Genomic DNA, 54,564 nt, shown 5'->3' on the forward strand with positions numbered 1-54,564 from the left:
GATCGCTTCGGCTTCTGCCTTGTCGACGCCTTCTTTGACAGCTTTGCCACCGGCTTCAACCAGTTCTTTAGCTTCTTTCAGGCCCAGACCGGTGATCGCGCGAACTTCTTTGATCACGTTGATCTTCTTGTCGCCTGCTTCTTTCAGGATGACGTCGAATTCGGTCTTTTCTTCAGCAGCTGCGCCTGCGTCTGCCGCGGGGCCAGCAACCATTACTGCGCCGCCAGCTGCGGGCTCGATGCCGTACTCATCCTTCAGGATGGTTTTCAGTTCTTGTGCTTCCAGCAGGGTCAGACCAACGATCTCTTCTGCGAGTTTCTTCAGATCAGCCATTTTAGACTCTTTCCGTATGTATATTAAGATGTGTTCCAGCGTCAGGGCATAGCCCTACGCGGCTCTCTTGATTGCGTTATCAGGCGGCTGCCTTGTCTTCGATGGTAGACAGGATGCCGGCGATGTTCGAAGCAGGTGCGCCAATGGCACCGGCGATGTTCGAAGCGGGCGCGGCGATACAACCAACGATCGAGGCAATAAGCTCCTCGCGCGAAGGCATTTTCGACACGGCTTCAACACCGGCACGGTCCAGAGCGTTCTCACCCATTGCACCGCCGAGGATTTTGAACTTGTCATTACCCTTGGCGAAGTCCTCGGCGACCTTGGCTGCTGCCACGGGGTCTTCCGAGAAGGTCAGAACGGTCATGCCCGAAAGGTACTCTGCCATGCTTGCGCAGGGCTTACCCTCCAGAGCGATCTTGGCGAGCCTGTTCTTGGCAACACGTACCGACGCATCCGCTGCGCGCGCACGCGCACGCAGGTCTTGCATCTCCGCAACCGTGAGACCCTCGTAGTGGGCAACCACAACGACGCCAGAGCTTTCAAAGATCTGGCCGAGTTCCTCGACCACCTTCTCTTTTTGTGCTCTATCCACAGTTTTACTCCAAGTTTGGGGTTTCCCCCGGCTCAAGTTTGCCCTGACAAAGTCAGAGCGTCGGGTCCGTTTCAGGGTCCCGAAGCCAAGATCCTCGGGGCGGTAGCCCCATACGGAATTCTTAGTTCGTTCCCCATCTCAGAAAGGCGGATATTAAGCCCCTTGCGGAACACCCTTCGTCTCGGACAGGACGGGGCCATCGGGCCCCGCCATCCAGGTTTCCCTGGAATTCTTAGTTGGCAGCGCCAGCCGAAGCGACGTCTACCGATACACCGCCGCCCATGGTCGAGCTGATCGATACCTTCTTGATGTAGGTACCTTTCGCGCCTGCGGGCTTCGCTTTTGCAACTGCATCTACGAATGCGCGGATGTTTTCAACCAGTTTGTCGGCATCGAACGAAGCTTTGCCAACACCAGCGTGGATCACACCAGCCTTCTCAACTTTGAACTGGACCTGGCCGCCTTTGGCGTCCGACACTGCCTGAGCAACGTCCATGGTCACGGTGCCGACTTTGGGGTTCGGCATCAGGTTGCGGGGGCCAAGCACCTTACCCAGACGGCCAACGATCGGCATCATGTCGGGGGTTGCGATGCAGCGATCGAACTCGATCTTGCCGCCCTGGATGGTTTCCATCAGGTCTTCTGCGCCAACGATGTCTGCGCCTGCTGCTTTGGCTTCGTCAGCCTTGGCACCACGTGCGAACACTGCAACGCGAACGGTTTTGCCGGTGCCGTTGGGCAGGCTGACAACACCGCGAACCATCTGGTCAGCGTGACGGGGGTCAACGCCGAGGTTCATTGCGATCTCGATGGTTTCGTCGAACTTGGCGGTGGCGTTTGCCTTTACCAGCTCAACGGCTTCTACGATTGCGAGGTCTTCTTTACCAGCAAAGGCTTCGCGGACGGCGCGGGTGCGTTTACCAAGCTTAGCCATTACTTTACCTCGATGCCCATCGAACGGGCCGAGCCCATGATGATTTTCATTGCCTGCTCAACGCTGTTCGCGTTCAGGTCTTTCATTTTCGCTTCTGCGATTTCACGAACCTGCTTCGCGGTCACGGTACCAGCAGTTGCGCGACCGGGGGTCTTGGAACCACCCTGAAGCTTAGCAGCCTTCTTCAGGAAATACGACGCGGGGGGCGTCTTGATTTCCATGGTGAACGACTTGTCCTGGTAGTAGTAGATCACGGTCGGGCAAGGCGCACCAACTTCCATCTCCTGCGTCTTGGCGTTGAACGCCTTGCAGAATTCCATGATGTTGATACCGCGCTGACCCAGAGCGGGGCCGACCGGCGGAGAGGGGTTCGCTTTGCCCGCAGGCACTTGCAGCTTGAGGCTGCCAATCAGTTTCTTAGCCATTTGGCTTTTCCTTTATCCAACACCTTCGGGACGCGTCCGTCAGGCTGACTGTTGTCGCGGTGTGGTTTCAGGGCCGCGGCCCCTCCCCTCCCGCGGGGACACTCAGACCAGTTTGGTGACCTGAGTGAATTCCAGTTCGACCGGGGTCTCGCGACCAAAGATCGAAACGGTGACCTTCAGACGCTGGTTGTCGTCGTCCACCTCTTCGACCATCCCGTCGAAATCTTCGAACGGGCCGTCATTGACCTTGACCTTTTCACCAACCTCGAAGCGCAGCAGGGTGCGCGGCGCTTCTTCGGTTTCCTGAACGCGGTTCAGGATCGCGTTGACTTCCGAATCACGCATGGGCAGCGGACGCCCCTGCGGACCCAGGAAACCGGTCACGCGGTTGATCGAAGTCACCAGAAGGAACGTCTCGTCGGTCAGCTGCATGCGGACCAGGACGTAACCGGGCATAAAGCGGCGCTCGGTCGTTACCTTCTTGCCCCGGCGGATCTCGATCACCTCTTCGGTGGGAACCAGGACTTCTTCGATCAGGTCTTCAAGGCCCTTTTCGGCGGCTTTCTGTCTGATTTGTTCGGCGATCTTTTTCTCGAAGTTCGAGAGAACGCTCACCGAATACCAACGCTTTGCCATTTGGGCCTCTGTCTCGTTTCCTCAGCACTTGGCCGGAGCCGCGTGCAAATTCCATTTGATATCTGCGGTTTAACCGCAGTTCGTCCAATAAAAACGGGCGCGGGCTACGAATCGCCACACGCCACACATAGGACAGTGAAGCGCCTATTACCCCCCCGAGCGCAGAATTTCAAGGCTTAAGGGAGGGAAAGCGATCAGCTTACCGCAGCAAGCAGGCCCTGCAGGCCAAAGCGGATCAGAAGATCCACCACAAAGAAAAATACGGCAAAGAGCGACGCCATAATGAACACCATAAGGGTGGTCAGCATGACTTCTTTGCGGGACGGCCAAGCGACCTTCGCGATCTCGGCGCGGGTCTGCTGGACGAACTGGAGCGGGTTGGTGTTGGCCATGGTGGTCCTCACTTTTCTGGCGGGTCACATACGCCCTAAGGACACAGAGTTCAAGTCTGGCGGACGTATGGTTCGCGTATGGCTGGCGTCATGACGCAGGGCGGCGCAAAAGGGTCACGTTTTCCAGATCCATGATCCGGTTAAGGTCCGCCAAATAGGCCGCGCGGCTGGCCTCTAGTACCTTGCGGGGCCACGGCTGGAACCGGTCGGACGGGTCACGGACGGGGTACTGGGCCTTGGCGATGCGGGCGGATTTCTGGGGTTCGGGGCGGTCGGCCCCCTGCCCCTCGAGGACCGCAATCGCGGCGGCAGAGATCGAGCTGTTCACATGCCCTTCGATCGGATCAAGGGCGGCCCCTTCGCCAAGCATGTGCTCGACGATCTGGGGAAACACGATTTGGTAATCCTCTTGGCTCCAGACAACCACGCGATTCGTCTGGGCCAGCTCGGCGATCAGATCGGACCAGCGCAGGGTGTCGGGGCTGCGCCCTTCGGTAAAGGCGTCGATGCCATCGCAGGCCAGCCCGTTGAACACCGCATGGGCATAGAGGGAGGCAAGCCACGTCGCCGGATCGCGCACCGCCATATAGAGGGTCACGTCGGCGCCGGTCAGGGCATCCGTGATATCGGCAATCTTTTTGGCGCCCTGCGGATAGAGGGGGCGGCGCGATTTGGGCCGGAACTGGGGGCCCATCAGGTTTTCTTCGGAGATGACCAGTTCATCGCAATCGCCGGCCATGTCGGGGGCGCTTTGCCCGCGCGCGAGACGCTTGTTCAGGGGCACGCCATCCTTGCGCAGGGACTTGGGGCCCAGAAAGCAGACATCCCAATCGGCCAGCTGTTCGGCAGCGGCTTCGAGCGTTTTCTGCAGATGGGTGGACGCTGTTTTATGCGCACCGATATGCAGTGATACTGGGATTGTTTTCATTTCGCGCTCCGTCATGTGGCTGCGAAATTTGGCCTGGCAGGGGCAGCAGGGTTCGAACCCGCGACCTACGGTTTTGGAGACCGTCGCTCTACCAGCTGAGCTATACCCCTAAGGCCGTGAGGCTGTCTAATCGGCCCGCGCGGGGTTTGCAAGACGGAATTCGCCATAACTTGCCAGAAGGTCGTGGATATTTTTAGCGGCGTCTTCCGATCCACCGCAGCATGACCAGACCAAGGATCTGCACCACCGCGATCACCGCACAGATGATGGCCAGATCAGCAAAGGCGTGGCTGTCATTCACCCCCGGCATCCCGCCCACGTTCACGCCGAAAAGGCCGGTGAGAAAGCCCAGCGGCAGAAAGATCACCGAGGCCATGGACATGACGAACATGTTCTTGTTCAGGCGGTCCGAGAGCTGGCCGGAAAGCTCTTCGCGCAGAACCATGGTCTGGTCGCGCAGCTCTTCCATATCCTCGACGATGCGGGTCATTTTGATGGCCTCTTCTTCGATCTCGCGGCGAGTGACGAGGTCGATAAAGGGGGCGTCAGACCGGACGACGTCCGAGAGGACATCGCGCTGGGGAACAAGGAAGCGCAGGGCGGCGATGACCTGAAGGCGCATGTCCACCACCTCGCGGCGGAGGGATTCGCTGCCTTGGGCGATCACGGCGTCCTCGAGGGTTTCTGCCTGCTTGTCGAGGCTGGTCTGGAACTTGCCGATGCCAGCCACGAGGTATTCGATCAGCTGCACCAGAAAGGCGCCCGCAGATTCGGGGCCCCTGCCCCGCCGGATTTCGGAATCCAGCAGCTCGATCGAGCGGACGCGCTTGCGCGAGATGGTCACGATGCGGTGGGCGTCAATGTACATCCGGACCGAGACCATGTCTTCGGGGTCCTCGCCTTCGTTCCAGTTCATGCCGCGCAGGATGATCATGAGGCCGTCGCCTAGGGCCATCATGCGGGGGCGCGTGTCCACGTCGAGCAGGGCCTCGGCGGCTTGGGGGTCCAGATAGTCGAGGTGGGTCATGATCCAGTCCTCGGCCGCGCCGTGGGTGCCGCTGAGGTGGACCCAGCCAAGGGTGTCCTCGCGCAGGGTGTGGATCAGCTTGGTCTCGTCGCAGACGCCGCGGTCGGGGCCGTTCAGGATGTGGGCAAGCAGGATCGGGCTGGTGTCGGTCATGAGGGGGCCTTCGGGTCGGGTGTCGGCAGGATAACGCATCGCACGGCCGATACGATCCCGCAAAAGCAAAAAGGCCGCCCGGAGGCGGCCTTTCCGTAATCGGGGAAAACCCTGATTACTCGACGATTTTGGCAACGACGCCCGAACCAACGGTACGGCCACCTTCGCGGATCGCGAAGCGCAGACCTTCTTCCATTGCGATCGGAGCGATCAGCTCTACGGCAAAGCGCAGGTTGTCGCCGGGCATAACCATCTCGGTGCCCTCGGGCAGTACGACGGTACCGGTCACGTCAGTGGTACGGAAGTAGAACTGCGGACGGTAGTTCGCGAAGAACGGAGTGTGACGGCCGCCTTCTTCTTTGGTCAGAATGTAGACTTCCGACTCGAACTTGGTGTGCGGCTGAACCGAACCGGGCTTACACAGAACCTGGCCACGCTCAACGCCTTCACGGTCAACACCGCGCAGCAGGGCGCCGATGTTGTCGCCTGCCTCACCACGGTCCAGCAGCTTGCGGAACATTTCCACACCGGTGCAGGTGGTGGTTTTGGTGTCGCGGATACCAACGATCTCGATCGAGTCGCCAACGTTGATCACGCCACGCTCAACACGGCCAGTCACAACGGTACCACGGCCCGAGATCGAGAACACGTCTTCGATCGGCATCAGGAAGGGCTGGTCGATCGCACGAGCAGGGGTCGGGATGTATTCGTCAACAGCTGCCAGCAGTTCACGGATCTTGTTCTCGCCGATCTCGGGATCACGGCCTTCCATTGCGGCCAGAGCCGAACCTGCAACGATCGGAATATCGTCGCCGGGGAAGTCGTAGCTGGACAGCAGTTCGCGAACTTCCATCTCAACCAGCTCGAGCAGCTCTTCGTCGTCAACCTGGTCAACTTTGTTCAGGAACACGACCAGCGCGGGAACGCCAACCTGACGCGCCAGCAGGATGTGCTCGCGGGTCTGGGGCATCGGGCCGTCTGCTGCGTTCACAACCAGAATGCCGCCGTCCATCTGCGCAGCACCGGTGATCATGTTCTTCACATAGTCAGCGTGGCCGGGGCAGTCGACGTGTGCGTAGTGACGTGCTTCGGTCTCGTACTCGACGTGTGCGGTCGAGATGGTGATGCCGCGAGCTTTCTCTTCGGGCGCGCCGTCGATCTGGTCGTACGCTTTGAAGTCACCGAAGTACTTGGTGATCGCTGCAGTCAGAGTGGTCTTACCGTGGTCAACGTGACCAATGGTGCCGATGTTTACGTGCGGTTTGTTCCGCGCAAACTTTTCCTTTGCCATCGATGGCGCCTCGTGAGTTGGGGGGGCAGCCTGCCCCGGTTCAGCATCGCGGGCGATGTATTGGACGCCATCAAGAAAATCAAGCGTCAGATGACATTCGCAGGGTTTGGAAACGCGATGTTGTGATGCCGCATCGCCCGCCACCGGCAAAAAACCGCGACGGGCCGTGGATTTGGTTTATTCCGCGGGGGTTACCGCTGCCGCAGCATCGGCTGCGGGCAGGGTCGTGGTTTCCACGGTTTCGGTGGTATCCGCCCCGGTTTCATTGGGCTCTGCGCCCTCTTCGGTGGTGGCATCACCGGCCGGTTTGTCGAGCCCGAACGCCTCGATATTCTTTTCCAGCCAGTGCTCGATGCGCTTGGCCGCGTTGTAAGACAGGTTTTCCATCTGCTCTTCGCGGGTCTGGGTCAGACCCGAGCCAAAGATGTTCCGCCCCGAGAACGATTCGAGCACCATAATGCGCTCTGGTTCGTCGTTGACCTTCTTGCCTTTGGCGTCATCCCAGAGGGTCACGTTCAGGATCAGCACCGACTTGGGCGCCAGCACCAGCGGGATGCCGGTCTGGGCCACAACGTAGCCATCCACGCTGATCCCGAGGTGGTAGAGCTTGCCGCCTTCGTAACGGCCAAAGCGGGCGGCGATGGCGGCGCGCATGGTGTCCACCCACTCTTCGGGGGCGACGTCGCGGGACAAGGGGCCCTGCACCGGATGGGGCGCCACAACGACGTTATGCCCCAGCTCGAACAGACCCAGCGGGACCGGCGGTTGGTCCAGATCGGACTTCTTCGCACAAGCGGCGAGGAGGCAAAGCATAGCGATGGCAATAAAACGGGTCATGGGCGCTCCGGATGACGGGTTCGGGAACGGCAATAGCCCGAATTGCGCCACAGGATCAACGCAAGATCGGTTAGTGGCCCGCCGTGCCCGAAAAGGCAAAGATCGTCACAACCCCCGACAGGATCAGCCCAAGGCCGATCAGCGCGGGCAAATCCAGCCGTTCTGCATAGACGACCCAGCCCACGACCGAGATCAGCACGATCCCCAGACCGCTCCAGACCGCGTAGACGATGCCGACGGGCAGAGCGCGCAAGGTCACGGTCAGCAGGTAGAAGGCGATGATATAGGACACAACGGTCACCAAGGTGGGCCCCAGACGGGTGAATTCCTCGGTGCGTTTGAGCGCGGAGGTGCCGATGACCTCGCAAACTATTGCCGTGGCGAGGGCCAGATAGGGCAGCATCTACGACTCCTTAACCGTTTACAGACAGCGCATGACGCCTACATCCTTAACCACAAAAGGGGAGAGGTGACACATGGTGCAATCCGGATTTCCTGTACGCGTTCCACTGGTGACAGAACCAATGGGAGTATGGAAGAGCCTGCAGACCATGCGTCGCAACGTTCTGGAGACGTTGCCCGAAATTTCGACGCGCCAGCCGATGGTGTCGGGGCGGACGGGCAAACGCTGGCACATGGTGATGGACCCGGACGCCCTGAATCACATGCTGCGGGACCGCCTGCCCGACTATCCGAAATCCGACGTGACCAAGGATATCCTGCGCCCCGCCATCGGCGAGAGCCTGTTCATTGCCGAGGGGCAGGAATGGCACTGGCAGCGGCGGACGGCGGCGCCTTCGTTTTCGCTGCGGAACGTGACGGCGCTGGCCCCCGTGATGTCCGCCGCCGCCGAGCGCTGTGTGCAGCGGCTGGATGCGGTGGGCGGTCTGCGCGCCGTTAACATGTACGACGAGATGGTGCAGACCACGTTCGAGGTGATCTCGGACGTGACGTTCTCGGGTCAGGAGGGGTTCGACCGCGATATCGTGCACGCCGCGCTCGAGGCCTATATCCAGAGCACGGCCAAGATGTCGCTGGGAGACCTGCTGGGGTTGCCGTCGTGGGTGCCGCGCCTGAACCGCCTCAGGAATGGCGATGCGCTCAAGACCATGCAGCGGGTCGCGGACGGGGCCATTCAAGCGCGCCGCCAATCGGGAACCAAGGGCGTGCCCGACCTGCTGGACCTGCTGCTGGCCGGAGAGGACCCCGAGTCGGGTCGTCGGATGACCACCGAAGAGCTGCGTGACAACCTACTGACCTTTATCGTGGCGGGGCACGAGACGACCGCCCTGTCCCTGAGTTGGGCGCTGTATCTGGTGGCGAACGATCCGCGGGTTCAGGACATCGCCTGCGCCGAGGCCCGCTCCGTTCTGGGGGACCGCGTCGCCACCGCCGAGGACATCCCCCACCTGCCCTACATCCGCCAGATCGTCGACGAGGCGCTGCGCCTCTATCCGCCGGCCGCGCTGGTGTCGCGCACCGCCCTGAAGGACGACCGGCTCTGCGGGCGCGAGGTCAAGGCCGGAGATACGGTGATGATCCCGATTTATGCATTACACCGTAACTACCTGCTTTGGGACGAACCGGACAGCTTCCGCCCCGAGCGATTCGCGGACCGCAAAGCGATTCGGCGATATGCATATCTGCCTTTCGGGGACGGACCCCGAATCTGCATCGGCGCGAGTTTCGCTTTGACAGAGGCGGTGATCATACTTGCCTCAATTTTGACCAAATATCGGTTCGATCCGGTCGCAGGGAAAGTCCCGAAACCGGTTATGATTCTTACACTACGGCCCGACGGAGGGGTTTGGCTGATGCCCAAAGCGTCGAAACCCCATCAACTATAGCGTGCAAAGTCATTTGTTGGTGACGCAACGAAACCGGGTGTTGCACTTTTCGTGAGCAAAACGGTCTCAAGGCAAACTACCCACATGATATAAATAAATAAAATATAATGAAAAAATGGTAAGTCTTTATTAACTATTGTGCTTAACTATGGCGTTTTCTTGTTGCCAGCATACTTTTGATACTGTATGGTCTTAAGTATAGCTGAAGCACTTTTTAGTACGTTTCACTGGGGCTCCTCTGACTTCGTGAGTGGTGGTTGGAATTGGGAGCCCCAGTTATTATCTTCGCTATACTTTCCCATACACAGTCTCACGCGTAACAGTCCCGTAACGCACGCACTCTCCCTTGGGGAGAACGGTTTGCGATTTGCCACGTTCAGGAAATTTAAAAACACCGCGTGACCCACACGAAAAAAGCCGCCCCTTCAGGCGGCTTTTTCGTTTTTGCAGAGGGTCTGCGCGTTAGCCGCGCAGAGTTGCTCCGGTGGCTTTCTGGACCTTTTCGATGATCTTGGCGCTGATCGCTTCCAGATCCTTGTCGTTCAGGGTCGCTTCGGTCGGCTGCAGGCGCACGGTGATGGCAAGGCTCTTCTTGCCTTCTCCCAGCGAGCCGCCGATGAATTCGTCGAACACGCGGACCTCTTCGATCAGGGCCTTGTCGGCGCCTGCCGCTGCGTTCACCAGCGTCAGAGCCTCAACGTTCGCATCGACGACGAAGGCGAAGTCACGCTCGACCGCCTGCAGGTCGCTGACCTTGAGCGCAGGGCGGGTGGTTGCGGCCTTGCGGGGCAGCGGGATTTCGGCGGGCCAGATGGTGAAGGCCACGGCGGGGCCTTTGACATCCATCGCGTCCAGCACTTTGGGGTGCAGTTCGCCAAAGACCGCGAGAGTTTTCTTGGGACCAAGGCAGATGCGGCCCGAACGGCCCGGGTGGAACCATTCGGCGGTGTCGCGCATGATCTGGACCTTGGCGGGGGCGCCGATGGCCGACAGGATCGCCTCTACGTCCGCTTTGGCGTCGAACACGTCAACGGGGCGCGAGGACCCGTGGGTGTTCTTGGGGCCGGTGCGGCCGATCAGAACGCCGGTGATCTGAGTGTGCTGCTCGCCGGGCTCGCCGCCGTGGAAGGCAGGGCCGCATTCAAACAGGGCCAGATCGCCGAAGCCGCGTGCTTGGTTCCGGCTGGCCGCAGCCAAGAGGCCGGGCAGCAGGTCGGGGCGCATGTGGCTCATTTCCGAGGAGATCGGGTTTTCCAGACGGGTGGCATCGGTGCCGCCGCCGAACAGAGCCGCCTGCTTGCCGTCGATGAAGCTGTAGGTCACGCATTCGTTGTAGCCGAGGCTGGCAGCGGTGCGGCGACCGATGCTTTCGCGCTTTTGCATCGGGGTCAGGATCTGCTTGGGCAGCTCGTCCGAAGTGCGGCGCAGCGGCTTGCCGACCAGCTTGGTCAGCGAGGCGATGCGGGCGACTTCTTCGACCAGATCGGCCTCTCCCAGAACGTCGGGACGCCAGCTGGGAACGTGGGCCATGTCGCCTTCCATGACGAAGCCAAGGGCTTCGAGGGTGGCGCGCTGGGTTTCGGCGGGGATTTCCATGCCGACAAGGCTCTGGCACCGCTCGGTATCCAGTTTGTAGGCGCGGGAATGGTCGGGCAGTGCGCCAGCCATGACCACTTCGGACGCCTCGCCGCCGCAGAGATCAAGGATCATCTGGGTCGCGGCCTCAAGGCCTTCGGGGGTCCAAGCGGGATCGATGCCGCGCTCGAAACGGTAGCGGGCGTCGGAGTTGATCTTCAGACCACGGCCGGTCAGCGCGGTGCGGACGGTGTCAAAGAACGCAGCCTCGAGGAAGACATTCGTGGTCTCGTCGGTGCAGCCCGAGTGCAAGCCGCCCATGACGCCCGCGATGGATTCAACGCCGTTGTCGTCGCTGATCACGGTCATGCCGGGCTGCATGGTGTATTCTTTGTCGTCCAGAGCCACCAGCGTCTCGCCGCCCTGAGCCGCGTGAACGCGCAGGTTGCCAGCAACTTTGTCCGCGTCAAACACGTGCAGCGGGCGGTTGCGGTCATAGGTGAAGAAGTTGGTGATATCTACCAGAGCCGAAATCGGACGCAGGCCAATCGCCCGCAGCTGGGTTTGCAGCCATTCCGGCGAGGGGCCGTTTTTCACGCCTTTGATGACGCGGCCGTAGAACACGGGGCAACCGGCCAGCGCGTCATCGTCAATGCTGACGGTGATCGGGCTGGGGAAGGTACCAGCCACGGGGGTCACGGGCGCGGGCTTCAGCGTGCCAAGGCCGCGGGCCGCCAGATCCAGCGCGATGCCGCGCACGCCAAGGGCGTCGGGACGGTTGGGGGTGATGGCGATCTCGATCACGGGATCAACCTTGGCGGGGTCGTTTTCCGCCAGCCAGTCGGTGAACTTCTGACCAACCTCGCCCGAGGGCAGCTCGATGATGCCGTTATGCTCGTCCGACAGCTCCATCTCGCGCTCGGAGCACATCATGCCATAGCTTTCGATGCCACGGATTTTGCCGACGTTGATGGTGATGTCGATGCCGGGAACATAGGTGCCGGGCTTGGCGACCACGACGGTGATGCCAGCGCGGGCGTTCGGCGCGCCACAGATGATTTGCAGCTCGCCCTCGTCGGTGGCGACCTTGCAGACGTTCAGCTTGTCCGCATCGGGGTGCTTCTCGGCGGCCAGCACCTTGCCGATGGTAAAGGCACCCAGTTTCTCGGCAGGGTTTTCAACGCCTTCGACCTCGAGGCCCAGATCGGTCAGGGCATAGAGGATCTCGTCCAGAGTGGCCGAGGTATCGAGGTGTGACTTGAGCCAGGACAGGGTGAACTTCATCGCCGCGCGCCTTTATTTGTCAGGTTTCATTCGACGCACGGCATAGCCCATGGGGCGGCAGGGGGAAAGGGGTCTTAGGCCTCGTAAAGCTCGAGCGGCAGACCATCGGGATCGGCAAAGAAGGTAAAGAGCTTGCCGGTCAGGAAATCGGTGCGGATTTCCTCGACCGTGACGCCCGCATTTTCCAGTGCGCGCTTGGCGCTGCGCACGTCCGGCACGGTAAAGGCCAGATGGCGCAGGCCCTGCGCCTCGGGGTAGCTGGGGCGCGCGGGGGCATCCGGAAAGCTGAAAAGCTCGATCTGGCTGGTGCCCAGTTTCAGATCCAGCTTCCAGCTGTCGCGGGCCTCGCGGTAGGTTTCCTCGATGATGCGGGCCCCAAGGATATCGACGTAAAACGCCTTGGACCGCACATAATCACTGGCGATGATGGCTATGTGATGAAAGCCGGAAATCGAAAGGGTCACGGGGCGCTCCTGATTGGGTCAAGGCCACCAAGTCGCCCATCCCGAAGCGGTCCGTCAAGACCTCGACCAGTTCGAAGCGCCAGCAGACCAGCGGGGTGTCTTCGGTCCAAGCCTCGTGCCCGCCAAAATAGGCGACCAGATCGTCGAACCATTCTTCGCGGCTGGAAAATTCGCCGGTGGCGAGGGCAAACTCCTCGGTCACTTCGGTGGCGCTGTTGATGGTGACTTGGGTCACGCGGATCACCGCGCCGGGCTTTCTGCGCCCGTCTTTGACGATGAAATATTGCCCTGCGACGGGCAGACGGGCGGCCCCGTCATAGTCTCGCAACGCGCCGCAGCTGGCGGTTTTGCGACCCTGGACCACAAGCTCCAGAATGTCGTCGGCCATGCGTGGCCCGTTGCCGAAAGAAAAGGTGGTTGCGCCGCGATACTTGGCCTTCAGGTCGTCCAGCATGATTTCCCCCATGCACCAACACTTGAACACTCGAACACTTCTCGAGACAAACGCAGCAAATCCCGTGCCGGTTTCCAACCCTGCAAATGAAAAAGGGTAAGGCCTAGTGCCCTACCCCTTTAGTGACGTTACGTTACTAACATGTTACCGGCTAAGGCCCGCATGCAAGGTGGGCACATCCAGCGAAGCAAAGCCGTAATGGCGCAGCCAGCGCAGGTCAGATTCGAAGAACGCGCGCAGATCGGGGATGCCGTATTTCAGCATCGCCAGACGGTCGATCCCCAGACCGAACGCAAAGCCCTGCCACAGCGCGGGGTCGATCCCTGCGGCCTGCAGAACCTTGGGGTGGACCATGCCGGACCCGCCAGCTTCGAGCCAATCGTCGCCCTCACCCAGCTTCAGCTGGCCATCAACCCAAGAGCAACGGAAGTCGATCTCGGCCGAAGGTTCGGTGAAGGGGAAGTGCGAGGCGCGGAAACGGACCTCAACCTCGTCAACCTCGAAGAAGGCGGCGGCGAACTGCTCGAGCACCCACTTGAGGTTGGCCATCGAGATGTCCTTGTCGATCGCCAGACCTTCGATCTGGTGGAACATGGGGGTGTGGGTCTGGTCATAGTCGGAACGGTACACACGGCCGGGCGCGATGATGCGGCAGGGCGCGCCGTTCTTTTCCATGTGGCGGATCTGAACGGGGCTGGTGTGAGTGCGCAGCACGTGGGGCGGACGATCGTCGCCTTCGGCGCGGTGCGTGTAGAAGGTGTCCATCTCGGCGCGTGCGGGGTGATGGCCGGGGATGTTCAGCGCGTCAAAGTTATACCAGTCGCTCTCGATCTGCGGACCTTCGGCCACCGAGAAACCCATGTCGGCGAAGATCGCGGTGACTTCTTCCATCACCTGGCTGATCGGGTGGATCGAGCCCTGACGCTGGGGGCGAACCGGCAGAGTCACGTCCAGCCACTCAGCCTTCAGACGTTCCTCGAGCGCGGCATCGGCCAGAGCGGCCTTCTTGGCGGTCAGGGCTGCGTTGATCTCGTCCTTCAGAGCATTCAGCGCGGGGCCCGCGACCTGACGCTCTTCGGGGGTCATTTTGCCAAGCTCGCGCATTTTCAGGCTGATCTCGCCCTTTTTGCCAACAGCGGCCAGGCGGACCTCTTCGATGGTGGCTTCGTCGCCAGCGGCCGCGATGGCCTCGATATATTTCGCGCGCAGATCGTCCATGACACCCTCCTTGGCTTTGGGCGCTTGCTACCACAAGCGGGACGGGACGCAAGAGTTAGGAGAGAATTGCGAGGGCTTCGGGGTGTGGAGACTTGAGTATTTAAGGCAAAAAGAAGCGCTAACAGAGTTTTAATAATTCTTGGAAATACTCACGTCACGGTACAGGCTGGAGAGCCGATGACCGTGCAAGAAGAAGCCGCCCTGTCAGTTGTGCCTTTTGCGAAAAGGAAGCCACAACCTGGCAGGGCGCATTTTTGACTTCTTTTTGCTAAAAATACTCAAATCCCACATTCGCCAGTAGAACAAGCTACTGGCCCTCCGGGCGCTCCGTTTCCACAAACGAAAAACGCGGGCCCGAAGGACCCGCGATTCAATTCCGAAGTCTCGTGAAACGAGATTAGGCTGCCAGAGCGCCTTTGGCCTGGTCCACGATCGCGCCGAAGGCTGCGGGCTCGTGTACGGCCAGATCTGCCAGAACCTTACGGTCGACTGCGATACCTGCCTTGTTCAGGCCGTTGATGAAGGCCGAATAGGTCAGGGCTGCGTCGTGTGCACGGACTGCTGCGTTGATACGCTGGATCCACAGTGCACGGAAATTACGCTTACGCGCCTTACGGTCACGGGTTGCGTACTGGTTGGCCTTGTCGACCGCCTGTGCTGCAACCTTGAAGGTGTTCTTGCGACGGCCGTAGTAGCCTTTTGCCGCTTTGATGATCTTCTTGTGACGGGCGTGGGTGACGGTACCACCTTTGACTCGGGACATTCCGTATTCTCCTTAGCGCGCGTAGGGCATGTATTTTTTCACGATTTTCTCGTCCGGAGCCGAGAGAGTCGTGGTACCACGGGCGGTACGGATGAATTTGGTGGTCCGTTTGATCATGCCGTGACGCTTGCCGGCCTGGCCGCAAACGATACGACCGTTGGCGGTCACTTTGAAGCGCTTCTTGGCGCTCGATTTTGTCTTCATCTTGGGCATTTCCGTCTCCTTCAATGCAGGTTCGGTCCGAACGCGACTCGGCATGCCACATTGGCCGGTCGCGCGGTTAGAGGGCGCCGTATAGACGGGAGCCCGATTTGGTGCAAGGGGGATTCTTAGTGAATATAACGCCCCATCACGGCGGCAAAGGCGCGGGGGACGTCCCCCAACTCGTACCCGCCCGGCTGCGTCTTGAGCGCATAGACCAGCGAGACACCGGAAATCACGATCGTCACCATCGCCACACGGGGCGAACGGCCGTCGATCATCGCGGAGACAATGCTAGGAAGGGCGAAGGCGCCAACGACGACGCCTACGACCAGTGCCAGATCTGTATCGATTCCCATTTACCCACTCGCAACTGTAAAAGTTGCTTAAGTGTTTATTCGGGATCGGTGTTAAAAATCAAACGCTCTTCGCAAGGGGCGACGCGCAGGATGTTCGTGGAGCCCGTCACATTGAAGGGAACGCCCGCGGTAACCACGATGTGGTCTTGCTCGGTGGCGTAGCCTTCGGAGCGGGCCGCGCGGACCGCCGAGACCACCGCCATCTTGAAGCGGTCGACCTCGTTGGTCTTGATCGGCTGGACGCCCCAGGACAGCGCCAGACGGCGTGCGGTGCGCAAGAGCGGGGTCAGCGCGATGATCGGAACCATGGGGCGCTCGCGCGAGGTGAGCTGCGCGGTGGTGCCGGTCTGGGTGAAGCACGAGATCGCTTTGATCTGCGCGGTTTCCGCGATTTCGCGGGCCGCTGCCACGATGCCGTGGGCGATGCCGGTGCCGCGCATGGGGGCGGTGCCGCCACGCGATGCGGTGATAACTTCGCGCCAGGTTGCGTCGCCTTCGACTTCGCGAGCCACGTTGTCCATGGTTTTCACGGCCTGCTCGGGGTACTGGCCCGCCGCAGATTCCGCCGACAGCATGATCGCGTCCGCGCCTTCGTAGATGGCGGTAGCAACGTCGGACACCTCGGCGCGGGTGGGCATCGGGCTGTCGATCATCGATTCCAGCATCTGGGTCGCAACGATCACCGGCTTGGCAGCCGCGCGGCACTTGCGGACAAGGCGCTTCTGGATCGGGGGCACGTTCTGGACGGGCAGTTCGACGCCAAGGTCACCGCGGGCCACCATGATACCGTCGGACGCATCGAGGATTTCCTCGAAGGATTTGACGGCCGAGGGCTTCTCGATCTTGGACAGAACGGCGGCGCGGCCCTGCACCAGTTCGCGGGCTTCCCACACGTCTTTGGCGCGCTGGACAAAGGACAGAGCGATCCAGTCCACACCCAGCGTACAAGCCAGTTCCAGATCGCCGCGGTCTTTTTCGGACAGCGCAGCAAGGGGCAGAACCACGTCGGGGACGTTCACGCCCTTGCGGTTCGAGATGGTGCCGCCGGTGATGACTTCGCAGTCAGCCGAATCGCGGTCGCAGCTTTCGACGCGCAGACGGATCTTGCCGTCGTTGACCAGCAGGTGCGCGCCCGGCTCGAGGGCGGCGAAAATTTCGGGGTGCGGCAGGCACACGCGGTCGATGGTGCCTTCGGTGGTGTCCAGATCCAGACGGAACTTTGCGCCTTCGACCAACTCCTCCGAGCCGTTGGCAAACACACCTACACGCAGTTTGGGGCCCTGAAGGTCTGCCAGAATGGCAATCGGGCTGCCCAGGTCTTCTTCGACCTGACGGATGATCTTGTGCCGCTCGGCAATCTCTTCGTGGCTGCCGTGGCTCATGTTCAGACGGAACACGTCTGCGCCTGCCTCGTGCAGCTTGCGGATCATCGCATAATCGTTCGAGGCCGGTCCAAGGGTGGCCACGATTTTCACATTACGGTGGCGTCTCATATTACAGCCCTCCTCCTAAACGGTATAAACCGGCAAGTTCTATGTTATCGCTAACGTCAGCCGCGTTATGCCCTAACACGAACGCTGGGGCAACAGCTTGCTTCGGCAATATGCATGATAGATCGGAATGATGCCCCTTGACCCATTGGCGCAGGCAGACCAGCTAAGGAGCACCTGCCGGAAGAGGAGCACACCCATGTCACAGATCGATGAACAGACCCGCACAGAGCTGGAAGCCGCAGCATTCCGCCGCCTGCTGGAGCACCTGAACGAGCGCACCGACGTGCAGAACATCGATATGATGAACCTGACCGGCTTTTGCCGCAACTGCCTGTCGCGCTGGTACCAAGAGGCCGCGACCGCCCGTGGCATCGAGATGACCAAAGAAGAGGGCCGCGTTGCCGTCTACGGGATGCCCTATGACGAGTGGAAGGCGAAACACCAGACCGAGGCGAACGCCGACCAGCTGGCCGCGTTCGAGGTCAACAAGCCCGCAGACGCTGGCTAACCCCATCAAAAAAGGCGCCGAGGTTTCCCTGCGGCGCCTTTTGTTTTCTTAGCCGTTGGCCTGCTGGGGCATGTCGTCGGTGCCCGTGGCGGCCTCGTAGGCGGCAAGCGCCTCGGTCAGGCGCTCGATTTCTTCGTCGCGGGCGTTCGCTTCGGCCAGCATTTCCTCGAAGCGCTCTTCGATCTTGCTGGCGTCGGTTTCCAGTTCGGCGCGCAGATCCTCGAGGTCCGCTTCCAGCAGGGCAATGCGTTCGTCCCGCTGCAGGATCAGCTGGGAATATTCCTCGGGCATATCCTCGGGCATTTCGGCCAGCGTTTCCTCGCCCGCGCCGGCACCGGCCATGGGCACACCCACACCAGCGGCGGTCGCGATGGCGCGCAGGTCGTTCAGCTCGCCCTCTTGGGCGAAAAGCTGTGCCTGAGTGGCGTCGAGCTGTTTGCGCAGGCCCATCAGTTCGTTCTTCGCAGCCGCCAGCGACTGATCGAGCGAGAAGCTGGCCTCGGTCGATTTTTTGCGTCCGAAAATAAAGGCACCCGCGATCAAGCCGACCAGAGCCGCCAGAGCCAGAAGCACCCACATCTCGGCAATCAGAAAATTCCAGTTCTGGAACATCATTCATTTACTCCATCAACAAAGGGAGACCACGTGACCGTGGTGCGCCGGTTGGCGGCGCGGCCCTCTTCGGTATCATTTGTTTCAATCGGGTCGGTTTCGCCAAAGCCGCGGGCGACCAGATGGTCGGTCAGGACACCGCGCGCAATCAGCGCGGCGCGGACGGCGGTGGCGCGGGCTTCGCTGAGTGCACGGTTCGCGGCGGCATCGCCCACCGAATCCGTATGCCCGCCGATTTCGGCCCGCAGGGCGCCTTCGGTCACGCACAGAGCGGCGACAGAGGCCATTTCATTGACCACACGCACGGCCTTGGCATCGAGACGCGCCTCGCCGGTGACAAAGGTGATCGGGCTGCGCGACAGAGCCTCGTTCATGTGGGCGGCGCATTTCTCGGGGGTGGCGGTGAACGACACGAACGGCAGCCAATAGCCTGCCCGCGCGGTTTCCTTGGCCCCTGTGGCGGCGTTGGTGCGCAGGCTGCCATCCGCGGGTTTCGCGGTGCTGACCATCATGGACACCGGCTGACCCAAAGCTTCGGTCAGCGCGGCAGAGACCAGTTCCGCGTCCACGCCCGCACCGACCATGCCGGTGACGGCCAGCTCATCGCCCTTGCGGGTCAGGGTCAGGTGCTCGAACTCGGGCAGCCATTCGGCAAAGGGCGCAATGCGGTCGGTGTGACCGTCAGCGGTGCCCAAGAGGCCCGTGCGCGCGTCGCCGGTATGGGCGACAAAGTTCAGCGCCCCCGCCAGTTGTTCAACGGTCAAGCCAGCGGGCAGCTTGCCATCGATGCGAAGGCCGGTGTTGGCGTCGAACACCACGGAATATTCGGGCGGCGTGCCGTCATCCAGATAATCGAGGGTCAGCTTCTGCTGATACCCTTGGGGCAGTTTGACCAAAGCAGCCTCGATCGCGGCGCCCGCTTCGGGGGTAGAGGCGATGCCGGTCAGGGTCAGCTGGCGCCCTTCGATGCGCAGCTCGCCCTCTTGCAAGAGGCGGGTGGCGTGCAAACCAGTCAGGGCAGCGTCCCCCCAACCTTCGGGCGCACCGGCCCCAAGGGCCAAGGCTGCGGCCCCTGCCCCCAGTGTTTCCTGAAGCTGTGCGCGCACCGCGTCCGAGGGCACGTGCCCTTCGGCGACAAAGGCACCATCCTGCCAGCGCGCACCCATATCAAAGGGCGCGATCTGCGGCAGAACCGTCCAATCGGCGCGAACCTCGCGCAGACCGGGGATGCTGTTATAGGCGGCCAGCAGGGTTTCCGCCTCGGCGGGGCCATCGACCGTGCCGGTCAGGGTAATGTCCCGACCCGACACCTGCACGTCCACATTGTGGACCGGCACCACATCCAGCGCCTTGGCACTGGCTGCAATCTTGCCCTCAATCAGTCCGGCCTGATGCGTGGTAGCCCACCAGCCCAATCCGCCAACACCTGCCAGCAAAATGACCGCACCCGTAATCGTGCGCATCAATAACCTCCACAAAATCAATTTCGGGGGCGTTGTGGCCCCACGCGCGAATCAACGCAAGTACTCATACGAAAACGCCTGCATCCTTTACAGGACACAGGCGTAAACATTCGGCATAGTGATCCGGATCAGATCGCGGTTTTGCGGCTTTCTTCCAGATAAATTTCGCGCAGGCGGGCTGCGATGGGGCCAACCTGACCGGTTCCGACCGCTTCGCCGTCGATTTTGGTGACCGGCAGAACAAAGGTGGTCGCAGAGGTCACGAATGCCTCATCGGCCGCTTTGGCCTCTTCGATGGTAAAGGGACGCTCTTCGATCTTGATCTGGGCTTCGGCGGCGAAACGCAGAACCGCAGCGCGGGTGATGCCGTGCAGGATCTCGTTGCCGAGGTTACGGGTGATGATCACGCCGTCCTTGACGATATAGGCGTTGTTCGAGGTGCCTTCGGTCACGAAACCGTCCTCGACCAGCCATGCGTCGTCAGCGCCCTGCGCCTTGGCCGCCATCTTGCCCATCGAGGGGTAGAGCAACTGGACAGTCTTGATGTCGCGGCGGCCCCAACGGATATCGGGCAGCGAAATCACAGAGATACCGGTTTTCGCGGCGGGGCTGTTCACGGCCTGCTTTTTCTGGGTGAACAGAACCAGAGTGGGCTCTGCATCCTTGGGGTAGGCAAAGTCACGGTCGGCGGCGCCACGGGTCACCTGCAGATAGACCAGACCTTCTTCGACCTCGTTCACTTCGACCAGCTTGCGGTGGATCGCCAGCAGCTCTTCTTCGGTGACGGGGTGCTTCATTTCCAGCTCGTTCAGCGAGCGGGCCAGACGCTTGGCGTGACCGTCGAAATCGATCAGCTTGCCATCCAGAACGGTGGTCACCTCATAGACGCCGTCCGCCATCAGGAAACCGCGGTCAAAGATCGAAACCTTGGCTTCGGTTTCCGGCAGGTATTCGCCGTTTACATAGACGGTGCGGGTCATGTCAGGTCTTCTCCTAATCAGTCGCGGGGCCATCAGCCCCAAAGAGCGGCCACAGGCGGATGCACACCATCGGCATCGTAGTGCAGCGGGTTGTCACGGTCTTCGGCCAGAAGCAGCGGCGCGTCAAGGTCCACCACCTGCACGCCCCGCGCCACAACTGTCGCAGGGGCCATCGCAAGCGAGCTGCCGATCATGCAGCCGACCATGATGCCAAAGCCCATCTCTTCGGCGGCTTTGCGCAGGGCCAGCGCCTCGGTCAGGCCGCCGGTCTTGTCCAGCTTGATGTTGATGATGTCGTACTTGCCGACCAGTTTCGACAGGCTGGCGCGGTCATGGCAGCTTTCGTCGGCGCACAGGGGCACAGGGCGATCCATACCGATCAGCGCGTCATCGTCCCCTGCGGGCAAAGGCTGCTCGACCATTTCAACACCCAGACGCACCAGATGGGGGGCAAGCTCGGCGTAAACCGGTGCGCTCCAGCCCTCGTTGGCATCGACGATGATGCGGGCCTCGGGGGCACCGCGGCGCACGGCCTCAAGGCGGGGCATATCCTCGGGGGTGCCTAGCTTGATCTTCAGCAGGGGCCGGAACGCGTTCTTGCGCGCCTGCTCTTCCATTTCTTCGGGCGAAGCCAAGGACAAGGTATACGCGGTGATCTCCGCCCCCGGCGCGGGCACACCGGCCAAGTCCCAAACGCGGCGGCGGGCCTTCTTGGCCTCCCAGTCCCACAGAGCGCAGTCCACCGCATTGCGCGCCGCACCTGCGGGCAGGGCAAATTGAAGCGCCTTGCGATCAATGTCCTGCGGCAGGCCTGCGATCTGCTGGGACACGCTGTCCATGGTCTCGCCATAGCGGGCGTAGGGCACACACTCGCCATAGCCGGTCACGCCATCCCGCGTCACCGCCACCGAGATCACATGGGCCTCGGTCCGGCTGCCACGGGAAATGGTGAACACCTGAGCCAGACGGAAGCTCTCGCGACGAACGATCAGGGACATGCCCGCTCCTTCTTTTTGCTTTAAATACTCAAAATAACGGGCGCACCCACAGGGCACGCCCGTCAAAGGTCAGTGATTACAGTGCCGCAAGCGCGTCTGCCAGACGGTCCGCGCTGTGACGATAGGGATCAACCGCGGGCAAGCCCATCTCTGCCTCGACCGCCGCCAGATAAGCTTCGGCCTCGGCATCGCCCATGTGCTGGGTGTTGACCGAAATTCCGACGATCTTGACGTCCGCATTCGCCACCTGCGCCAGCGGCAGAACCATGTCACGCAGCTGCTGTAGAGTGGGCACGCTGTATTCGGGCAGGCCACGCAAGTGGGTGCGGGTCGGCTCGTGGCACAGAACCAGCGCATCCGCCTGACCGCCGTGGATCAGCGCCAGAGTCACGCCCGAATAGGACACGTGGAACAGGCTGCCCTGCCCTTCGATGATGTCCCAGTGATCCGCGTCGTTGTCGGGGGTCAGCCATTCCACCGCGCCCGCCATAAAGTCCGCAACCACCGCGTCCAGCGGCACGCCGTTGCCGGTGATCAGGATGCCGGTCTGACCGGTCGCGCGGAAGGTGCTCTTCATCCCCTTGCGGCGCATCGCTTCGTCCAGCGCCAGCGCGGTGTACATCTTGCCGACCGAGCAATCGGTGCCCACGGCCAGCACGCGCTTGCCGGTGCGTTTCTTGCCGTTCGCGATGGGGTAGTCGACCTCGGGGACGCGCACATCGTGCAGCTCGCGGCCGCAGGCTTCGGCCACGGCGACCAGATCGGGCTCCTCGCGCAGCAGGTTGTGCAGGCCGGAGGCCAGATCAAAGCCCTCTTCCAGCGCGGCGACCAGAACCTTTTTCCACGCGGGGCTGATGATGCCGCCACGGTTCGCCACACCAACGACCAAGGTTTTGGCACCTGCGGCCTTGGCCTCTTCCAGAGTCATGTCGGTCAGGCCCAGATCGGCCTTGCAGCCTTCCATACGGAACTGGCCTACGGCATTCTCGGGGCGCCAGTCCTTGATGCCCTGTGCGACTTTAGCAGCAAGCTGGTCGGGCGCGTCGCCCAAAAACAGAAGATAGGGGGTCTTGATCATGGCAGGTCATCCTTTTGCTTGGGTTCAGGATGATCGGTCTGCGATAAGATTTCATACGAATTTTGCGACCCAAATCGTGCAACGGCGAAGTTCCTTCGCAAAATTGTGACATTTGCCGAATTTTTTCTCTGCATATGTTCCGGGGTTCGAAGCACCCACCCGCTGCAGTGCCGCGTGATGCCGCATCTGCGAAAAGAGGCTTGCGATTGATCGGGTAATTTAATACCCATTCCGACGAGCAATTTGAAACATCATTACCGAAAGGCAGAGCCGATGAGCTTTCGCATCCAGCCCCAAGCGCCCGCACGCCCGAACCGCTGCCAGCTGTTCGGCCCCGGCTCGCGCCCCGCACTGTTCGAGAAAATGGCCGCCAGCGCCGCGGACGTAATCAACCTCGACCTCGAGGATTCGGTGGCCCCCACCGACAAGGACGCGGCCCGTGCCAACATCATCGCGGCGATCAGCGACGTGGATTGGGGCAACAAGACCCTTTCGGTGCGGATCAACGGTCTGGACACCCCCTACTGGTACCGCGATGTGGTCGACCTGATGGAACAGGCCGGCGAGCGTCTGGACCAGATCATGATCCCCAAAGTGGGCTGCGCTGCTGACATCTACGCCGTAGACGCGCTGGTCACCGCGATCGAAACCGCGAAGGGCCGCACCAAGAAGATCAACTTTGAAGTCATCATCGAATCGGCTGCGGGCATCGCCCATGTCGAAGAGATCGCGGCCTCGTCGCCCCGTCTGGTGGCCATGAGCCTTGGCGCGGCAGACTTTGCAGCGTCGATGGGCATGGCGACCACCGGCATCGGCGGCACTCAGGAAAACTACTACATGCTGCGCGAAGGCGCGAAGTACTGGTCGGATCCGTGGCATTGGGCGCAGGCGGCGATCGTTGCGGCGTGCCGCACCCATGGCGTTCTGCCCGTGGACGGCCCGTTCGGCGACTTCAGCGATGACGAAGGCTACCGCGCACAGGCGCTGCGTTCGGCGACCCTGGGCATGGTTGGCAAGTGGGCGATCCACCCCAAGCAGATCGCACTGGCGAACGAAGTCTTCACCCCGTCGGAAGCGGCTGTAACCGAAGCGCGCGAAATTCTGGCGGCGATGGAACAGGCCAAGGCCAACGGCGAAGGCGCAACCGTCTACAAAGGCCGTCTGGTGGACATCGCGTCGATCAAGCAGGCCGAAGTGATCGTGCGCCAGTCGGAAATGATCGCGAACAGCTGATCCCAAGGCGGGGGCTCTGCCCCCGGACCCCCGGGGGTATTTGGACCAAGATGAAGGGGCTGCGGGTTTTCTGCAGCCCCTTTTCGTTTTAGCTGGCGAGGGGCGCGCAGATCAGGGTCTGCAACTCCTCGGGAGCTGTGGTGGTGGGGTCGTTCAGGTAGACCTCGTAGGAGGGCGCAGCGGCGCGGGTGCGGCCTGATTTGGGAAGCCACTCGGCCATCAGGAACTGGTAGACGGGGCGCAAACCTTCGTACGGGCCGGTGTAAAGGAGTTCGGCATGGGGGCCGGACGGCAGCAGCAGAATTTCGAGGCCATCGGGCGCCGTGAACCCTTCGTCAACCAGAAGGCCCGCAAAGCTGCGCAGGTCTGCGGCGGGCACCAGTTCGGGGTTATCCCACGCCACGCCGACCGCGCACTTGATCTGCGGCCAGAGGTTTGCGGCGCTGATGATGCCCGCCACCTTTTGGTAGACGCTGCCCATTTCGGGATAGGGGCCGCGATGGTGCAGTCCGGTCAGTGTCAGGGTCGGCCTTTCGGTAATCTGGACATCGTACATGCAATTTCTCCCTGAAAAGCTGTGTTCTATGATGTCAGCATAGCCCTGAAACAGAGCCGTGACGCCCGAAAACAAGGGCGAATTGGCTCTTTGCTCTATCCCGATTGCATCTGCGGCAGACTGACGCCATATAGCGGTCAAGCAAAGGAGCGTTGGATGACCCATTATCTCGACTTTGAAAAACCGCTGGCAGAAATCGAAGGCAAGGCCGAAGAGCTGCGCGCTATCGCCCGCCAGAGCGAGGAGATGGACGTCGAAGACGAGGCCAAGGCACTGGACCGCAAGGCGGAAACCCTGCTCAAGGACCTGTATTCCAGCCTGACCCCCTGGCGCAAATGTCAGGTCGCGCGGCATCCCAACCGCCCGCATTGTCAGGACTATATCGACGCCCTGTTCACCGAATTCACCCCGCTGGCCGGTGACCGGAACTTTGCCGATGACCACGCGGTCATGGGCGGCATGGCGCGTTTCAACGGCATTCCCGTGGTCGTCATCGGTCAGGAAAAGGGTCACGACACCAAAACCCGCATCGAGCGGAACTTTGGCATGGCCCGCCCCGAAGGCTACCGCAAGGCGATTCGCCTGATGGAACTGGCGCACAAGTTCAACATGCCCGTGGTGACGCTGGTCGACACCCCCGGTGCCTATCCCGGCAAAGGCGCAGAAGAGCGCGGACAGTCCGAAGCGATCGCCCGCTCGACCGAGAAATGCCTGCAGATCGGTGTGCCGATTGTGTCGGTCGTGATCGGCGAAGGCGGCTCCGGCGGCGCAGTGGCGTTTGCCACCGCAGACCGCGTCGCGATGTTGGAACACTCGGTCTACTCGGTCATTTCGCCCGAAGGCTGCGCCTCGATCCTGTGGAAGGACGCCGAGAAGATGCGCGAAGCCGCCGAAGCGCTGCGCCTGACCGCTCAGGACCTCTACAAACTGGGCATCTGCGACCGCATCATCACCGAGCCCATGGGCGGCGCACACCGCGACCGCAAGCACACCATCGCGTCGGTTGGCCGCTGCATCGAACAAATGCTCGGCGACCTCAAGGATCTGAAGTCCAAAGATCTGGTTGCCAAGCGCCGCAAGAAATTCCTCGACATGGGGTCCAAGGGTCTGGCGGCGTAAACCGCCCTCCCCTTCATCTTGGTAAAAATACCCAAAACAAAAGCGGAGGCAGCGCCTCCGCTTTTTCTTTGCGCCTCAGCTGGCCAAGAGGCGCAGGCCGTGGGTCACATCGGACCGGACCGCCAGCCGCAAGCCCGGCTCGTCCCCGGCCTTTAGCGCCGCAATAATATGGCGGTGGTGGATCGGCGGCTCGGTCCGGTTCAGTCGCCCATAAAGCGCCCGCATGGTCGGCCCCAGTTGCAGCCAGACCGTTTCCGTCATCGCCAGCATCGCGGGTGCTTGGGCGCGCAGATAGAGCGTCCGGTGGAACTCCAAGTTCGTGCGGATATAGCCGACCGCATCGTGTTTCTTGACGCTCAGACTGACGTTGGCGTGGATGCTTTCCAGCCGGTCAATCAGCGCCATATGGGCCCGCGGCAACGCACGGGAGGCCAGCTCGACCTCCAGAAGGGCACGCAGGGCGGCCAGTTCCTCGATCCGGTCGTTGGACAGCTCGGGGGTCGCCACACGACCCGAGGCGCTCAGGGTCAGGGCCCCTTCGGCAACTAGGCGGCGCAGGGCCTCTCGGGCGGGGGTCATCGAAACGCCGAATTCCTTGCCGATCCCGCGCAGGGTCAGGGCTTCGCCGGGGCGCAGCTCTCCGTGCATGATTCGGGTCCGGAGCATCCGGTATGTGCGGTCGTGGGCAGCCAAGGGGGTGCCGGACTCGGGGGTTCTGGAAGATGGCGTCAACATGACCTGCGATGTGATCACAAATTTCGCGCAGGTCAATCCTCGAAGCGTATGGCGTGCAATTTTGCGCCATCACGCCGCAGCCATTCGCGCTGATCGGCACAGGGGCCATAGATGCGCTCGACCGTGGCCCAGAAGGCCGGCGAGTGATCCATGTGCTGAAGGTGCGCAACCTCGTGGGCGGCGACGTAATCCAGCACATCGCGTGGCGCCATGATCAGCCGCCAAGAGAACATGAGCTTGCCGTCATGGGTGCACGACCCCCAGCGCGACCGGGTGTCTTTGAGCAGGATCGCGCTATAGGCCCTGTCCAGCCGACCTGCATAGTGATGGGCTGCTTCGGCGAAGCGGGACCGGGCCTTTTCCCGAAGAAACCCCTTGAGCCGCGCCCCCGCATTGGCCCCGCCCCGCGGCAGGCCGATCTCGTTATCGCTCAGGATCACGCGGGCGCCGTCGATGGCGGTCAAGCGGCGGGGACGCCCCTCGAACGGGATAACGCTGCCAATCTCGATTCCCTGCAAGGGCACGTGTTCGGACAGCTGTTTGCGGATCCAGCCTTCTTTCTCGCGGACAAAGGCCATGCCCTCGCGCTCGGACGCGGAGGAGGGCAAAGTCAGGGTGACACGTCCGTCCAGCCGCGACACCCGCAGGGTAAAACGCCGCGCTCGCGCAGATCTGCGCAGAACGACGGGCACTGGGGGGTTGCCAGAAAGGATATGTTGTCCCATATGCGCGCTCCAAGTGGTGTCTTTATTAGCCTTTGACACCCGTTCGACCTTATGGCAGGGGTCTTCGACCGCCTGCAAGCATCAGACCAGCGAAAGGGATCTTTCATGCCCAAAGAAGAATGGGGCGTAAAGCGCGTATGCCCGACCACCGGCAAACGCTTCTACGACCTGAACAAGAACCCGATCGTCAGCCCCTACACCGGCGAGATCGTGAACATCGAAACAGCCAAGCGTAACTCGTTCATCAATGAAGATGCCGAGGCCCGCAAGCTGAAGGCCAAGTCGATCGACGACGAGGATGATGTGGTTCTCGATGATGACGACGACACCAGCGACATGGATCTGGATGATGATCTGCTCGACGACGAGGATGACGATAACGTCTCGCTCGACGATCTGGCTGATGTCGCTGCGGACGACGACGAATAATATAAAAAATTGCGGGGGCGTGTTTTTTTGCGCTTGCACTCCCCCGCACGCCTCTCTAATTAGCGCAACACGCACCGCACGGTGCACCTGAATGGGGCCATAGCTCAGCTGGGAGAGCGCTTGCATGGCATGCAAGAGGTCAGGGGTTCGATCCCCCTTGGCTCCACCAAATCCTCAAAACAATTGATGATTTCTTTCACCTGCGGGTGAATGCCGTTCGGCTTGTTTATCCCGTATGGTTTTCCGGGCAGGTTGATCGGGCCGCTTAAATACCCCCCTGATATTCTGTTCATCCCTGTTTCAGTTCAGATAAAATGCGTTGGCCGGTCTGACCCATGCCTTGCGCGCAAGCATTTCAGGCCCGAGGGGCTGTTTTTTTCTGCGTGTGCGCAATGGATTTGAACCACTGGTTAAACCCAAGCTATCCGGTTACGCGGTCTACCCTAACGGATCGGCCATTTTGCGCCGCTTCATCCACGCAAAACCTTTTCCCATAGAAAGCTCGAAAACATCTCGTGCAGATGTGAATTTCGGAAAACGCTGGTATGACGACTGTTAAGTTCGGCAAAGACCCCAGCAACAGCCTTATTTTATTGGATTGCCTATAAATAGTTTTGCGAGTTAACGGCGAAAAATAGGCGTCATACGCACAACGCCCAAGACTCCGTCGGAATTTAATTGAAAGTAGGGATTTATTTTTTCTGGAAATAGGACAATATTCCCTATATTCAGCTTTCACACTCTAAGAATGTTTTCCGTACAACAACGGATGGGGACTAAGAAAATGGATATCGATCTGAATTCTCTCGACTTGAGCGAACTCAAGAAACTGCAGAAAGACGTTGATAAGGCAATCAACGAATACCAGGACCGCCGCATCACCGAAGCGCGCACCAAACTGGAAGCAGAAGCACGCGCAATGGGCTTTTCACTTGCAGAGTTGCTGGATGGCAAGAAAAAAGCAGCTGCAGCCAAATCGCCACCGCGCTACCGTCACCCCGAAGATTCGTCGGTCACCTGGACCGGCCGTGGCCGCAAGCCCGCGTGGGTGATCGAGCACATCGAGTCCGGCAAACAGATGGAAGATCTGGAGATCTGATGGAAAAGGCGCCCAAGGGCGCCTTTCTTTTTAGCCAAAGACCTTACGTAGCGGCAGCGTGGCCACGAACAGGCCCGCTGCCGTTGCGACAATGGACGGCCCCGTCGGCGTATCCAGCCAGTAGGAGCCCGCCAGACCGCCGCACATGGCCAGAATGCCCACACCCACCGCAATCAGAGCCATCGCCTCTGGTGTGCGGGAAACCGAGCGTGCGCTGGCCGAGGGCAACAGCAACATCGCCGAGATCAGCAATGCGCCCACAACCTTGATCGCAATGGCTACGGTCAGCGCTAATGCCAGTGTCAGCAATAGCTGTTCACGGCGTGGCGAAATTCCGGCAGCGGTTGCCAATTCGGGATTTAGGGTAGAGGTCAGCAAATATTGCCATCGCCAAAATAGAAGCGCCAAAACCAGCGCCGCCCCTGTGTAAATAATCACCAGATCAGATGCGCCAACGGCGAGAATATCCCCGAATAGCAGGGTTGAGACGTCGACCCGCACCCCTTGGACAAAACTGATCGCCACCAATCCGACGGCCAAAGCGGAATGGGACAGTACCCCTAGGGTGGTATCCATTCCATGCCCTCGGGCGGCAATCGCTGAAACGGCCAAGCCCATTCCCAATGCCACGATCAGTGTACCAAAGGTCAGCGGCATTCCAAGGATCATCGCAATTGCGACCCCCAAAACAGCCGCATGGGCCGTGGCATCCCCGAAATAGGCCATCCGCCGCCAGACCACAAAGCAGCCCAATGGCCCCGAAGCAATTGCGACCCCAATCCCCGCCAAAAGAGCGCGCAAAATAAATTGATCAATCATGGCAGCACCCGTTTTCGTCGTGGATATGGTCGTGGTGGTGTTCGTAAATTGCCAAAGCACTAGAGTCACTTACACCAAACAGCGCTTGGTATTCCGGCGCGTTGCGAACGACGCTCGGGGTGCCCTGACAGCAAATGTGGCCGTTCAGGCAAATCACCCGATCAGAGGCCCTCATCACCACATGCAAATCGTGGCTAACCAGTAAAACCGCACAACCGATTTCCTGACGGACTTGCTCGATCAATTCATAAAAGGCGTTGATTCCGGGGTGATCCAATCCTTGGGTCGGTTCATCCAGAATTAGGATATCGGGCCGTGACAGCAGTGCCCGCGCCAACAACACACGCTGGAATTGCCCGCCAGACAGATCAACCATTTGGCGATCAGCTAGGCCTTCAACTCCGGTTCTGGTTAGCGCCTGCAACGCCACGTCGTCGCTGATCCGCACCGGCAGGGACAGAAAGCGGCGGACGGTCATCGGCAGGCTGGCGTCGATCGACAGCTTTTGGGGCACGTAGCCGATGCGTAATCCCTTGGCGCGGCGGATGCGCCCGCTCGAAGGTGGCAGGACCCCCAACAGGGCGCGAATCAGCGTCGATTTCCCCGATCCGTTCGGGCCGATCACGGTGACAATCTCGCCCTTTTCGATCTGGAAATTCACGTCGCGCAGCACCGCTGCGGCACCGTGGGTGACCGACATATCCTCGGCGGTGATCAGCATGCGCTGTCTCCTTTGGCGCAGGCCGGACAGGTGCCCAGAACCTCGATATTCACGCGCTCGACGGCGAAACCGTGGGCGCTGGCCGCAACCTCGACCGCTGAGCGGACGGGGGCTGCGGGGGCCTCGGCCACTGCCTCGCAGGACTGGCAGATCAGGAACAAGGGGCTGTGCGCCTCGCCGGGATGCATGCAGGCGGCAAAGGCGTTCAGTCGGTTGATCCGATGCGCGAGCCCATGCTCCACTAGGAATTCCAGCGCCCGATAGGCCACGGGTGGCTGGTTCCCGAAGCCGTCCGCAGCCAGCCGGTCCAGCACCTCATAGGCGCCCATCGCGCGGTGTTCGGAGACCAGAATTTCCAGCGTCCGGCGGCGCACGGCGGTCAGGCGCAGCCCCTCTCGGGCGACCATCTGTTCGGCGTAATGCAGCACGTCATGGGTGCAGGTGTCATGATTGTGTTCATGAAAAGCGGGCGACGGGTCGGACATTGCAATCCTGACTATTGTTATATTATCACGTTACAGTATATGAGACCCTCCGAACGACCTCAAGGAGAACCCATGCGCCTCGCTTTTTCTTTGGTATCCGTGCTGTTGGCCGGTGCAGCCCATGCCGCGCCGCTGACTGTGGCCACCGATTTACCGCCTGTTCAGTCTTTGGTGTCTATGGTGATGGGCGACCGTGGAGAGGCTGTTTTGCTGATGGATCAGGGCGCTGATCCCCACCATTTCCAGCTGCGCCCCAGTCAGGCGCGCAATCTGGCGAACGCGGATACGGTGATCTGGATGGGGCCGGAAATGACTGTCTGGCTGGATCAGGCCCGCCAATCCATGCGCACAGACGCCAATGATCTGGCACTGCTTGAGGTCGCGGACACCATCCACCGCCCTTATTTGGATCACGCTGGCGGGGGGGAGCATGACGACCACGACCACCAAGAGCACATGCACGAAGACCACGAGGCTGAGGATCACGACAATCACGTCCATACAGGCGATGACCCCCATGCGTGGCTCGACCCCAGCAATGCGCGGATTTGGGTGGATGCGATCGAGCATCATTTGACCGAACTCGACCCCGAGGGGGCTGCGATCTATGCCGCGAATGCCAAGCTGGCGTCCGAAACCCTGACGGCCCTATCGGATCAGGTGGTCGCCACCCTCGCCCCCTATCACGAGCAGCCGATTGTGGTTTTCCACGATGCTTACGGCCATTTCGCCGCGCGATTCGATGTGGATGTGGCGGGGGCGATTGCCCTTGGGGATGCGGCGGCGCCTAGTGCGGCGCATCTGTCCGAACTGCGGGATGTGATCGCGGAACGGGGCGCGGCCTGCATCTTTGCCGAGCCGCAGCACAACCCAGCGATGGTTCAGCAGATCACCAATGATCTGGGCCTGCGCACCGGCGTTCTGGACCCGATGGGCTCTGCTTTGGAGTTGGGGCCGGACCTGTATCCGGCGCTGATCCGTGGCATGGCAGACAGCATCGCCACCTGCCAAAAGGGTTAACCCTTGGTCGCGGCCTCGTACCATTTCACGATGGCCGCGCGCTCCTCATCCTCGATATAGGACAGGTTTGCGGGGGGCATGGCGTGGCTCAGGCCCGCCTGCAAATACACGGCGCGGGCGTTGCGAACGATCTGCGCCTCGGTGTCCAGACGGACCCCTTTGGGGGCCCAGAGAATGCCCTCGTAAAAGGGCTCCTCGGCGTGGCACATAGAGCAGCGCCCCAAGATGATGTCGTGCACCTCTTCCCAACCTTCGGCCTGCGCGAACTGGACCAGACCGGCCTGCGCCTCTTCGGATTTGTCGGCTTGGAACATGGGCGCGGTGGACAGCCACATGATGATGATGAACAGGACCGCAGTCACGGCCCACGTCCAATAAGGCGTCCCTTTGCGGGCGTGCATCGTGTTGAAGAAGTGACGTATCGTGACGCCCATCAGGAACACGAGGCTAGCGATCAGCCATGTATACTGGGTGCCAAAGGCCAGCGGGTAGTGGTTCGACAGCATCAGGAACACCACCGGCAAAGTCAGGTAGTTGTTGTGAGTGCTGCGCTGCTTGGCGATTTTGCCGTATTTCGCGTCAGGAATGCGGCCCGCGATCAGGTCAGCGATCACGATCCGCTGGTTCGGCATGATGATAAAGAACACGTTCCCCGACATGATGGTCGCCGTGAACGCACCCAGATGCAGCATCGCCGCGCGGCCGGTGAAGACTTGGGTATAGAACCACGCCATGCCCACCAGAATGACAAACAGCAACACCATCAGACGGTTGTTATTCTCGCCGAATTTGGTCTTACAGATGCGGTCATAGGCCAGCCAGCCAAAGCCCAAAGAGCCCATGGAAATAAGGATCGCCTGCCACGGCGCAAGGTCCGCGATATTCGGGTCGATCAAGTAAAATTCCGCGCCCAGATAGTAGACCAGCCACAGCATGGCAAAGCCGGACAGCCAGGTCGCGTAGCTCTCCCATTTGAACCAGATCAGGTCGCCGGGCATCTGGTCGGGGGCCACAAGGTACTTCTGGATATGATAAAATCCGCCCCCGTGGACTTGCCATTCCTCGCCATCCGCGCCGCTGGCCAGATTGCGGTCACGGTGCAAGCCAAGGTCCAGCGCGATGAAATAGAACGACGATCCGATCCACGCGATCGCGGTGATCACATGTAGCCAGCGAACGGCAAATTCCAACCACGCGCCCATAGCGGCGAGATCATACATAGGCAAACCTCCTGTTATCGAGGTGATCATAGCCAAGGGGCTATTCCCTTGATAATCAGGAAAGTCGGTGCAGGACTTTCAAATCAAGCCTGATAATCGCAGGAAGGCCCCATGAGCTATGTGAACAACATCCGGATGTTCGTGCGTGTCTATGAATTGGGCAGCATGTCGGCGGCTGCACGGGACCAGAGGGTGTCGGCCGCCGTGGCCTCGGCCCGCATCGCCGAGCTGGAAAAGCATCTGGGGGTGCGCCTGTTCAACCGGACCACGCGGGCACTGCACGCGACCGAGCATGGGCAGGTTTTCTACACCGGTGCCTGCGAGATCATTGAAGCGATTGACCGCGCCGAAGCCGCCGTGATGGAGCGCAGCCAGTCCCCCCGCGGGACGGTTTTTGTGGCGGCGCCTTTGGGGTTGGGGCGTCGGCTGATTGCGCCCCATGTCCCTGCGTTTAAACGAGAATATCCGGATATCGATGTGCGCCTGCGTCTGTCGGACCGCGTGATTGATGTCACGACCGAGGGGCTGGATCTGGCCTTTCACATCGGCCCCCTTGCGGACAGCGACCTGAAGGTCCGCGTGATCACCGACATCCCCCGCCTGTTGTGCGCCGCGCCGTCCTATATCGCGGAACGCGGGATGCCAGTGGACGGCAAAGCCCTTGTCGAGGATCGGCACGACTGCCTGAACCTGCGCTTTCCGGGGGCCAAGGAATTCCAGTGGACCCTGCAAACCGACAAAGGCCCCCGCCGGTTCGAAGTCACAGGCACGCTGGAATCCGACGACGGGGATGTGCTGACGAATTGGGCACTTGATGGTTGCGGGATCATCATGAAGCCGGTCTACGAGGTCGCCGAGCACCTGAACAGCGGCACGCTGGTCCCCGTGGCCGAACGCACGCCGCCCATGGCGACTCAACTCGCGTGCCTGTCCCCCAGCCGCCGCTTCCGCGACCCCAAGGTGCAGCTGTTCCGCGACTTCATGGTCGCCCGCTGCAAAGAGGCGTTGGACACTCAGCTGCCGCGATAGGTCGACATCCCGAAGGGCGAGATCAGCAGCGGCACGTGATAGTGCGACTCTGCATCGCTGATGCCAAAGCGGATCGGCACAACGTCCAGAAAACGCGGCTCTTCTTGCGGCACACCGCTGGCATCCAGATAAGCGCCCGCCTGAAACACCAGCTCATAGACGCCAACCGCAAATTCCTCCGCAGGCAGGATCGGCCCATCGGTGCGGCCATCGTCATTGGTCACTTTGGTCGCCAGATGCACCCGCGCCTCGCCCTCGATCCGAAAAAGGTCAATGGTCAGTCCCTGCGCCGGAACGCCCTTTGCCGTGTCCAGAACGTGGGTGGTCAGATATCCGTCAGCCATGGTTTGCTCCTTTTGCTGGCACTGATCCTAGGGGGTTGCCGCGAACATGGGCACTCTTTGCACGCGGACCCCTCTTAAAAACTGTTTCAAATAATTTTTGATAATCAGTTTCCAACTCGCTGTCATACTGCTGTTTCAAAGAAAGGACTTCCCCGAAGATGACCCGTTACGTTCGCAATATGATCGGCTACGGCCCCGATGCTCCAGACCCGCAATGGCCGGGTGGCGCAAAAATCGCCGTGCAGTTCGTCCTGAACTACGAAGAAGGCGGCGAAAACTGCGTGTTGCACGGGGATCAGGCATCCGAGGCATTCTTGTCGGACATCGCGGGCGCCGCCATGTGGCAGGGCAAACGCCACTGGAACATGGAGTCGATCTACGAATATGGCGCACGGGCTGGGTTCTGGCGCCTGCACCGCCTGTTCACCAGCGCGGCCATCCCCGTGACGATCTACGGCGTGGCCACCGCCTTGGCCCGCAGCCCCGAGCAGGTCGAGGCGATGAAGGACGCCGGTTGGGAAATCGCCAGCCACGGCCTGAAATGGGTCGAACACAAGGACATGCCCGAGGACGAAGAGCGCGCCGCCATCGCCGAAGCGATCCGCCTGCACACCGAAGTGGTCGGCGAGCGCCCCCTTGGCTGGTACACCGGCCGCTGCAGCGAAAACACCGTGCGTCTGGTCGCCGAAGAGGGCGGGTTCGCCTATGTCAGCGACACTTATGACGACGACCTGCCTTACTGGCTCGAGGTTGGGGATCGCGATCAACTGGTCATCCCCTACACCTTGGAAGCCAACGACATGCGTTTCGCCACCGCACCGGGCTACATCACGGGCGAGCAGTTCTACCAGTACCTGAAGGACGCGTTCGACACCCTGTATGCCGAAGGGTCGAATGGCCGCCCCGCGATGATGTCGATCGGCCTGCACTGCCGCCTGATCGGCCGCCCGGGCAAAATGGCGGGCCTCAAGCGGTTCATCGACTATGTCCGCATGCACAAAGACGTCTGGACCCCGACCCGTCTGGAAATCGCAGAGCATTGGGCGAAAACCCATCCCCACACCCGCAAACCGCGCCCCAGCCAAATGGACCGCGACACCTTTGTCGGCACCTTCGGCGGCATCTTCGAGCATTCCCCGTGGATCGCCGAGCGCGCCTTCGATCTGGAACTGGGCCCCGCCCATGACCGCGCCGCCGGGGTTCACAGCGCGCTGGCCCGCATGTTCCGCAGTGCAAGATACGACGAACGCCTTGGCGTGCTGCGCGCCCACCCCGATCTGGCCGGAAAACTGGCCGCGGCCAAACGCTTGACCGCCGAAAGCACCGCCGAACAGTCCAGCGCGGGCCTCGACGCCCTGACCGACAAAGAGCGCGCCCTGTTCACCGAACTGAACACCGCCTACACCGAAAAACACGGCTTCCCGTTCATCATCGCCGTCCGCGACCATGACAAAGCCTCGATCCTGTCCGCGTTCGAACGCCGGATCGCCAACGACACCGCAACCGAATTCACCGAGGCCTGCAAACAGGTCGAACGCATCGCCCGCCTGCGCCTCGAGGACCTGCTATGACCCAATACGCCTTCCCCCCCGGTGGCCTGCCCGAACAGGACGAAGACCCCGTCGGCACCGCCATCTTCACCACCGCCTACGCGGTCCTGCCCGCCTGTACCCACCGCGATATCGTCACCAGCCTGCTGCCGGACTGGACGAACACCCGCGTCTGGATTCTAGCCCGCCCCCTGTCGGGCTTTGCCGAAACCTTCGCCCAATACGCGGTCGAAGTCGCGCCGAACGGCGGTTCAACCCGCCCCGAGCCGAACCCAGACGCCCAAGCCGTGCTCTTTGTCGCCAGCGGCACCATGACCCTGACGCTTGACGGCCAGGCCCACACCCTGACAGCGGGCGGCTATGCCTACATCCCGCCCCACAGCGCATGGACCGTCCACAACCCTGGCGACGAGCCCCTGCAATTCCACTGGGTCCGCAAGAAATACCAGAGCGTCCCCGGCCTCTCGCGCCCCGACGCCTTCGTCACCAGCGATCTGGAACGCACGCCGACCCCCATGCCCAACACGGACAAATGGGCCACCACGCGCTTTGCCGATCCCAGCGACATCCGCCACGACATGCACGTCAACATCGTGACCTTCCAACCGGGCGGCCGCATCCCCTTTGCCGAGACCCACATCATGGAACACGGCCTCTACGTGCTCGAGGGCGAAGCAGACTACCTGCTGAACGACCAATGGGTCCGCGTCGGCCCCGGCGATTTCATGTGGCTCCGCGCCTTCTGCCCCCAAGCCTGCATCGCCCGCGGCCACACCCCGTTCCGCTACCTTCTCTACAAGGACGTGAACCGCCATCCGGACCTCACGCTCTGATGCTTCAGCTTTGCCAAAATACTCTCGGGGGGAGGCGCCCATGCGCCGGGGGGCAGACAGCCCCCCTCCCCGCTCAAAGGCCCCACGATGACTGAAATCACCGCGCTCCCCCTCACCGCCGAAGCTTTCGCCCCGTTCGGAGACGTCATGACCACCGCAGGCGAGCCCGACAAGATCATCAACGCGGGCTTCTGCGGCCGCTACCACGACCGCGCCACCATGGATTTCGGCACCGAAGGGCGCGCAGGCATCAGCCTCTTTAACGCTGTGCCGCGGGACATGCCCTACACCTGCGATCTGATCGAACGGCACCCCGAAGGCTCGCAGGCCTTCATCCCGATGCACGAAAACGAATGGCTGATCATTGTCGCCGAAGGGCGCGACGCCACCCCGGGCCAGATCCACGCGTTCATCGTGCCGCCCCACACCGCCGTGAACCTGCATCGCGGCACGTGGCACGGGGTGCTGACCCCGCTGCACGCGCCCGGCCTATTCGCCGTGGTCGACCGCATCGGCACCACGCCGAACCTCGAAGAATTCAGGCTGGAGGAGCCTGTCATCGTTAGCCGCGGCTGACCAACACACCAGAGCCGGAAAACCGGCCAGCCACCATAACAACAGGAAGGGACCCCCCTCATGGCCGATACCTCTATCGGAACACCAGCGCAGCTGCGCGATCCCGAATACACCCCGCCGCTGGCCAAAGCGGTGCCCCTTGGCATCCAGCACGTGCTGGCGATGTTCGTGTCTAACGTCACCCCCGCGATCATCGTTGCGGGCGCGGCTGGCTTCGGCTTTGGCTCGAACTCGCCCGACTTCCCGCAGATGATCTATATGATCCAGATGTCGATGTTCTTTGCGGGCATCGCGACCCTGTTCCAGACCATCGGCTTTGGCCCCGTGGGCGCGCGTCTGCCCGTGGTTCAAGGCACCAGCTTTGCCTTTATCCCGATCATGATCCCGCTGGTCGCCGGCAAAGGCGTGGATGCCATGGCCGTGCTGATGGGCGGCATTTTCCTGGGCGGTCTGTTCCACTTCTGCCTTGGCTTCTTTATCGGCAAGATCCGCTTTGCCCTGCCCCCGCTGGTCACTGGTCTGGTCGTCACCATGATCGGTCTTGCGCTGGTCAAGGTCGGCATCCAGTACGCAGCGGGCGGCGTTCCGGCGATCGGCACCCCTGAATACGGCAACGCCCAGAACTGGCTGGTGGCGGGAACTGTGATTATCGTCACCTTGGCGCTGAAATTCTTTACCCGCGGGATGCTGTCGGTGTCGGCCGTTCTGGTCGGTCTGCTGGCGGGCTATGTCATAGCCTACCTGATGGGCATGGTGAACTTTGGCAACGTCGGCAAAGCCGCCACCCTGTCGCTGCCCAACCCCCTGCACTTCGGTCTGGAATTCACCTTTGCCGGTGTGATCGGCTTCTGCCTGATGGCCTTCGTTTCGGCGGTTGAGACCGTGGGCGACGTGTCCGGCATCACCAAAGGCGGCGCGGGCCGCGAAGCCACGGACAAGGAAATCGCAGGCGCGACCTTTGCCGATGGCCTTGGCACCGCAGTGGCGGGCCTGTTCGGCGCCCTGCCCAACACCTCGTTCAGCCAGAACGTCGGCCTGATCGCCATGACCGGCGTCATGAGCCGCCACGTCGTCACCATCGGCGCGATCTTTCTGATCATCTGCGGGATGATGCCCAAGGTTGGCGCGGTCATCTCGACCTGCCCGATCGAAGTCCTTGGCGGCGGTGTGATCGTGATGTTCGGCATGGTTGTCGCGGCTGGCGTCTCGATGCTGTCGGACGTGGTCTGGAACCGCCGCAACATGGTAATCTTCGCGATTGCCCTCAGCCTTGGCCTTGGCCTGCAGCTGGAACCCGGCGCGCTTCAGCACCTGCCCGAGTCGGTCAAGGTTCTGGCCACCAGCGGCATTCTGCCCGCAGCTTTGATCGCGATCGTCCTGAACCTGATCCTGCCCGAAGAGCTGGCCGCCGAATCGACCGAGGAAATCTCTGGCGGAATGAAGGACTCGCACTGAACCTTACGTCAATATCACTGTCCTAACAGGGGGCGCGGACCACGGGTTCGCGCCCTCTTTCGTCTAGGCCTACACGTCAAAGTGTATGCCCGCTCTTGTAAAGGCGCATTCCAGTCTTGTGTTATTCATGAAATTGAATATTTAAAGATGAAGATATTGCGGAGGAGCAACCATGGATCTGCGCCAGATCGACAAGACCCTATCCGTCAGCCCCCAGATCGAAGTCGCAGATCTGGCTGCCATCAAGGCGGCCGGTTTCCGTGCCATCATCTGCAACCGTCCCGACGGTGAAGGTGCCGACCAACCCACATTCGAAGAAATCGAGCGCGCCGCGACCGAAGCCGGTCTGGTTGCCCGCTACCTGCCCGTCACCTCCGGGCTGGTCCGTGATGAGGACGCGGCCCAGTTCGGTGACGTGCTGGTAGAGCTGCCCGGCCCGGTTCTGGCCTACTGCCGCACCGGCACCCGCTCTGCGACGCTGTGGTCGCTGTCTCAGGCGGACAAGAAATCGTCGTCCGACATTCTGGCCGCAACCAAAGCGGCTGGCTATGACATGGCAGGCGTGGTGCGCCGCATCGTGAACGGCGGCAAGACCCCGACCAGCGAAGGCGATGCCAAGTTCGACGTGGTGATCGTGGGTGCTGGCGCAGCCGGTATCGCGGTGGCCTCCAGCCTGCGGGCACGCAAGCCCGATCTGGAGATCGCTCTGATCGACCCCGCGGACATCCATTACTACCAGCCCGGCTGGACCATGGTGGGCGGCGGCATTTTCGACCCCGAGACCACTGCGAAAACCATGGGCTCGTTGATCCCCCACGGTGTGCACTGGATCAAGTCGGCGGTTGCCGCGTTCGAGCCCCAGAACAACGCCGTCATTCTGGATGGCTGCCGCGTGGTGAAATACACCCGCCTGATCGTTTGCCCCGGCCTCAAGCTGAACTGGAACGCGATCCCCGGTCTGGTGGAAACCCTTGGCCGCAATGGCGTAACCTCGAACTACCGCTACGATCTGGCGCCCTATACCTATCAACTGGTCAAGGGCATGAAGAGCGGCCGCGCGATCTTTACCCAGCCGCCAATGCCCATCAAATGCGCAGGTGCCCCGCAAAAGGCGATGTACCTGTCCGGCGACAACTGGCTGCGCGCAGGCGTTCTGCCCAACATCGACATCCAGTTCATGAACGCGGGCGGCGTGCTGTTCGGCGTCAAGGATTACGTCCCCGCGCTGGAAGAATACGTGAAGCGCTATGATGCGACCCTGAACTTCTTCCACAACCTCGTATCGATCGACGGGGACGCGAAAACCGCGACCTTCAAGGTCTCGAAGCCCGATACCGAGCCGACCACCGTCACCACCGAGTTCGACATGATCCACGTGGTGCCGCCCCAGTGCGCGCCGGACTTTATCCGCGTGTCGCCGCTGGCCGACGCGGGCGGTTGGGTTGACGTGGATCAGAGCACCCTGCGCCACAAGTCCTATGATAACGTCTGGTCGCTGGGTGACGTGATGAACGCCCCGAACGCGAAAACCGCCGCCGCTGCCCGTATGCAGGCCCCCGTTGTGGCCGAGAACGTCAGCGCCGACATCGACGGAAAGGCCCCCCGCGCTGTCTACAACGGTTACGGCTCGTGCCCGCTGACCGTCGAACGCGGCAAGATCGTTCTGGCCGAGTTCGGCTACGGCGGCACACTGCTGCCCAGCTTCCCCAAGTGGCTGCTGGATGGCACCAAACCCACCCGTCTGGCATGGCTGCTCAAAGAACAGATCCTGCCCCCCATCTACTGGAAGGCCATGCTGCGTGGCAAAGAGTGGATGGCCACACCTGAAAAAGTCAGCGCAAACTGATCCTGAACGGGCGGGGGCGCACCCCCTTGCTTCCGCCCTATGCTCCCCCTCCGAGAGGCCACGTTATGGCACGCCAAACCACTTCGCTAAAACGCTATTTCCCCATCTTTGATTGGCTGACCAGCTATAACAAAGACACCCTGACCAGCGACCTCGTGGCCGCCGTGATCGTCACCATCATGCTGATCCCCCAGTCGCTGGCCTATGCGCTGCTGGCGGGTCTACCGGCCGAGGTTGGCCTCTATGCCTCGATCGCGCCGCTGATCATCTATGCGGTGTTCGGCACGTCGCGCACGCTGGCCGTGGGCCCCGTGGCTGTGGCCTCGTTGATGACCGCCGCTGCGGCAGGCCAGTTGGCCGCCCATGGCACCCCTGAATACTATACCGCCGCGATCCTGTTGGCCTTCCTGTCCGGTCTGATGCTGACGGTGATGGGCCTCTTGCGCCTTGGCTTCATGGCCAACTTCCTGTCGCACCCTGTGATCTCGGGCTTTATCACCGCGTCGGGCGTCATCATTGCTGCCAGTCAGGTGCGCCACATCCTTGGCATCAAGGGCGGCGGCGACAACATGATCGAGATTATCCACGGCACCATCGAAAACATCGGCCAAGCCAACCTGCCCACCATCGTGATCGGCGTGGCAACCACCGTGTTCCTGTTCTGGGTCCGTAGCAACCTCAAGCCCCTGCTGGCCAAGATCGGCCTGACCGGCCAGCTAGGCGCAGCTCTGGCCCGTACCGGCCCCGTGGCGGCGGTTGTGGCGACCACTCTGGTCACCTATGGCCTCGGCCTTGATCAGGCGGGCGTCAAGGTTGTGGGCGATATCCCCACCGGCCTGCCCGGCATCGCCTTCCCCAGCTTTGACCTTGGCCTCTGGAGCCAGATCGCCGTTCCCGCGCTGCTGATCTCGATCGTCGGCTATGTCGAGACTATCTCGGTCGCGCAGACCCTTGCCGCAAAGCGCCGCCAGCGCATCGACCCCGATCAGGAACTGATCGGTCTGGGCACCGCGAACCTTGGCTCGGCCCTGTCGGGCGGCTTCCCGGTCACTGGTGGTTTCTCGCGCTCGGTCGTGAACTTTGACGCCGGTGCGCAGACCCCCGCTGCCGGTGCCTTCACCGCCGCCGGTATTGCGCTGGCGACCCTGTTCCTGACCCCTGCCCTGTTCTTCCTGCCCAAGGCGACGCTGGCCGCGACCATCATCGTGGCGGTCCTGAGCCTTGTGGATTTCTCGATCCTCAAGAAGACATGGTCCTACTCGCGCGTCGACTTTGCCGCCGTCTTTGTGACCATCGTTGTCACCTTGGCCTTCGGCGTGGAAAAGGGCGTGTCCGCAGGCGTTCTGCTGTCCATCGCGATGTTCCTTTACAAAACCTCGCGTCCGCACATCGCCGAAGTCGGCCTTGTCCCCGGCACCCAGCACTTCCGCAACATCCGTCGCCATGACGTGAAAACGCACCCCAGCCTGCTGACCATCCGCATCGACGAGAGCCTGTACTTCGCCAACGCCCGCTACCTTGAGGACTACGTGATCGACCGTGTGGTCTGCGACCAGCCGATCAAGCACGTTGTCCTGATGTGCAGCGCCGTGAACGAAATCGACATGAGCGCGCTGGAAAGCCTTGAGACCATCAACACCCGCCTGTCGGAAATGGGCATCAAACTGCACCTGTCCGAGGTCAAAGGCCCCGTCATGGACCGCCTCGAACGCAGCCACTTCCTGCACGAACTGACCGGCCAAGTGTTCCTGGCACAGTACGACTCGATCCGGGCGCTGCTGCCTGATGCGGACAAAGCCCGCGTCGCCTAAAAACATTGACCCGCGCACCGGTTTTCAGCTAGGCGCGCGGGCATGACCACATCCGCAAAACACCCCCTCTGGCACGGTGCCCTGACCGAAGGCACCCACCCCCTGCTCTGGACCTTTGACGCTGGCCGCACCACCGGCCCCGTCCAGACAGATGTACTGCCGGACAACACCATTCTTGCCATCGACAGCAGCTACACACAGGCCACCCCCTGCCCTGTGACGCCCGATGCGCTGCCCTCGGACGGCACTTACCGCATCCTGCCCACGGTCACGCAAAGCACCCCACAAGACCGCCTGACATGGGCCCGCGTGGCCGCCATCGGCTTTCAGTCCCTGAACCCCGATTGGGACGGCATCCTGTGTATGCCTGGCCAGAGCACCACCTACTGGCTCCACCTCTCGGCCAAGGAAATCGTCAGCTTCCAAGGCTGCGCGACCCCGCAGTTGGCCTACGCTCTCGACGCTGGCATCACCCCCGACACCGAGGCCGCCGACCAAACCATGTCACGCCCCTCGAACCTTGCGGCGCATATCCACACGGCACAGGTCAGCGGGAACGCAAACGCCCTGCTCGGTCATCTCTTGGGTGCTGAAATCGCTGCGACTCGCCCCTACTGGCTGGGCCAAGAGGTCGCCCTGATCGGAACCGCTCCGCTCACGAACGCCTACGCCACCATCCTGAACGCGCAGCACGTCCCCCTGATCCGGGCGGACGGCACGAAAATGGTGGAAAAGGGCTTCCAGATCCTGAACGCCCTCTGATCTTCATCTTGGGATAAATACCCCCGCCGGAGGCGGTCCTGCCGCCTCCACACGCGCAACCGATCAGGCTTCGCCGACTTTGTCCGCAAAGTCCTTGTGCACGAACTTGGCATCGCAGTAGCCGCACTCGACATAGCCTTTGGTCTCGTCGATCGACAGCCACACGCGCGGATGGCCCAGAGCGCCCTCGCCGCCGTCACAGGCAACACGATGAGCATCAACGATCTTGGTTTCCGGTGCTTTGGTGGTCATATCTGTCCTCACAGTTGTCGCAGGGCGCTTTGGGCGTTAGGTGCGATACTATCGGCACATTGGCAAGGGGCAAGGGCAGTGAGCAACGCGATCGAAATCGAAGGACTGCGAAAAATCTACAGCGGCAGCGGGAAATCCGCCCCCAAAGAGGCGCTGAAGGGTATCGACCTGTCCATTCCCCGCGGCTCGGTCTTTGGTTTGCTGGGCCCCAACGGCGCGGGCAAATCGACGCTGATCAACATTCTGGCAGGCCTTGTGGTGAAAACCGAAGGCACCGTGCGCATCTGGGGCTGGGATCAGGACAAGAACCCGCGCCAGTCGCGCGCCTCGATCGGAATCATGCCGCAAGAGCTGAACCTTGACCCGTTCTTTACCCCGCGTGGCTCGCTCGAGGTTCAGGCGGGCCTCTATGGCGTGCCCCGCAGCCAGCGCCGCAGCGATGAAATCCTGAAATTCGTCGGCCTCGAGGACAAGGCAGACGCCTATGCCCGCACCCTGTCCGGGGGGATGCGCCGCCGCCTGCTGCTGGGCAAAGCATTGGTCCACCGGCCCCATATTCTGGTGCTGGACGAACCCACTGCGGGCGTCGACATCCAGCTGCGCCAGATGCTGTGGAACAACGTCCGCAAGCTCAATCAGGAAGAGGGCATGACCATCATCCTGACCACCCACTATCTCGAAGAGGCCGAGGAGATGTGCGACGAAATCGCCATCATCAATCAGGGTTCTCTGGTGGCCCGCGACACCACGTCGAACCTACTGGGCCGTCTGGATGCCAAGGCGATGGTGATTCAGCCCGAAAGCACCCCCACCCGCCTGCCCGAGGGCGAAGGTCTGGACGTGTCCACCCGCCACGACGGCGCGCTGGTGATCCGCTATCACAGCAAGCAGATCACCGCAGACCGTGTCCTGCACGCCGTCCGTGACGCAGGCATCGTGATTCGTGACGTCAAGACCGAGCAAGCCGATCTGGAAGACGTGTTCCTGAAGCTGACCCACTCTGCCTGAGGGTCAGGAATAAATCCCTGACCAGATATCGGTGATCGCCTCTTGGTCACCGGACAGGATGGGTTCGAGGAATTCGCCAACCGCCCCCACGGCCCCATCCATGACCTCTCCGGCGACCTTGCCGGCAAAGCGCTGCGCCAGATCGGCCAGCGCGCGCTTCATCAAGCCGCGAAATGATTTGTCCTCTAGCTTGCCCGCGCGATAGAGGCCCTGTTTGACCTCGGCCTGCTGATCAGGGTCCAGAAACTCTTCCAGCACGTTGGCCAGCCCCGACACAGGCAGCCGCACGATACCGGGGTTGAAACTAGCATCGGTCACCACCCGCGCCCGGCGGCAGATTTCCCGCAAGTGGGCCTGCACCACGGGGTTTTCGACCTCTAGCACGAACCAGTTGAAATCCTTGAAGTAGCTGTCGTTCAGGATCACGGCGCGGACCTGATCGTCCAGCCCGCCACCGATGGGCTGACGGATTTCCAGATCGAACACTAGATTGCGGGCCTTGGCGCGGGAAATCCGCAGATCGGCCATCAGCTGATAAAGCGGCGCCCCCTGCCCGATCACCCCCGCCTCGCGCAGCGTGCGAAAGACCAACAGGTCCACCTCGCGCTTTGGCAGCGCCCCAAACGCAGGCGCGGCATAGTCCGATAGCAGCCGCCCCAAGAGAGCCCGCAGCGCCCCTTCATCCAACCGGTCCAACGCGCGTTCGATATCCATGACAAAAGGCCCTCCGTTTCCAGAGAGCCTTTGTCAAAGCGTGTAAATGCGGGGTGAACCCGGCGACCGTTACTCGGCAGGCGCCAGCATACGGCCCAGATTGCGGCCACCCAGAATGTGGAAATGCAGGTGGGGCACCTCTTGGATCGCGTTCTCGCCCGCGTTAGCGATGGTGCGGAAGCCGCCATCCTTTACGCCCATCATCTCACAGACCTTGCCGCAGGTGCGGGTGAAATCCACGATCTCGGCGTCCGTGGCGGTCTGGCAGAAGTGGTCGTAGCAGACATAGGGGCCCTTGGGGATCACCAGCACGTGGATCGGCGCCTGAGGGTAAATGTCGTGGAACGCCAGCGTGTGCTCGGTCTCCAGAACGGTTTTGTTCGGAATCTCGCCGCGCAGGATTTTCGCGAAAATGTTCTGGTCGTCGTAGGTGTAGGACATCGGCAGCCTCAGTCAGAGAACAGGTAATGGATTTGCATTATCTCTAGCGCCGTATTGCGGTCGATCTCAAGGAAGCGTGCCAGCGCATCGGCATTTTCCTCGGGGTCGCCGCTTTCGTTGATACGGTGATAGTTCTCGTAGTCCTGATCGCGGATGCGGTCCAATTCGTGGTGCAAGTCGTTGCGCAGGGTCGGCACCAGACGATCCAACTGGTCATCGGTGGTGTGATCCCCCGCCAGACCGGTGCGCTTCGCGTGGCCCGCCAGATAGTCGTCACTGAAATCACAGTTGATTTCCAGAACCTTGGTGGTCGACCGGTCCGACATAAAGTCCTGCAGCAGATCAAGGTTCGACGGGTCCATACACAGGATCATCCGGTCGGTCTGGTAGACATCGTACAGCATCCGTACCAGCACGCGGCGGTGACGGGCGCGCTTGTCCAGACTGCTCTGGATGCCCCCCAGATCGGGCAGCGGGGTGCCCTCTTCTTCGAACAGGTATTCAACGCCGGCGACATCCACGCGTTGCTTGATCTGGTCCAGCAAGCGTTTGGCCACGTGCCACTTCTTGCAGACCATGATCATCAGTTCGCGGTGACGGCCAAGGGTTGCCTCGGCCTCCCAGAAACGGGGGGCAAAGCGGCGGCCCACACGGCCCCGACCGGCCAGGAATTTATACAGGTTTCGCCCCTCGCCCGAGATGCGGAAGTCCACATTCTCGGTGGCCCACAGCTCGCCCAAGCGGGCGCGCAGTTCCTTGGCCTCTGGGCTGATCTTGCGGGCGAACAGGAAATCCTGCGCCACCAGCATGTCGTAGTGGTCGTTGTAGAAGTTCACAGGCATCCCGTAATCGGTAAACATCAGGAAGGTCAGCGTGCGGGTCTGGATTTCTTTGCCGGGCACCAAATGGCGCACCAGCGTCTGAAAGAACGTCTCGTCAGGGATCCAGGTGGTGGCAAAGAACCGCATCACGTCCTTGCGCCGCTTGGTGAAGTCGATGATCGCTTCGACCGTCTCGCGGCGTAGACACCACCACTGGCTGCCGATCTGCACGTCGATGTCATGGGGGATTTCGCGGGTCAGGCCAAGGCGCTGCTGCCACTCCATGCTCTTGTAGAACAGCCACTTATTGTTTCTTTCGTTGAACCAATGGCGATAGACCAACCGCTCTTCCTTGATACCGGTCTTGATCCAGTCGCTCTCAAAGAAATCGAAGCTTTCGATAAAGTCACAGTCGTTGGAATCGAGAAACTCGTGGGCGTATTCCGCAGTCTTGACTGACATGCAGTCGCCCGAAAGCATGTAAAAATGGGTTGCACGCGGAAAGGCATCAACCGCCGCCTCGACCGCATAAAGAGAGGCCTCCACAAGGCTCCATTCCCCCCACCCGCACTTGATCCGCTTCTTGGCAAAGGCGACGTTCGGGTTGGGTCCCAGCGCCTCTTTGATCATGGCGAAATGCTCGGGCTTGGCCCGTGCATCAAAGTGGATCGAGATATAGTCGCCTACTGCGGTCAGCCGCTCTGCCTGATCAATAATCGCCGCGGGGTCTTTGTGGCAGAGAAGAATAAATGCAATGCGCGACATGGGCTCCACAATCCGGTAAAACGCGTCCATACCTTGTTAGGCGAGATGCGGAATTGAATAAACCGCAATTCTTTGCTTTGTATTAGTAATATTGGACGCAGTGCGCGTTTCGGAGGATTGTGTATGGGATTTCCAGGGACCTGGATGACCGAGAGCGAGAGCGTCGTTTACCGCGTCGTTCCCAAGTGTGCGTGCTCGACCATCGGGCAGATCATGTTCTATTCGGACCATGGTCGTTTCTTTGACGGAGACATTCACGACTCCAAGGCCGGCCTGCACAAATGGTCGCAAGACGAAAGCCAGCAGCTGATCGAACGCAATGTGCAAGCGCACAAAAGTTATGCATTCACCTGCGTGCGCAACCCCTATACCCGCGTGCTGTCGTCGTTCTTTGACAAGATTTGCGGCATCCAGCGCAACGGGCGTCGGTATCGCGGCAACCTCGTGCCCCTCTTGATCCAGAAATACGGGATCGAAGTCGGCGGCGAGGATGGCAAGCAAGACTTTGACCAGATCAAATCGTTCCGCCGCTTCCTGCTGTTCACCCGTGACACCATCCGTTGGCGCCGCCCGATGGAGCCGGACATCCACTGGTCGGCCATGGCAGGTCACGTCAGCACCTTCATCGTGAACGGAGGGCGCTACGACAACATCTTCTGGACCGAGAAGTTCAACGACGGCATGCAGAGCGTTCTAGACGCGATTGAGACCCCGAATACCGTCGATCTGGCGAACATCCCGCGTTTCAACGAATCCGAAGGCCACGGCCCCAAGCGCGCCCATCCGGTCGAGGATTACTTTGACGATCTGTCGATGCATCTGGTCAAAGAAATCTACCACCGCGATTTCGAGCTGTTCAAATACGACTTCGACAATCCGGGCAACAAGATGCCCATTGGCGAGATTGACCTCGACGAGGTTCACGCCAAACTCGGTGAGTGAATGCAACAAACGCCCGATCCAGACCGGACCGGGCGTTTTCTTTTATTCGCCGTAGGGCACCCAGATATTCTTGATCCGGGTCGCGGCCTCTAGGAACTCTGCTCCTTCGCCGTCCTCGCCCATCCAGTCGCGGGTCAGAGCGTTGTTCACCCATGTGCGCTTCAGGTTAGTGGTGCTAGCGGCTTCGATCTGGCCGGACAGGTCGGTGCTGCTAAAGCTCCAGACCGCATCCAGATTCATGTGCTGCGCCATCGTCTTGGCCAGATCGCCGTGACAGCCGGTCAGGATATTCACCACGCCCGCAGGCACGTCAGAGGTTTCGAGCACCTGAATGAAATCCGTCGCCAGCAGCGGATAGGGTTCGGACGCCACCAACACCGAGGTATTCCCCATCGCCATCAGCGGTGCCATCACCGACACCAGCCCCAGCAAAGGCCGCTCATCAGGGCAAAGCGCGCCTACCACGCCAACGGGTTCGTTCATGGCCATCGCCACGCCCTTAATTGGAACGCCGTGCACCCGGCCATCGTATTTGTCGGCCCATGCGGCATAGGTGAACAGGCGGTTAATGGCGGCCTTCACTTCGGCCGTGCCATCGCCGCGTCCGGTCAGGGCATCAATCCGCTCGGCGAACTCATAGGCCCGCGCAGACAGGTTTTCCCCCAGATAGAACAGGATTTGCGCCCGCAGATGGCCGGTGGTCTTGGCCCAACCTTTGGCACCATGAGCGGCCTCAACGGCGTTGCGGATATCCTTGCGGCTGGCGATACTGACCTGCCCCGCCAACGCGCCGTCGGCCTGCCAGACAGGCTGGGAATAGCCGCCGTCGGGCCGCGCCTGCTTGCCACCGATATACAGCTTGGCCGTCCGGTCAATGGCATCCACGGGCAGACCGTCGCCCTCTTTGAGTTCGACCTTGGCCAGTTCGCGGGGCTCGCGGTTCGGGCGGGTATAGGCGCTCAGCCCCTCCCACCCGCCTTCGCGGCCAAAGCCGCTTTCGCGCACGCCGCCGAAACCGGCCGCCGCATCGAACAGGTTGGTGCCGTTCACCCAGACCACACCGGCGGCCAATTGCGGGGCCACATCCAGAGCGCGGTTGATATTCTCGGTCCACACACTCGCGGCCAGACCATAGCGCGTGTTGTTCGCGATCTGCACAGCCTCGGACGGCAAGCGGAAGGTGGTCGAGACCAGAACCGGCCCAAAGATTTCCTCTTGCATCAGGGTGTCGGCGGGCGACAGGCCGGTGATCAGGGTCGGCGGGTAATAGCAGCCCTCGGCGGGCATCTCGGCGGCGCTACGATAGAGTTCGCCCGAGGTGTTCCCATCGACCAGTTTCGTGATCGTCTCGACTTGCATGGGGTCGACGATCGCGCCCACGTCGATGCATTTATCCAAGGGATTCCCGATCCGCAGCCGATCCATCCGCGCCTTCAGCCGCGCGTGGAAATCATCTGCGATGCCCTCTTGGACGATCAGGCGCGATCCGGCGCAACAGACCTGACCTTGGTTAAACCAGATCGCATCGACCAACCCCTCGACCGCGCTGTCCAGGTCGGCATCCTCGAACACGATGTAGGCGGACTTGCCCCCCAGCTCGAGGGTCAGCCCGATGCCAGCCCCAGCCGTCGCCTCGCGGATTTTGCGGCCCACGGAGGTCGAGCCTGTGAACGCGACCTTGTCCACGTCGGCGTTCACCACCATTTCACCCACCGCGCCGTCGCCGGTCACGATGTTGACCACGCCCGCAGGCAGGCCGATCTGGCGGCAGATGTCGGCAAAGCACAGGGCGGTCAGGCTGGTGTATTCGGCGGGCTTCAGCACTACGGTGTTGCCCATCGCGATGGCGGGCGCGACCTTCCACGCCAGCATCAGCAGCGGGAAATTCCACGGGATCACCTGACCGCACACACCCACGGGGGCGCGGTCGGCCATGGTTTTGTCCATCAACTGCGCGTGGCCCGCGTGGTGGTAGAAGTGCCGCTGGACCAAGGGGATGTCGATGTCGCGGGACTCGCGGATCGGCTTGCCGTTATCCAAGGTTTCCAGCACAGCGAGCAGCCGCCCGTGTTTCTGCAGCGCACGGGCAAGCGCGTACATGTAACGCGCCCGGCCAGCCCCGCCCAAAGCCTCCCACTTCGGCTGGGCCGCGCGGGCGGCATCCACGGCGGCGTCCACATCGGCTTGGCTCGCTTGGGTCAGTTCGGCCAGAACCTCGCCCGTCGCAGGGTTGCGGGTTTCGAAGGTGTCGCCAACCTCGGTGAAGGCACCGTTGATAAAGTGGCCAAAGCTGCTGCCGTTATCGACCAGCCAAGCCAGCGCCTCGGCGGCGGATTCGGGGGCGGGACCGTAGCTCATGGTCTCAAAAATCTCTTTCACGGACATGTCGGATTACCCCATCGGGTGGCGGTAGGCGGCTGAATAAGCGCCGGTGACGTGGTGTTCGAGCTGGCGTTCGATATCGCCAAGCAGCGACGACGCACCAAAACGGAACAGATCGGGGCGCAGCCAGCGGTCACCGAGTTCCTCTTTGATCAGGGCCAGATAGTTGATCGCATCCTTGGCCTTGCTGATCCCGCCCGCGGGTTTGTAGCCCACCACATGGCCGGTCTGCGCGTAGTAATCGCGGATCGCCCGCAGCATCACCAGCGTCACAGGCAGGGTCGCGTTAACAGGCTCTTTGCCGGTCGAGGTCTTGATGAAGTCAGCGCCCGCCATCATGCAGATTAGGCTAGCCTTGGCGACATTGCGCAGGGTGCCAAGTTCACCCGTGGCGAGGATCGCTTTGACGTGGGCATCGCCGCAGGCCGCACGAAAGGCCTTCATTTCATCGTACAGCGCCTGCCAATTGCCGCTCAGGACATGACGACGGGAAATGACGATGTCGATCTCGTGGGCGCCTGCTTTGACCGACTCTTCGATTTCCGCAATCCGCAGGTGCAAGGGGGACAAGCCAGCCGGAAAACCCGTGGACACAGCCGCCACGGGGATGCCGGAGCCATCCAGCCCCTTGACCGCTGCTTCGACCATATCGTGGTAAACGCAGACGGCACCGACGGTCAGCCCCTCCATCCCCAGCGCGCTCAGGATGTCGGCGCGGACGGGTTGGCGGGCTTTGGCGGTCAGGCGGGCGACGCGGCCCACGGTATCATCGCCGGACAAGGTGGTCAGGTCGATGCAGCTGATAGCGCGGCACAGCCACGCGGCCTGATAGTCCTTTTTCACGCTGCGGCGGCCGGGCAAGGTGGCGCAACGGCGTTCGATGGCGGGGGTGTTGGCTTGGGCGGCGTTCACCCAAGCCATGTCCAGCGGAACGCCAAGGTTGCGGGCAAACGCGGCATCAGGCGCAAGATCGTAGGTCGAAGGCACGGTGCTTCCTGTGATCTGGAATTGACTCTTTGGTCAACTTGTCACGCCCGCGCCATCGGAACAAGAGCGGCGCTGCGTCAGGCAGGCGGGTTGAACACCTGCGCCAGAACCTCTGCGGTCTCGCGATCGGGCTGAAGGCCGGTTTCCTGCTTGGCGTTGCGGTTCGATTTCCAGCCGGTGGTGGTGGACCGGCAATGCCAGAATTTACCCTGTTTGTTGGTGAAGAGACTTGGCAAAGGTAGCCTCTCCAACAGGTGCGTATCCCATTGGAAACCACCCAATGGACCGGCGGGATTGATGCACCACTTGGTCGGGCACGGCTTGTCCGAAGATTTCAGATGCGTGTGGCTGGCGTGCAGCGACGGATCAGCCGCCTCCGGATCCGGATAGCGCCAGTAGCCCGGCACGCGTACAAAACCGCCCCACGACTTCAGCGCCATATCGAAAATGGTCGTGCCGGGGGTGTGGACCAATTCGTCGATATCACAGCTCAGAACCGCCCGCGCCTGCCCCAGCCAACGTAGCCGCAGCACGTTGAACAGCGCGGTTTGCAGGTACTTCTCGGTCCGGGCGTAGGGCGCACGGCCACGCGGGCCATAGGGCCTAGGGGTCGAGACGACCATAATCCGCTTCAGATCGGTCAGGGAGAGGGCGTCCTCGATGTCCGAAATCCCGTAGTCGGTTGAGCCGTTGTCCATCAGGATCAGCGCCTCGAGCCCGTGCTGTTCCACGTGGAACTGCGCGAAGTCGGTGATCCAGCGCAGGTCGTTGTTTTTCGACAAACAAAGCGCCGCGTTCAGCCCCGCAAAAGGCGCAGTCTCTTGCCCGTTCACCGGCGACGAAATCGTGGTGCCAAAGGCCTTGAGCCGGACCTCGGTCGGGCATGTGGTAAAGGGCAACTCGATGATGTCGTGGCGGTAAAACCGGCGCAGGCGTTTAATGCGCACCGGCATCCCGTCCAGCGTGAACGCCCCCTTTTGCACTTCGGCCTTCAGGTTGTTCAGCTTGGGGCAAACCAGATGGACGATCCCGTCGCGCCAGATCGCGTCGTACCACAGGGTCGTGGCGTCGAACGCCTGCATGTACCCTTCGCGCTGGTACTTGGCCGACAGCTTGGACGCGCGGCGCATCCCGCTGGCAGGCAGGGCGGCATGGGCCAAGGTTCGGCCCTGCACAAGACGGGTGGTCAAATCATCTGTGTTCATGCCTGCGGTGTTCCCCGACTGCCCATAAAAGTCAAATCCAGAAATTGTTATTGAGAATTATTCGCATTTTCATTGACCAAGGTTTTCCACAGCCCCATATACGAAAGAAGAAACCGGAGGTCCGATGGTTAATCGCCGCGTCTTTCTAGCAAGTGTTGGAGCTTTTGCCCTTGCGGGCAAGGGGATGGCGGCGGCTCCGGTAAATGTGGTGGCGACCACGGGCATGATTGCCGACACAGTGCGCCAGATCGGCGGCGATCTTGTGGACGTACATGGCCTTATGGGGCCCGGTGTGGACCCGCACAGCTATCGCGTGACCCGCAGTGACATCGTGGCGATGGTGCGCGCGGACCTGACCCTGTGGCACGGGCTCTATCTGGAAGCGCAGCTCGAGGAATTCTTTCACGATCTGGATCGCAAGCGCGCCGTAGCTGCCGTTGCCGAAGGCATCCCCCATAATCTGCTGCTACAGAACGCCCAGCACGCTGACAAATTCGACCCCCATGTGTGGATGGACCCCGGCCTGTGGTCCTATGTCGTCGATGCGATCGTCGCCCAGTTACAGCAGCTACGCCCCGATGCGGCGCCTGTGTTTGCGGCCAATGCCGCCGCTTTCAAACAGCGCCTGACCGAACTGGACAGCTATGCCAGAACCGTTCTGGGGTCGGTGCCCGAACAGGCCCGCGTGCTGATGACCGCCCACGATGCCTTCAACTATTTCGGCCGCGCCTACGGGTTCGAGGTCATGGGCATCCAAGGCATCTCGACCCAGTCCGAGGCCGGCCTGCGCCGCATCGCCCAGATGGTGGACATGATGGCCGACCGCGACATCCGCGCGGTCTTTATCGAAAGCTCGGTATCCGACCGCAACATCCGCGCCCTGATCGAGGGTGTCGCCGCCAAAGGCAAAACCGTCCGCATCGGCGGCGAGCTATATTCCGACGCTATGGGCCTGCCCGGCACCTATGAGGGCACCTATATCGGCATGATCGACCATAACGTCACAACGATTTCCCGCGCCTTGGGCGGGACAGCCCCCGAACGGGGCATGTCCGGCCTGCTGAGCGCCCCGCAGGAGCATTCATGAACGCAGTTTCCCTTGCCGCGACCTCTGGAACTCATGTGACCGAGGACCTGTCGAAATATGCCATGGCGGTGCGCGGGTTAACCGTGTCCTATGGCGGCAAGCCGGTGGTGTTTTCGGTCGACATGTCGATCCCCACAGGCTCCATGACTGCCATTATCGGCCCCAACGGCGCAGGCAAATCCACGACTTTGAAAGCCGCCTTGGGCATCCTAAAGCCCCTGTCCGGCCACGTGACCATCTTTGGCCAGCCCTTGGATCAGGCCCGGCAGCGCGTGTCTTATGTCCCCCAGCGGGCCAGCGTGGACTGGGACTTCCCCACCCGCGTGATCGACGTGGTTCTGATGGGCCTCTATCGTCAGGTCGGCCTGTTGAAACGGTTCAGCCCTGCCCTGCGGGCCAAGGCGCTGGACTGTCTGACGCGCGTCGGCATGGAAGAGTTCGCCACTCGCCAGATCGGCCAACTGTCCGGCGGCCAACAGCAGCGCGTGTTTCTGGCCCGTGCCTTGGCGCAGGATGCGGACCTTTATCTGCTGGACGAACCCTTTGCCGGTGTCGATGCCGCAACCGAACGGGCGATCATCGCTGTGCTCAAGGACCTTCAGGCGCGCGGCAAAACCGTCGTTGCTGTGCACCACGATCTGGCGACCGTACCCGCCTATTTCGACCGCGTGTTCATCATAAACACCCGTGCCATTGCCGAGGGTCCGCTGGACACCGCCTTTACCGACCGCGCCCTGCAAGAGGC

At 61.3% G+C, this 54,564-nt stretch carries 58 protein-coding genes and 2 tRNA genes (2 of these 60 cut by a window edge); 20 read left to right on the top strand and 40 right to left on the bottom strand.

The features are described 5' to 3' along the window. The 12 genes from rplL to HJ536_RS01225 form a co-directional block, all read right to left on the bottom strand. Positions 1-333, bottom strand: partial view of a 50S ribosomal protein L7/L12 gene (rplL, locus tag HJ536_RS01170; RefSeq protein ID WP_177156395.1) — the 5' portion only. It extends 45 nt beyond the left edge of the window; the window shows 333 of its 378 coding nt (coding positions 1-333); its start codon is at positions 331-333; its stop codon lies beyond the left edge, outside the window. A 79-nt stretch (positions 334-412) separates the two neighbouring features. Continuing rightward, positions 413-928, bottom strand: a complete 516-nt coding sequence (gene rplJ / locus HJ536_RS01175; protein WP_176852841.1) for a 50S ribosomal protein L10 — start codon at positions 926-928, stop codon at positions 413-415. A 232-nt stretch (positions 929-1,160) separates the two neighbouring features. Further along, positions 1,161-1,862 carry a 50S ribosomal protein L1 gene (gene rplA, locus HJ536_RS01180; RefSeq protein WP_176852840.1) on the bottom strand — a complete coding sequence of 234 codons (702 nt, stop codon included), beginning with the start codon at positions 1,860-1,862 and terminating at the stop codon, positions 1,161-1,163. After that, positions 1,862-2,287, bottom strand: a complete 426-nt coding sequence (rplK, locus tag HJ536_RS01185; RefSeq protein WP_176852839.1) for a 50S ribosomal protein L11 — start codon at positions 2,285-2,287, stop codon at positions 1,862-1,864. The genes rplA and rplK overlap by 1 nt, the downstream gene beginning before the upstream one ends. A gap of 102 nt (positions 2,288-2,389) precedes the next feature. Beyond that, positions 2,390-2,923 carry a transcription termination/antitermination protein NusG gene (gene nusG / locus HJ536_RS01190; protein ID WP_176852838.1) on the bottom strand — a complete coding sequence of 178 codons (534 nt, stop codon included), beginning with the start codon at positions 2,921-2,923 and terminating at the stop codon, positions 2,390-2,392. Positions 2,924-3,117: 194 nt separating this feature from the next. Further along, complete coding sequence (gene secE, locus HJ536_RS01195; RefSeq protein WP_177156396.1) at positions 3,118-3,315, bottom strand: preprotein translocase subunit SecE; 198 nt, start codon at positions 3,313-3,315, stop codon at positions 3,118-3,120. An 88-nt stretch (positions 3,316-3,403) separates the two neighbouring features. After that, the gene (locus tag HJ536_RS01200; protein ID WP_177156397.1) at positions 3,404-4,243 is read right to left on the bottom strand and encodes a hypothetical protein; all 840 of its coding nucleotides are present in this window, start codon (positions 4,241-4,243) and stop codon (positions 3,404-3,406) included. Positions 4,244-4,277: 34 nt separating this feature from the next. Next, positions 4,278-4,353 (bottom strand) — tRNA-Trp (locus HJ536_RS01205). Positions 4,354-4,436: 83 nt separating this feature from the next. Continuing rightward, positions 4,437-5,462: a zinc transporter ZntB gene (locus HJ536_RS01210; protein ID WP_177156398.1), complete on the bottom strand. Its 1,026-nt coding sequence runs from the start codon at positions 5,460-5,462 to the stop codon at positions 4,437-4,439. 76 nt (positions 5,463-5,538) lie between these two features. Then, positions 5,539-6,714 carry an elongation factor Tu gene (tuf, locus tag HJ536_RS01215; RefSeq protein WP_176852834.1) on the bottom strand — a complete coding sequence of 392 codons (1,176 nt, stop codon included), beginning with the start codon at positions 6,712-6,714 and terminating at the stop codon, positions 5,539-5,541. 177 nt (positions 6,715-6,891) lie between these two features. Further along, complete coding sequence (locus HJ536_RS01220) at positions 6,892-7,551, bottom strand: hypothetical protein (protein ID WP_177156399.1); 660 nt, start codon at positions 7,549-7,551, stop codon at positions 6,892-6,894. Positions 7,552-7,621: 70 nt separating this feature from the next. Next, complete coding sequence (locus HJ536_RS01225; RefSeq protein ID WP_176852832.1) at positions 7,622-7,954, bottom strand: DMT family transporter; 333 nt, start codon at positions 7,952-7,954, stop codon at positions 7,622-7,624. Positions 7,955-8,075: 121 nt separating this feature from the next. Between HJ536_RS01225 and HJ536_RS01230 the strand changes: the two genes are divergently transcribed. Then, positions 8,076-9,398 (top strand): cytochrome P450, encoded by a 1,323-nt coding sequence (locus HJ536_RS01230; RefSeq protein ID WP_177156400.1) that lies wholly within the window; start codon positions 8,076-8,078, stop codon positions 9,396-9,398. 462 nt (positions 9,399-9,860) lie between these two features. On the opposite strand, the gene pheT is transcribed toward HJ536_RS01230, so the two are convergent. The 8 genes from pheT to pyk form a co-directional block, all read right to left on the bottom strand. Next, positions 9,861-12,257 (bottom strand): phenylalanine--tRNA ligase subunit beta, encoded by a 2,397-nt coding sequence (gene pheT / locus HJ536_RS01235; protein WP_177156401.1) that lies wholly within the window; start codon positions 12,255-12,257, stop codon positions 9,861-9,863. A gap of 74 nt (positions 12,258-12,331) precedes the next feature. After that, the gene (gloA2, locus tag HJ536_RS01240) at positions 12,332-12,721 is read right to left on the bottom strand and encodes an SMU1112c/YaeR family gloxylase I-like metalloprotein (RefSeq protein ID WP_177156402.1); all 390 of its coding nucleotides are present in this window, start codon (positions 12,719-12,721) and stop codon (positions 12,332-12,334) included. After that, positions 12,672-13,175, bottom strand: coding sequence for an ASCH domain-containing protein (locus tag HJ536_RS01245; protein WP_177156403.1), 504 nt, complete (start codon positions 13,173-13,175; stop codon positions 12,672-12,674). The genes gloA2 and HJ536_RS01245 overlap by 50 nt, the downstream gene beginning before the upstream one ends. Positions 13,176-13,319: 144 nt before the next feature. After that, a complete protein-coding gene (gene pheS, locus HJ536_RS01250) occupies positions 13,320-14,393 on the bottom strand; it encodes a phenylalanine--tRNA ligase subunit alpha (RefSeq protein ID WP_176852828.1) in 1,074 nt (357 codons plus the stop codon). Positions 14,394-14,790: 397 nt separating this feature from the next. Then, complete coding sequence (gene rplT / locus HJ536_RS01255; RefSeq protein WP_176852827.1) at positions 14,791-15,156, bottom strand: 50S ribosomal protein L20; 366 nt, start codon at positions 15,154-15,156, stop codon at positions 14,791-14,793. Between the two features lie 12 nt (positions 15,157-15,168). Next, the gene (gene rpmI, locus HJ536_RS01260; RefSeq protein ID WP_106262681.1) at positions 15,169-15,369 is read right to left on the bottom strand and encodes a 50S ribosomal protein L35; all 201 of its coding nucleotides are present in this window, start codon (positions 15,367-15,369) and stop codon (positions 15,169-15,171) included. Positions 15,370-15,485: 116 nt separating this feature from the next. Then, positions 15,486-15,716 (bottom strand): hypothetical protein, encoded by a 231-nt coding sequence (locus tag HJ536_RS01265; protein ID WP_194245016.1) that lies wholly within the window; start codon positions 15,714-15,716, stop codon positions 15,486-15,488. A 35-nt stretch (positions 15,717-15,751) separates the two neighbouring features. Beyond that, positions 15,752-17,209: a pyruvate kinase gene (gene pyk, locus HJ536_RS01270; RefSeq protein WP_176852826.1), complete on the bottom strand. Its 1,458-nt coding sequence runs from the start codon at positions 17,207-17,209 to the stop codon at positions 15,752-15,754. A gap of 205 nt (positions 17,210-17,414) precedes the next feature. Between pyk and HJ536_RS01275 the strand changes: the two genes are divergently transcribed. Continuing rightward, positions 17,415-17,717, top strand: a complete 303-nt coding sequence (locus HJ536_RS01275) for a DUF1244 domain-containing protein (RefSeq protein ID WP_338081961.1) — start codon at positions 17,415-17,417, stop codon at positions 17,715-17,717. A gap of 48 nt (positions 17,718-17,765) precedes the next feature. On the opposite strand, the gene HJ536_RS01280 is transcribed toward HJ536_RS01275, so the two are convergent. From HJ536_RS01280 to dgcN, 5 genes are all read right to left on the bottom strand, one after another. Beyond that, positions 17,766-18,332 carry a hypothetical protein gene (locus HJ536_RS01280; protein ID WP_176852824.1) on the bottom strand — a complete coding sequence of 189 codons (567 nt, stop codon included), beginning with the start codon at positions 18,330-18,332 and terminating at the stop codon, positions 17,766-17,768. Beyond that, positions 18,329-19,792 (bottom strand): OmpA family protein, encoded by a 1,464-nt coding sequence (locus HJ536_RS01285; RefSeq protein ID WP_177156404.1) that lies wholly within the window; start codon positions 19,790-19,792, stop codon positions 18,329-18,331. Before HJ536_RS01285 ends, HJ536_RS01280 begins: the two co-directional genes overlap by 4 nt. 128 nt (positions 19,793-19,920) lie before the next feature. Then, positions 19,921-20,772 carry a D-amino-acid transaminase gene (locus tag HJ536_RS01290; RefSeq protein ID WP_177156405.1) on the bottom strand — a complete coding sequence of 284 codons (852 nt, stop codon included), beginning with the start codon at positions 20,770-20,772 and terminating at the stop codon, positions 19,921-19,923. A 32-nt stretch (positions 20,773-20,804) separates the two neighbouring features. Then, positions 20,805-21,770 carry an N-acetyl-D-Glu racemase DgcA gene (gene dgcA / locus HJ536_RS01295; protein WP_177156406.1) on the bottom strand — a complete coding sequence of 322 codons (966 nt, stop codon included), beginning with the start codon at positions 21,768-21,770 and terminating at the stop codon, positions 20,805-20,807. A 76-nt stretch (positions 21,771-21,846) separates the two neighbouring features. Further along, positions 21,847-22,848 carry an N-acetyltransferase DgcN gene (dgcN, locus tag HJ536_RS01300; RefSeq protein ID WP_177156407.1) on the bottom strand — a complete coding sequence of 334 codons (1,002 nt, stop codon included), beginning with the start codon at positions 22,846-22,848 and terminating at the stop codon, positions 21,847-21,849. Positions 22,849-23,121: 273 nt separating this feature from the next. Between dgcN and HJ536_RS01305 the strand changes: the two genes are divergently transcribed. Next, a complete protein-coding gene (locus tag HJ536_RS01305; protein WP_176852819.1) occupies positions 23,122-24,081 on the top strand; it encodes an L-malyl-CoA/beta-methylmalyl-CoA lyase in 960 nt (319 codons plus the stop codon). A gap of 88 nt (positions 24,082-24,169) precedes the next feature. Here HJ536_RS01305 and HJ536_RS01310 read toward each other — a convergent pair whose 3' ends face one another. Then, positions 24,170-24,637: an AraC family transcriptional regulator gene (locus HJ536_RS01310; RefSeq protein WP_177156408.1), complete on the bottom strand. Its 468-nt coding sequence runs from the start codon at positions 24,635-24,637 to the stop codon at positions 24,170-24,172. A gap of 156 nt (positions 24,638-24,793) precedes the next feature. Between HJ536_RS01310 and HJ536_RS01315 the strand changes: the two genes are divergently transcribed. Further along, positions 24,794-25,756, top strand: a complete 963-nt coding sequence (locus tag HJ536_RS01315) for an acetyl-CoA carboxylase carboxyltransferase subunit alpha (RefSeq protein ID WP_177156409.1) — start codon at positions 24,794-24,796, stop codon at positions 25,754-25,756. A 75-nt stretch (positions 25,757-25,831) separates the two neighbouring features. Here the strand turns inward: HJ536_RS01315 and HJ536_RS01320 are convergent, their stop codons facing one another. Next, entirely contained in the window at positions 25,832-26,491 is a 660-nt protein-coding gene (locus HJ536_RS01320) for a GntR family transcriptional regulator (protein ID WP_176852816.1), read from the bottom strand. A gap of 32 nt (positions 26,492-26,523) precedes the next feature. Next, positions 26,524-27,216: a M48 family metallopeptidase gene (locus tag HJ536_RS01325; RefSeq protein ID WP_177156410.1), complete on the bottom strand. Its 693-nt coding sequence runs from the start codon at positions 27,214-27,216 to the stop codon at positions 26,524-26,526. 105 nt (positions 27,217-27,321) lie between these two features. Between HJ536_RS01325 and HJ536_RS01330 the strand changes: the two genes are divergently transcribed. From HJ536_RS01330 to HJ536_RS01340, 3 genes are all read left to right on the top strand, one after another. Further along, positions 27,322-27,645: a TIGR02300 family protein gene (locus HJ536_RS01330; RefSeq protein ID WP_177156411.1), complete on the top strand. Its 324-nt coding sequence runs from the start codon at positions 27,322-27,324 to the stop codon at positions 27,643-27,645. A 93-nt stretch (positions 27,646-27,738) separates the two neighbouring features. After that, a tRNA-Ala gene (locus tag HJ536_RS01335) sits at positions 27,739-27,814 on the top strand. Positions 27,815-28,429: 615 nt separating this feature from the next. Then, entirely contained in the window at positions 28,430-28,744 is a 315-nt protein-coding gene (locus HJ536_RS01340; protein WP_177156412.1) for an H-NS histone family protein, read from the top strand. Between the two features lie 30 nt (positions 28,745-28,774). Here HJ536_RS01340 and HJ536_RS01345 read toward each other — a convergent pair whose 3' ends face one another. The 3 genes from HJ536_RS01345 to HJ536_RS01355 are packed head-to-tail and all read right to left on the bottom strand — an operon-like array spanning position 28,775 to position 30,769. Further along, entirely contained in the window at positions 28,775-29,563 is a 789-nt protein-coding gene (locus HJ536_RS01345) for a metal ABC transporter permease (protein WP_177156413.1), read from the bottom strand. After that, entirely contained in the window at positions 29,556-30,284 is a 729-nt protein-coding gene (locus tag HJ536_RS01350) for a metal ABC transporter ATP-binding protein (RefSeq protein WP_176852811.1), read from the bottom strand. The genes HJ536_RS01345 and HJ536_RS01350 overlap by 8 nt, the downstream gene beginning before the upstream one ends. Beyond that, positions 30,278-30,769, bottom strand: a complete 492-nt coding sequence (locus HJ536_RS01355; RefSeq protein WP_177156414.1) for a Fur family transcriptional regulator — start codon at positions 30,767-30,769, stop codon at positions 30,278-30,280. Before HJ536_RS01355 ends, HJ536_RS01350 begins: the two co-directional genes overlap by 7 nt. A gap of 72 nt (positions 30,770-30,841) precedes the next feature. On the opposite strand from HJ536_RS01355, the gene HJ536_RS01360 reads away from it, so the two are divergent. After that, the gene (locus HJ536_RS01360; protein WP_177156415.1) at positions 30,842-31,789 is read left to right on the top strand and encodes a zinc ABC transporter substrate-binding protein; all 948 of its coding nucleotides are present in this window, start codon (positions 30,842-30,844) and stop codon (positions 31,787-31,789) included. On the opposite strand, the gene HJ536_RS01365 is transcribed toward HJ536_RS01360, so the two are convergent. Then, positions 31,786-33,009 carry a urate hydroxylase PuuD gene (locus HJ536_RS01365; RefSeq protein ID WP_177156416.1) on the bottom strand — a complete coding sequence of 408 codons (1,224 nt, stop codon included), beginning with the start codon at positions 33,007-33,009 and terminating at the stop codon, positions 31,786-31,788. The genes HJ536_RS01360 and HJ536_RS01365 overlap by 4 nt on opposite strands. Positions 33,010-33,120: 111 nt before the next feature. Between HJ536_RS01365 and HJ536_RS01370 the strand changes: the two genes are divergently transcribed. After that, positions 33,121-34,038, top strand: a complete 918-nt coding sequence (locus tag HJ536_RS01370) for a LysR family transcriptional regulator (RefSeq protein ID WP_177156417.1) — start codon at positions 33,121-33,123, stop codon at positions 34,036-34,038. Here HJ536_RS01370 and uraH read toward each other — a convergent pair. Continuing rightward, positions 34,023-34,382: a hydroxyisourate hydrolase gene (uraH, locus tag HJ536_RS01375; protein WP_177156418.1), complete on the bottom strand. Its 360-nt coding sequence runs from the start codon at positions 34,380-34,382 to the stop codon at positions 34,023-34,025. The genes HJ536_RS01370 and uraH overlap by 16 nt on opposite strands. Before the next feature lie 158 nt (positions 34,383-34,540). On the opposite strand from uraH, the gene puuE reads away from it, so the two are divergent. The 7 genes from puuE (at position 34,541) to HJ536_RS01410 (ending at position 43,215) form a co-directional block, all read left to right on the top strand. Beyond that, positions 34,541-35,953, top strand: a complete 1,413-nt coding sequence (puuE, locus tag HJ536_RS01380; RefSeq protein ID WP_177156419.1) for an allantoinase PuuE — start codon at positions 34,541-34,543, stop codon at positions 35,951-35,953. Further along, the gene (locus HJ536_RS01385) at positions 35,950-36,765 is read left to right on the top strand and encodes a bifunctional allantoicase/(S)-ureidoglycine aminohydrolase (RefSeq protein ID WP_177156420.1); all 816 of its coding nucleotides are present in this window, start codon (positions 35,950-35,952) and stop codon (positions 36,763-36,765) included. Before puuE ends, HJ536_RS01385 begins: the two co-directional genes overlap by 4 nt. An 87-nt stretch (positions 36,766-36,852) precedes the next feature. After that, positions 36,853-37,341 (top strand): ureidoglycolate lyase, encoded by a 489-nt coding sequence (locus tag HJ536_RS01390; RefSeq protein ID WP_177156421.1) that lies wholly within the window; start codon positions 36,853-36,855, stop codon positions 37,339-37,341. Between the two features lie 60 nt (positions 37,342-37,401). Continuing rightward, positions 37,402-38,796, top strand: coding sequence for a uracil-xanthine permease family protein (locus HJ536_RS01395; protein ID WP_177156422.1), 1,395 nt, complete (start codon positions 37,402-37,404; stop codon positions 38,794-38,796). A 172-nt stretch (positions 38,797-38,968) separates the two neighbouring features. Further along, entirely contained in the window at positions 38,969-40,642 is a 1,674-nt protein-coding gene (locus tag HJ536_RS01400; protein ID WP_176852801.1) for a bifunctional protein tyrosine phosphatase family protein/NAD(P)/FAD-dependent oxidoreductase, read from the top strand. A 65-nt stretch (positions 40,643-40,707) separates the two neighbouring features. Then, positions 40,708-42,453, top strand: a complete 1,746-nt coding sequence (locus tag HJ536_RS01405; protein WP_176852800.1) for a SulP family inorganic anion transporter — start codon at positions 40,708-40,710, stop codon at positions 42,451-42,453. A 42-nt stretch (positions 42,454-42,495) separates the two neighbouring features. Further along, positions 42,496-43,215, top strand: a complete 720-nt coding sequence (locus HJ536_RS01410) for a 2-dehydro-3-deoxygalactonokinase (RefSeq protein ID WP_177156423.1) — start codon at positions 42,496-42,498, stop codon at positions 43,213-43,215. Positions 43,216-43,278: 63 nt separating this feature from the next. Here HJ536_RS01410 and HJ536_RS01415 read toward each other — a convergent pair whose 3' ends face one another. After that, positions 43,279-43,467, bottom strand: coding sequence for a zinc-finger domain-containing protein (locus tag HJ536_RS01415; protein WP_176852798.1), 189 nt, complete (start codon positions 43,465-43,467; stop codon positions 43,279-43,281). 78 nt (positions 43,468-43,545) lie between these two features. Here HJ536_RS01415 and HJ536_RS01420 point away from each other — a divergent pair, with 78 nt between their 5' ends. Next, complete coding sequence (locus tag HJ536_RS01420; RefSeq protein ID WP_338081955.1) at positions 43,546-44,475, top strand: ABC transporter ATP-binding protein; 930 nt, start codon at positions 43,546-43,548, stop codon at positions 44,473-44,475. Between the two features lie 3 nt (positions 44,476-44,478). Here the strand turns inward: HJ536_RS01420 and HJ536_RS01425 are convergent, their stop codons facing one another. From HJ536_RS01425 to HJ536_RS01435, 3 genes are all read right to left on the bottom strand, one after another. Then, positions 44,479-45,189, bottom strand: a complete 711-nt coding sequence (locus tag HJ536_RS01425) for a hypothetical protein (protein ID WP_177156424.1) — start codon at positions 45,187-45,189, stop codon at positions 44,479-44,481. 69 nt (positions 45,190-45,258) lie between these two features. After that, positions 45,259-45,630 (bottom strand): histidine triad nucleotide-binding protein, encoded by a 372-nt coding sequence (locus HJ536_RS01430; protein ID WP_177156425.1) that lies wholly within the window; start codon positions 45,628-45,630, stop codon positions 45,259-45,261. 8 nt (positions 45,631-45,638) lie between these two features. Then, entirely contained in the window at positions 45,639-47,216 is a 1,578-nt protein-coding gene (locus HJ536_RS01435; RefSeq protein ID WP_177156426.1) for a DUF5928 domain-containing protein, read from the bottom strand. 123 nt (positions 47,217-47,339) lie between these two features. Between HJ536_RS01435 and HJ536_RS01440 the strand changes: the two genes are divergently transcribed. Then, positions 47,340-48,158: a sulfotransferase family protein gene (locus HJ536_RS01440; protein WP_176852793.1), complete on the top strand. Its 819-nt coding sequence runs from the start codon at positions 47,340-47,342 to the stop codon at positions 48,156-48,158. Positions 48,159-48,200: 42 nt separating this feature from the next. Here the strand turns inward: HJ536_RS01440 and HJ536_RS01445 are convergent, their stop codons facing one another. The 3 genes from HJ536_RS01445 to HJ536_RS01455 all read right to left on the bottom strand — a co-directional run bounded on the left by HJ536_RS01445 (position 48,201) and on the right by HJ536_RS01455 (position 52,732). Beyond that, positions 48,201-50,543 (bottom strand): aldehyde dehydrogenase family protein, encoded by a 2,343-nt coding sequence (locus HJ536_RS01445; protein ID WP_177156427.1) that lies wholly within the window; start codon positions 50,541-50,543, stop codon positions 48,201-48,203. Positions 50,544-50,549: 6 nt separating this feature from the next. Next, a complete protein-coding gene (gene deoC, locus HJ536_RS01450; RefSeq protein WP_420811073.1) occupies positions 50,550-51,527 on the bottom strand; it encodes a deoxyribose-phosphate aldolase in 978 nt (325 codons plus the stop codon). 77 nt (positions 51,528-51,604) lie between these two features. Continuing rightward, a complete protein-coding gene (locus HJ536_RS01455) occupies positions 51,605-52,732 on the bottom strand; it encodes a hypothetical protein (RefSeq protein WP_177156428.1) in 1,128 nt (375 codons plus the stop codon). A gap of 124 nt (positions 52,733-52,856) precedes the next feature. Here HJ536_RS01455 and HJ536_RS01460 point away from each other — a divergent pair, with 124 nt between their 5' ends. Beyond that, on the top strand, positions 52,857-53,819 hold the full coding sequence (locus HJ536_RS01460; RefSeq protein ID WP_177156429.1) for a metal ABC transporter solute-binding protein, Zn/Mn family: 963 nt from the start codon (positions 52,857-52,859) through the stop codon (positions 53,817-53,819). Between the two features lie 62 nt (positions 53,820-53,881). After that, on the top strand, positions 53,882-54,564 hold the 5' portion of the coding sequence (locus HJ536_RS01465) for a metal ABC transporter ATP-binding protein (RefSeq protein ID WP_228028360.1). 55 nt of this gene lie beyond the right edge of the window; 683 of the gene's 738 nt are visible here — the first part of the coding sequence; it begins with the start codon at positions 53,882-53,884; the stop codon falls past the right edge of the window.

The sequence above is a fragment of the Donghicola mangrovi genome, assembly GCF_013377535.1.
In the GTDB taxonomy this organism is placed as follows: domain Bacteria; phylum Pseudomonadota; class Alphaproteobacteria; order Rhodobacterales; family Rhodobacteraceae; genus Donghicola; species Donghicola mangrovi.

Excerpts from the sequence above, each read along its gene's own strand:
- rplA (WP_176852840.1), bottom strand. The coding sequence starts at position 1,862 with ATGGCTAAGCTTGGTAAACGCACCCGCGCCGTCCGCGAAGCCTTTGCT.
- rplK (WP_176852839.1), bottom strand. The coding sequence starts at position 2,287 with ATGGCTAAGAAACTGATTGGCAGCCTCAAGCTGCAAGTGCCTGCGGGC.
- nusG (WP_176852838.1), bottom strand. The coding sequence starts at position 2,923 with ATGGCAAAGCGTTGGTATTCGGTGAGCGTTCTCTCGAACTTCGAGAAA.
- secE (WP_177156396.1), bottom strand. The coding sequence starts at position 3,315 with ATGGCCAACACCAACCCGCTCCAGTTCGTCCAGCAGACCCGCGCCGAG.
- HJ536_RS01200 (WP_177156397.1), bottom strand. The coding sequence starts at position 4,243 with ATGAAAACAATCCCAGTATCACTGCATATCGGTGCGCATAAAACAGCG.
- HJ536_RS01210 (WP_177156398.1), bottom strand. The coding sequence starts at position 5,462 with ATGCGTTATCCTGCCGACACCCGACCCGAAGGCCCCCTCATGACCGAC.
- tuf (WP_176852834.1), bottom strand. The coding sequence starts at position 6,714 with ATGGCAAAGGAAAAGTTTGCGCGGAACAAACCGCACGTAAACATCGGC.
- HJ536_RS01220 (WP_177156399.1), bottom strand. The coding sequence starts at position 7,551 with ATGACCCGTTTTATTGCCATCGCTATGCTTTGCCTCCTCGCCGCTTGT.
- HJ536_RS01225 (WP_176852832.1), bottom strand. The coding sequence starts at position 7,954 with ATGCTGCCCTATCTGGCCCTCGCCACGGCAATAGTTTGCGAGGTCATC.
- HJ536_RS01230 (WP_177156400.1), top strand. The coding sequence starts at position 8,076 with ATGGGAGTATGGAAGAGCCTGCAGACCATGCGTCGCAACGTTCTGGAG.
- pheT (WP_177156401.1), bottom strand. The coding sequence starts at position 12,257 with ATGAAGTTCACCCTGTCCTGGCTCAAGTCACACCTCGATACCTCGGCC.
- HJ536_RS01245 (WP_177156403.1), bottom strand. The coding sequence starts at position 13,175 with ATGCTGGACGACCTGAAGGCCAAGTATCGCGGCGCAACCACCTTTTCT.
- pheS (WP_176852828.1), bottom strand. The coding sequence starts at position 14,393 with ATGGACGATCTGCGCGCGAAATATATCGAGGCCATCGCGGCCGCTGGC.
- rplT (WP_176852827.1), bottom strand. The coding sequence starts at position 15,156 with ATGTCCCGAGTCAAAGGTGGTACCGTCACCCACGCCCGTCACAAGAAG.
- rpmI (WP_106262681.1), bottom strand. The coding sequence starts at position 15,369 with ATGCCCAAGATGAAGACAAAATCGAGCGCCAAGAAGCGCTTCAAAGTG.
- HJ536_RS01265 (WP_194245016.1), bottom strand. The coding sequence starts at position 15,716 with ATGGGAATCGATACAGATCTGGCACTGGTCGTAGGCGTCGTCGTTGGC.
- pyk (WP_176852826.1), bottom strand. The coding sequence starts at position 17,209 with ATGAGACGCCACCGTAATGTGAAAATCGTGGCCACCCTTGGACCGGCC.
- HJ536_RS01280 (WP_176852824.1), bottom strand. The coding sequence starts at position 18,332 with ATGATGTTCCAGAACTGGAATTTTCTGATTGCCGAGATGTGGGTGCTT.
- HJ536_RS01285 (WP_177156404.1), bottom strand. The coding sequence starts at position 19,792 with ATGCGCACGATTACGGGTGCGGTCATTTTGCTGGCAGGTGTTGGCGGA.
- HJ536_RS01290 (WP_177156405.1), bottom strand. The coding sequence starts at position 20,772 with ATGACCCGCACCGTCTATGTAAACGGCGAATACCTGCCGGAAACCGAA.
- dgcA (WP_177156406.1), bottom strand. The coding sequence starts at position 21,770 with ATGTCCCTGATCGTTCGTCGCGAGAGCTTCCGTCTGGCTCAGGTGTTC.
- dgcN (WP_177156407.1), bottom strand. The coding sequence starts at position 22,848 with ATGATCAAGACCCCCTATCTTCTGTTTTTGGGCGACGCGCCCGACCAG.
- HJ536_RS01305 (WP_176852819.1), top strand. The coding sequence starts at position 23,122 with ATGAGCTTTCGCATCCAGCCCCAAGCGCCCGCACGCCCGAACCGCTGC.
- HJ536_RS01310 (WP_177156408.1), bottom strand. The coding sequence starts at position 24,637 with ATGTACGATGTCCAGATTACCGAAAGGCCGACCCTGACACTGACCGGA.
- HJ536_RS01315 (WP_177156409.1), top strand. The coding sequence starts at position 24,794 with ATGACCCATTATCTCGACTTTGAAAAACCGCTGGCAGAAATCGAAGGC.
- HJ536_RS01320 (WP_176852816.1), bottom strand. The coding sequence starts at position 26,491 with ATGTTGACGCCATCTTCCAGAACCCCCGAGTCCGGCACCCCCTTGGCT.
- HJ536_RS01325 (WP_177156410.1), bottom strand. The coding sequence starts at position 27,216 with ATGGGACAACATATCCTTTCTGGCAACCCCCCAGTGCCCGTCGTTCTG.
- HJ536_RS01330 (WP_177156411.1), top strand. The coding sequence starts at position 27,322 with ATGCCCAAAGAAGAATGGGGCGTAAAGCGCGTATGCCCGACCACCGGC.
- HJ536_RS01340 (WP_177156412.1), top strand. The coding sequence starts at position 28,430 with ATGGATATCGATCTGAATTCTCTCGACTTGAGCGAACTCAAGAAACTG.
- HJ536_RS01345 (WP_177156413.1), bottom strand. The coding sequence starts at position 29,563 with ATGATTGATCAATTTATTTTGCGCGCTCTTTTGGCGGGGATTGGGGTC.
- HJ536_RS01350 (WP_176852811.1), bottom strand. The coding sequence starts at position 30,284 with ATGCTGATCACCGCCGAGGATATGTCGGTCACCCACGGTGCCGCAGCG.
- HJ536_RS01355 (WP_177156414.1), bottom strand. The coding sequence starts at position 30,769 with ATGTCCGACCCGTCGCCCGCTTTTCATGAACACAATCATGACACCTGC.
- HJ536_RS01360 (WP_177156415.1), top strand. The coding sequence starts at position 30,842 with ATGCGCCTCGCTTTTTCTTTGGTATCCGTGCTGTTGGCCGGTGCAGCC.
- HJ536_RS01365 (WP_177156416.1), bottom strand. The coding sequence starts at position 33,009 with ATGTATGATCTCGCCGCTATGGGCGCGTGGTTGGAATTTGCCGTTCGC.
- HJ536_RS01370 (WP_177156417.1), top strand. The coding sequence starts at position 33,121 with ATGAGCTATGTGAACAACATCCGGATGTTCGTGCGTGTCTATGAATTG.
- uraH (WP_177156418.1), bottom strand. The coding sequence starts at position 34,382 with ATGGCTGACGGATATCTGACCACCCACGTTCTGGACACGGCAAAGGGC.
- puuE (WP_177156419.1), top strand. The coding sequence starts at position 34,541 with ATGACCCGTTACGTTCGCAATATGATCGGCTACGGCCCCGATGCTCCA.
- HJ536_RS01385 (WP_177156420.1), top strand. The coding sequence starts at position 35,950 with ATGACCCAATACGCCTTCCCCCCCGGTGGCCTGCCCGAACAGGACGAA.
- HJ536_RS01390 (WP_177156421.1), top strand. The coding sequence starts at position 36,853 with ATGACTGAAATCACCGCGCTCCCCCTCACCGCCGAAGCTTTCGCCCCG.
- HJ536_RS01395 (WP_177156422.1), top strand. The coding sequence starts at position 37,402 with ATGGCCGATACCTCTATCGGAACACCAGCGCAGCTGCGCGATCCCGAA.
- HJ536_RS01400 (WP_176852801.1), top strand. The coding sequence starts at position 38,969 with ATGGATCTGCGCCAGATCGACAAGACCCTATCCGTCAGCCCCCAGATC.
- HJ536_RS01405 (WP_176852800.1), top strand. The coding sequence starts at position 40,708 with ATGGCACGCCAAACCACTTCGCTAAAACGCTATTTCCCCATCTTTGAT.
- HJ536_RS01410 (WP_177156423.1), top strand. The coding sequence starts at position 42,496 with ATGACCACATCCGCAAAACACCCCCTCTGGCACGGTGCCCTGACCGAA.
- HJ536_RS01415 (WP_176852798.1), bottom strand. The coding sequence starts at position 43,467 with ATGACCACCAAAGCACCGGAAACCAAGATCGTTGATGCTCATCGTGTT.
- HJ536_RS01425 (WP_177156424.1), bottom strand. The coding sequence starts at position 45,189 with ATGGATATCGAACGCGCGTTGGACCGGTTGGATGAAGGGGCGCTGCGG.
- HJ536_RS01430 (WP_177156425.1), bottom strand. The coding sequence starts at position 45,630 with ATGTCCTACACCTACGACGACCAGAACATTTTCGCGAAAATCCTGCGC.
- HJ536_RS01435 (WP_177156426.1), bottom strand. The coding sequence starts at position 47,216 with ATGTCGCGCATTGCATTTATTCTTCTCTGCCACAAAGACCCCGCGGCG.
- HJ536_RS01440 (WP_176852793.1), top strand. The coding sequence starts at position 47,340 with ATGGGATTTCCAGGGACCTGGATGACCGAGAGCGAGAGCGTCGTTTAC.
- HJ536_RS01445 (WP_177156427.1), bottom strand. The coding sequence starts at position 50,543 with ATGTCCGTGAAAGAGATTTTTGAGACCATGAGCTACGGTCCCGCCCCC.
- HJ536_RS01455 (WP_177156428.1), bottom strand. The coding sequence starts at position 52,732 with ATGAACACAGATGATTTGACCACCCGTCTTGTGCAGGGCCGAACCTTG.
- HJ536_RS01460 (WP_177156429.1), top strand. The coding sequence starts at position 52,857 with ATGGTTAATCGCCGCGTCTTTCTAGCAAGTGTTGGAGCTTTTGCCCTT.